This window comes from Paraburkholderia silviterrae, assembly GCF_004353915.1.
Classification (GTDB): Bacteria; Pseudomonadota; Gammaproteobacteria; order Burkholderiales; family Burkholderiaceae; genus Paraburkholderia; species Paraburkholderia silviterrae.
This window is the reverse complement of record NZ_SMRP01000009.1, coordinates 138,154-195,620: the sequence shown is the minus strand read 5'-3', so window position 1 is coordinate 195,620 and position 57,467 is coordinate 138,154. Positions and strand designations below refer to the sequence as shown.

50 protein-coding genes (1 of these 50 running past the window's edge) are annotated in these 57,467 nt (G+C 63.3%); 27 read left to right on the top strand and 23 right to left on the bottom strand.

Features of this window, described 5'->3' with window-relative positions; genetic code table 11:
- Together wrbA and EYW47_RS19550 are read left to right on the top strand one after the other, a co-directional pair.
- Positions 1-238, top strand: partial view of an NAD(P)H:quinone oxidoreductase gene (gene wrbA, locus EYW47_RS19555; RefSeq protein ID WP_133196484.1) — the final stretch only. It extends 365 nt beyond the left edge of the window; 238 of the gene's 603 nt are visible here — the last part of the coding sequence; its start codon lies off the left edge, out of view; the stop codon is at positions 236-238.
- Between the two features lie 399 nt (positions 239-637).
- Positions 638-1,039, top strand: a complete 402-nt coding sequence (locus tag EYW47_RS19550; protein WP_133196483.1) for a hypothetical protein — start codon at positions 638-640, stop codon at positions 1,037-1,039.
- Positions 1,040-1,103: 64 nt separating this feature from the next.
- Here EYW47_RS19550 and gntR read toward each other — a convergent pair whose 3' ends face one another.
- On the bottom strand, positions 1,104-2,132 hold the full coding sequence (gntR, locus tag EYW47_RS19545) for an HTH-type transcriptional regulator GntR (protein ID WP_133196482.1): 1,029 nt from the start codon (positions 2,130-2,132) through the stop codon (positions 1,104-1,106).
- A gap of 139 nt (positions 2,133-2,271) precedes the next feature.
- Here gntR and EYW47_RS19540 point away from each other — a divergent pair, with 139 nt between their 5' ends.
- From EYW47_RS19540 to EYW47_RS19530, 3 genes are all read left to right on the top strand, one after another.
- Positions 2,272-2,814: a gluconokinase gene (locus EYW47_RS19540; RefSeq protein ID WP_133196481.1), complete on the top strand. Its 543-nt coding sequence runs from the start codon at positions 2,272-2,274 to the stop codon at positions 2,812-2,814.
- An 84-nt stretch (positions 2,815-2,898) separates the two neighbouring features.
- Positions 2,899-4,242 (top strand): MFS transporter, encoded by a 1,344-nt coding sequence (locus EYW47_RS19535; RefSeq protein ID WP_133196480.1) that lies wholly within the window; start codon positions 2,899-2,901, stop codon positions 4,240-4,242.
- Positions 4,243-4,378: 136 nt separating this feature from the next.
- Positions 4,379-5,605, top strand: coding sequence for a porin (locus EYW47_RS19530; RefSeq protein ID WP_133196479.1), 1,227 nt, complete (start codon positions 4,379-4,381; stop codon positions 5,603-5,605).
- A 124-nt stretch (positions 5,606-5,729) separates the two neighbouring features.
- On the opposite strand, the gene EYW47_RS42455 is transcribed toward EYW47_RS19530, so the two are convergent.
- On the bottom strand, positions 5,730-5,864 hold the full coding sequence (locus EYW47_RS42455) for a hypothetical protein (RefSeq protein WP_256377805.1): 135 nt from the start codon (positions 5,862-5,864) through the stop codon (positions 5,730-5,732).
- Between the two features lie 344 nt (positions 5,865-6,208).
- Between EYW47_RS42455 and EYW47_RS19525 the strand changes: the two genes are divergently transcribed.
- Entirely contained in the window at positions 6,209-6,643 is a 435-nt protein-coding gene (locus tag EYW47_RS19525) for a phosphate-starvation-inducible protein PsiE (protein WP_133196478.1), read from the top strand.
- Positions 6,644-6,677: 34 nt separating this feature from the next.
- Here the strand turns inward: EYW47_RS19525 and EYW47_RS19520 are convergent, their stop codons facing one another.
- Complete coding sequence (locus EYW47_RS19520) at positions 6,678-7,868, bottom strand: M20 aminoacylase family protein (RefSeq protein ID WP_133196477.1); 1,191 nt, start codon at positions 7,866-7,868, stop codon at positions 6,678-6,680.
- A gap of 457 nt (positions 7,869-8,325) precedes the next feature.
- Entirely contained in the window at positions 8,326-8,634 is a 309-nt protein-coding gene (locus EYW47_RS19515) for a DUF4148 domain-containing protein (protein WP_133196476.1), read from the bottom strand.
- Positions 8,635-8,969: 335 nt separating this feature from the next.
- Between EYW47_RS19515 and EYW47_RS19510 the strand changes: the two genes are divergently transcribed.
- Positions 8,970-10,193, top strand: coding sequence for a hypothetical protein (locus EYW47_RS19510; protein ID WP_240763802.1), 1,224 nt, complete (start codon positions 8,970-8,972; stop codon positions 10,191-10,193).
- 19 nt (positions 10,194-10,212) lie between these two features.
- The gene (locus EYW47_RS19505) at positions 10,213-12,768 is read left to right on the top strand and encodes an ATP-binding response regulator (RefSeq protein WP_133196475.1); all 2,556 of its coding nucleotides are present in this window, start codon (positions 10,213-10,215) and stop codon (positions 12,766-12,768) included.
- Here EYW47_RS19505 and EYW47_RS19500 read toward each other — a convergent pair.
- Positions 12,741-13,913 carry a hybrid sensor histidine kinase/response regulator gene (locus EYW47_RS19500; protein ID WP_133196474.1) on the bottom strand — a complete coding sequence of 391 codons (1,173 nt, stop codon included), beginning with the start codon at positions 13,911-13,913 and terminating at the stop codon, positions 12,741-12,743. The genes EYW47_RS19505 and EYW47_RS19500 overlap by 28 nt on opposite strands.
- A gap of 296 nt (positions 13,914-14,209) precedes the next feature.
- Here EYW47_RS19500 and EYW47_RS19495 point away from each other — a divergent pair, with 296 nt between their 5' ends.
- The 4 genes from EYW47_RS19495 (at position 14,210) to EYW47_RS19480 (ending at position 18,111) form a co-directional block, all read left to right on the top strand.
- The gene (locus EYW47_RS19495; RefSeq protein WP_165976617.1) at positions 14,210-15,196 is read left to right on the top strand and encodes a response regulator; all 987 of its coding nucleotides are present in this window, start codon (positions 14,210-14,212) and stop codon (positions 15,194-15,196) included.
- Between the two features lie 410 nt (positions 15,197-15,606).
- Positions 15,607-16,068, top strand: coding sequence for a MarR family winged helix-turn-helix transcriptional regulator (locus EYW47_RS19490; RefSeq protein WP_133196472.1), 462 nt, complete (start codon positions 15,607-15,609; stop codon positions 16,066-16,068).
- Between the two features lie 53 nt (positions 16,069-16,121).
- Positions 16,122-16,688, top strand: coding sequence for a cysteine hydrolase family protein (locus EYW47_RS19485; protein ID WP_133196471.1), 567 nt, complete (start codon positions 16,122-16,124; stop codon positions 16,686-16,688).
- Entirely contained in the window at positions 16,681-18,111 is a 1,431-nt protein-coding gene (locus EYW47_RS19480; protein WP_133196470.1) for a DHA2 family efflux MFS transporter permease subunit, read from the top strand. The genes EYW47_RS19485 and EYW47_RS19480 overlap by 8 nt, the downstream gene beginning before the upstream one ends.
- Before the next feature lie 134 nt (positions 18,112-18,245).
- On the opposite strand, the gene EYW47_RS19475 is transcribed toward EYW47_RS19480, so the two are convergent.
- Positions 18,246-19,262 (bottom strand): 1-aminocyclopropane-1-carboxylate deaminase, encoded by a 1,017-nt coding sequence (locus EYW47_RS19475; RefSeq protein WP_133196469.1) that lies wholly within the window; start codon positions 19,260-19,262, stop codon positions 18,246-18,248.
- A 196-nt stretch (positions 19,263-19,458) separates the two neighbouring features.
- Between EYW47_RS19475 and EYW47_RS19470 the strand changes: the two genes are divergently transcribed.
- The 3 genes from EYW47_RS19470 to EYW47_RS19460 all read left to right on the top strand — a co-directional run bounded on the left by EYW47_RS19470 (position 19,459) and on the right by EYW47_RS19460 (position 21,642).
- Positions 19,459-19,959, top strand: a complete 501-nt coding sequence (locus tag EYW47_RS19470) for an Lrp/AsnC family transcriptional regulator (protein WP_133196468.1) — start codon at positions 19,459-19,461, stop codon at positions 19,957-19,959.
- 262 nt (positions 19,960-20,221) lie between these two features.
- The gene (locus EYW47_RS19465) at positions 20,222-20,689 is read left to right on the top strand and encodes an RbsD/FucU family protein (RefSeq protein WP_133196467.1); all 468 of its coding nucleotides are present in this window, start codon (positions 20,222-20,224) and stop codon (positions 20,687-20,689) included.
- 296 nt (positions 20,690-20,985) lie between these two features.
- On the top strand, positions 20,986-21,642 hold the full coding sequence (locus EYW47_RS19460) for a glutathione S-transferase family protein (RefSeq protein WP_133196466.1): 657 nt from the start codon (positions 20,986-20,988) through the stop codon (positions 21,640-21,642).
- 146 nt (positions 21,643-21,788) lie between these two features.
- On the opposite strand, the gene EYW47_RS19455 is transcribed toward EYW47_RS19460, so the two are convergent.
- Positions 21,789-22,460: an OmpA family protein gene (locus EYW47_RS19455; protein ID WP_205710107.1), complete on the bottom strand. Its 672-nt coding sequence runs from the start codon at positions 22,458-22,460 to the stop codon at positions 21,789-21,791.
- Positions 22,461-22,621: 161 nt separating this feature from the next.
- Here EYW47_RS19455 and EYW47_RS19450 point away from each other — a divergent pair, with 161 nt between their 5' ends.
- Entirely contained in the window at positions 22,622-24,127 is a 1,506-nt protein-coding gene (locus EYW47_RS19450) for a M81 family metallopeptidase (RefSeq protein WP_133196464.1), read from the top strand.
- 769 nt (positions 24,128-24,896) lie between these two features.
- On the opposite strand, the gene EYW47_RS19445 is transcribed toward EYW47_RS19450, so the two are convergent.
- A complete protein-coding gene (locus EYW47_RS19445) occupies positions 24,897-25,352 on the bottom strand; it encodes a DUF1269 domain-containing protein (RefSeq protein WP_133196463.1) in 456 nt (151 codons plus the stop codon).
- Positions 25,353-25,637: 285 nt separating this feature from the next.
- Here EYW47_RS19445 and EYW47_RS19440 point away from each other — a divergent pair, with 285 nt between their 5' ends.
- Both EYW47_RS19440 and EYW47_RS19435 read left to right on the top strand, forming a co-directional pair.
- Complete coding sequence (locus tag EYW47_RS19440) at positions 25,638-26,051, top strand: DUF3331 domain-containing protein (protein ID WP_133196462.1); 414 nt, start codon at positions 25,638-25,640, stop codon at positions 26,049-26,051.
- 277 nt (positions 26,052-26,328) lie between these two features.
- On the top strand, positions 26,329-27,792 hold the full coding sequence (locus EYW47_RS19435; protein ID WP_133196461.1) for a mechanosensitive ion channel: 1,464 nt from the start codon (positions 26,329-26,331) through the stop codon (positions 27,790-27,792).
- A gap of 45 nt (positions 27,793-27,837) precedes the next feature.
- Here the strand turns inward: EYW47_RS19435 and EYW47_RS19430 are convergent, their stop codons facing one another.
- The 6 genes from EYW47_RS19430 to EYW47_RS19405 all read right to left on the bottom strand — a co-directional run bounded on the left by EYW47_RS19430 (position 27,838) and on the right by EYW47_RS19405 (position 37,699).
- Entirely contained in the window at positions 27,838-28,803 is a 966-nt protein-coding gene (locus EYW47_RS19430) for a LysR family transcriptional regulator (RefSeq protein WP_133196460.1), read from the bottom strand.
- A gap of 165 nt (positions 28,804-28,968) precedes the next feature.
- Complete coding sequence (locus EYW47_RS19425) at positions 28,969-29,880, bottom strand: bestrophin family protein (RefSeq protein ID WP_133196459.1); 912 nt, start codon at positions 29,878-29,880, stop codon at positions 28,969-28,971.
- Between the two features lie 123 nt (positions 29,881-30,003).
- A complete protein-coding gene (cydB, locus tag EYW47_RS19420; protein WP_133196458.1) occupies positions 30,004-31,011 on the bottom strand; it encodes a cytochrome d ubiquinol oxidase subunit II in 1,008 nt (335 codons plus the stop codon).
- Positions 31,012-31,015: 4 nt separating this feature from the next.
- Positions 31,016-32,404 carry a cytochrome ubiquinol oxidase subunit I gene (locus EYW47_RS19415; RefSeq protein WP_133196457.1) on the bottom strand — a complete coding sequence of 463 codons (1,389 nt, stop codon included), beginning with the start codon at positions 32,402-32,404 and terminating at the stop codon, positions 31,016-31,018.
- Positions 32,405-32,541: 137 nt separating this feature from the next.
- On the bottom strand, positions 32,542-34,815 hold the full coding sequence (locus tag EYW47_RS19410; protein WP_133196456.1) for an FdhF/YdeP family oxidoreductase: 2,274 nt from the start codon (positions 34,813-34,815) through the stop codon (positions 32,542-32,544).
- 61 nt (positions 34,816-34,876) lie between these two features.
- Complete coding sequence (locus EYW47_RS19405; protein ID WP_133196455.1) at positions 34,877-37,699, bottom strand: ATP-dependent Clp protease ATP-binding subunit; 2,823 nt, start codon at positions 37,697-37,699, stop codon at positions 34,877-34,879.
- A gap of 514 nt (positions 37,700-38,213) precedes the next feature.
- On the opposite strand from EYW47_RS19405, the gene EYW47_RS19400 reads away from it, so the two are divergent.
- The 5 genes from EYW47_RS19400 to EYW47_RS19380 all read left to right on the top strand — a co-directional run bounded on the left by EYW47_RS19400 (position 38,214) and on the right by EYW47_RS19380 (position 43,208).
- The gene (locus tag EYW47_RS19400) at positions 38,214-38,492 is read left to right on the top strand and encodes a hypothetical protein (protein WP_133196454.1); all 279 of its coding nucleotides are present in this window, start codon (positions 38,214-38,216) and stop codon (positions 38,490-38,492) included.
- A gap of 293 nt (positions 38,493-38,785) precedes the next feature.
- On the top strand, positions 38,786-40,210 hold the full coding sequence (locus EYW47_RS19395; RefSeq protein WP_133196453.1) for an aminotransferase-like domain-containing protein: 1,425 nt from the start codon (positions 38,786-38,788) through the stop codon (positions 40,208-40,210).
- Positions 40,211-40,356: 146 nt separating this feature from the next.
- A complete protein-coding gene (locus tag EYW47_RS19390) occupies positions 40,357-41,889 on the top strand; it encodes an FAD-dependent oxidoreductase (protein ID WP_133196452.1) in 1,533 nt (510 codons plus the stop codon).
- A 23-nt stretch (positions 41,890-41,912) separates the two neighbouring features.
- Positions 41,913-42,368 carry a DUF1269 domain-containing protein gene (locus EYW47_RS19385; protein ID WP_165976616.1) on the top strand — a complete coding sequence of 152 codons (456 nt, stop codon included), beginning with the start codon at positions 41,913-41,915 and terminating at the stop codon, positions 42,366-42,368.
- 84 nt (positions 42,369-42,452) lie between these two features.
- Entirely contained in the window at positions 42,453-43,208 is a 756-nt protein-coding gene (locus EYW47_RS19380; protein ID WP_133196450.1) for a hypothetical protein, read from the top strand.
- 43 nt (positions 43,209-43,251) lie between these two features.
- Here the strand turns inward: EYW47_RS19380 and EYW47_RS19375 are convergent, their stop codons facing one another.
- The 3 genes from EYW47_RS19375 to EYW47_RS19365 form a co-directional block, all read right to left on the bottom strand.
- Positions 43,252-44,412 (bottom strand): NAD-dependent formate dehydrogenase, encoded by a 1,161-nt coding sequence (locus EYW47_RS19375; RefSeq protein WP_133196449.1) that lies wholly within the window; start codon positions 44,410-44,412, stop codon positions 43,252-43,254.
- A gap of 16 nt (positions 44,413-44,428) precedes the next feature.
- Positions 44,429-44,872: a DUF1269 domain-containing protein gene (locus EYW47_RS19370; protein ID WP_133196448.1), complete on the bottom strand. Its 444-nt coding sequence runs from the start codon at positions 44,870-44,872 to the stop codon at positions 44,429-44,431.
- 80 nt (positions 44,873-44,952) lie between these two features.
- Positions 44,953-45,888, bottom strand: coding sequence for a LysR family transcriptional regulator (locus EYW47_RS19365; RefSeq protein WP_133196587.1), 936 nt, complete (start codon positions 45,886-45,888; stop codon positions 44,953-44,955).
- 276 nt (positions 45,889-46,164) lie between these two features.
- On the opposite strand from EYW47_RS19365, the gene EYW47_RS19360 reads away from it, so the two are divergent.
- The 3 genes from EYW47_RS19360 to EYW47_RS19350 all read left to right on the top strand — a co-directional run bounded on the left by EYW47_RS19360 (position 46,165) and on the right by EYW47_RS19350 (position 48,712).
- On the top strand, positions 46,165-47,595 hold the full coding sequence (locus tag EYW47_RS19360; protein WP_133196447.1) for an aminotransferase-like domain-containing protein: 1,431 nt from the start codon (positions 46,165-46,167) through the stop codon (positions 47,593-47,595).
- 4 nt (positions 47,596-47,599) lie between these two features.
- Entirely contained in the window at positions 47,600-48,241 is a 642-nt protein-coding gene (locus EYW47_RS19355) for a MarC family protein (protein ID WP_133196446.1), read from the top strand.
- 261 nt (positions 48,242-48,502) lie between these two features.
- Positions 48,503-48,712: a hypothetical protein gene (locus tag EYW47_RS19350; protein ID WP_133196445.1), complete on the top strand. Its 210-nt coding sequence runs from the start codon at positions 48,503-48,505 to the stop codon at positions 48,710-48,712.
- A 139-nt stretch (positions 48,713-48,851) separates the two neighbouring features.
- On the opposite strand, the gene cysN is transcribed toward EYW47_RS19350, so the two are convergent.
- The 5 genes from cysN to EYW47_RS19325 all read right to left on the bottom strand — a co-directional run bounded on the left by cysN (position 48,852) and on the right by EYW47_RS19325 (position 55,063).
- Positions 48,852-50,744 (bottom strand): sulfate adenylyltransferase subunit CysN, encoded by a 1,893-nt coding sequence (gene cysN, locus EYW47_RS19345; RefSeq protein WP_133196444.1) that lies wholly within the window; start codon positions 50,742-50,744, stop codon positions 48,852-48,854.
- Positions 50,744-51,640: a sulfate adenylyltransferase subunit CysD gene (cysD, locus tag EYW47_RS19340; RefSeq protein WP_133196443.1), complete on the bottom strand. Its 897-nt coding sequence runs from the start codon at positions 51,638-51,640 to the stop codon at positions 50,744-50,746. Before cysD ends, cysN begins: the two co-directional genes overlap by 1 nt.
- A 796-nt stretch (positions 51,641-52,436) precedes the next feature.
- Positions 52,437-53,687: an NADH:flavin oxidoreductase gene (locus EYW47_RS19335; protein WP_133196442.1), complete on the bottom strand. Its 1,251-nt coding sequence runs from the start codon at positions 53,685-53,687 to the stop codon at positions 52,437-52,439.
- Between the two features lie 16 nt (positions 53,688-53,703).
- Positions 53,704-54,480: an SDR family oxidoreductase gene (locus EYW47_RS19330; RefSeq protein ID WP_133196441.1), complete on the bottom strand. Its 777-nt coding sequence runs from the start codon at positions 54,478-54,480 to the stop codon at positions 53,704-53,706.
- Positions 54,481-54,577: 97 nt separating this feature from the next.
- Complete coding sequence (locus EYW47_RS19325) at positions 54,578-55,063, bottom strand: SRPBCC domain-containing protein (protein WP_133196440.1); 486 nt, start codon at positions 55,061-55,063, stop codon at positions 54,578-54,580.
- Between the two features lie 276 nt (positions 55,064-55,339).
- Here EYW47_RS19325 and EYW47_RS19320 point away from each other — a divergent pair, with 276 nt between their 5' ends.
- Complete coding sequence (locus EYW47_RS19320) at positions 55,340-56,482, top strand: acyltransferase family protein (protein WP_133196439.1); 1,143 nt, start codon at positions 55,340-55,342, stop codon at positions 56,480-56,482.
- 70 nt (positions 56,483-56,552) lie between these two features.
- On the opposite strand, the gene EYW47_RS19315 is transcribed toward EYW47_RS19320, so the two are convergent.
- Positions 56,553-57,326, bottom strand: a complete 774-nt coding sequence (locus EYW47_RS19315) for an SDR family NAD(P)-dependent oxidoreductase (protein ID WP_133196438.1) — start codon at positions 57,324-57,326, stop codon at positions 56,553-56,555.
- Positions 57,327-57,467: the final 141 nt, after the last annotated feature.

Here is a 57,467-nt window from a genome sequence, read left to right as displayed (position 1 = left end):
GGAAACAACGATCACGTCGTTTCACTCGACGCTGCTGCATCACGGCATGGTGATCGTCGGTGTGCCGTACGCTTGCCAGGGCTTGACGAAGATGGATCAAATCACCGGTGGAACGCCTTACGGCGCGACGACGCTTGCCGGCGCCGATGGCAGCCGCTCGCCGAGCGAGAACGAACTCGATATCGCGCGCTATCAGGGCAAGCACGTTGCCGAACTGGCCGCGAAGCTCGCTTCGTAAATGCAAGGCAGGCCGCTGAGTGTCTTCAGCGGCCTGCAATTCGAAAGTTGAGGCTACGCGTGCATAGGTCCATTGCACGCTTTTCACCGTGGCGAGCCCGCAACCTTGAGCGTGGGTGAGGGCGTTCGAGCCGTAGCGCCTTGCTTAAGAAAATGTACGGGATCGTTAGCCAGTCGCGCAGCGATATTGCGTTTCTTTTGGAGTCGTTCGAGGCGCTGCGCCGGATCTGAATAGTCAGTCATCCTGAATGTAGATGGATTGCTTCGGCACTCGTGCGCGGCGACGCCTTGGCTTGAAGTGCACAATGCCGGCTCGCATCGGCCGACGGCAGGGCGGGCGCGCAATTTGCGCACAGCTGGCTTTGACGTGAACCATTGCATTGGGAGCCGAGCACAGGCCATGAGATCGGGATTGACGCGAGGCACGGCGGCAGGCGCGGTCCTGCTCGTGTCTTTCATTGCTTTCGCACCGGCGTATGCCGAGCCTGTTGCCACGGGGCCGCTCAACGTCACGGGGTCGCTCGTCGTGCGCGGGCCGTTGACTGTCGAGGGTTCACTGAGAGTGGCCGGTGACATCCACGCCGCCGGGCCGATAACGGCAGCGCGAGTTGAACGGATTGTTCCCGACGACCCCGCCATGGACAGGCGTTCGGGAGAAAACACGTTTTATGGCCCGCTGACTGTGCACGGCCCGCTGGTCGTCCACGGCGATCTGGAGGTGCGCGGCCCGATCAACGTCGGCGGCCCGGTGGGCGCCGTCGGGCGCGTAGATGCCGAGGGCCTGGTTACCGAGCGCCGTTGAATGCGCGCCGGGTGAGTCGTCACGCTTGCTTATTCACTTAGGGCCTGTTCGCGCTAATAACAGGCTAAGCACTTTCCCGCACCACCAACTCGAACCCCAGATCGACCGCCGGCCTGGCAATCGGCTCGCGGTCGATCATGGAGAGCAGCAAATTGGCCGCGACGCGTCCCATTTCCGCTCTCGGGGTTCGAACCGTGGTCAGGCGCGGCACGCAATCGGCGGCGCCGGCCAGATCGTTGAAGCCGACAATGGCCACCCGGGCCGGAATGTCGATGCCCTGGCGGCGGGCCTCGAACAGGGCGCCCTGCGCAAGGTCGTCGTTGCCGAAGAAAATGCCGTCCACGTCGGGCCGGCGTTGCAGCAATTGCCGGAACAGCTCGCATCCGAGACCGATCGACGACGGCGACGGCGTGAGCACTTCCAGATCGGGGTCGTAGAGGCCCTTGCGCTGGAGCGTCTCGCGAAAGCCCTCGCCACGTTGCATCGTCCGCGAATCGAGCTGGGCGCCCACGAAAGCATTGCGGCGGCAACCACGGCCCACCAGATGCTCGGCGACGGCAGCGCCCGCGCGTACCTGCGAGAAGCCGACGCAGTGCACGCCCTCGGCTTCGTCGAGCTCCATGATGTGCACGCAGGGCACGCCGCTCGCATCGATCATGCGCCGGGCGCTTTCCGTGCGGTCGAAGCCGCTGACGATCAGGCCGCTGGGCGGCGACGCCAGGTAATGGCGGATCAGGTCTTCTTCAGCGTGGCGCGAATAGTGCGAGTTGCCGATCAACACTTCATAGCCGCGCGGGCGCAGCACGGTGTGAATCGATTCCAGCACGTCCACGAACACCGCGTTCGAGATCGAAGGGATCACCACGGCCACGGCGTCGCTGCGCGACGACGCGAGCGCGCGGGCCGCGGGGTTCGTGACGTAGTTGAGCTCCGCGGCGGCGGCCTTGACGCGCTCCACCAGGTCGGGCCCCACCGAGCCCACGCCGCGCAAGGCGCGCGACGCCGTAATCGTGCTCACGCCAGCGCGCCGGGCGACCTCCTCGAGGGTGGGCCGGCCGGTGCTGCGGGTTTTCCTGAGTGTTGAAGTTGCCATGATCGATTTAGGATAGCGCTGTCTTGCACCCGGCGCAATGGTACTGCCCCTAATAAGGCGGTCAATCTAAATCACGCGTCATGGTGCACTTTTTTTGCAAGTTTGAGATAGCGCTATCTCAGTGTTCAGGGAGACTCGAATGACCCGGCAAATTTCATCGCTCGTCGTCATGGGCGTAGCGGGTTGCGGCAAGAGCAGCGTGGCGCGGGCGGTTGCCGAGCACGTCGGCGGCGTGCTGATCGAAGGCGACGCGTTCCATCCGAAGGCGAATGTCGAGAAGATGGCGCGCGGCATCCCGCTCACCGACGAGGACCGCGCCGGCTGGCTCGACCGGCTCTGTGCGGAGCTCGAGCGCGCCGCCAGCCGGGGCGAGCGCGCGGTGCTGGCCTGCTCGGCGCTCAAGGAGCGCTATCGGGACCGGCTGCGCGCGGCAACGGCGGCGCTCGGCTTTGTTTTTCTCGATCTGCCGCAGGCGGAGGCGCTGCGGCGCGTTGCGCAGCGCGACGACCATTTCATGCCGGCCTCGCTGGTCGAAAGCCAGTTTGCCACGCTGGAGCCGCCGGTTGCCGAGCCGCTGACCCTGACCGTCGACGGCACGCGCTCGCTGGCCAGCATCGTCACGGATGCGGTTGCGTGGTGCGCGAGCGCGCAAATGCAGCCGGGCCTTATGCAGGCCGCTTGAGATAGCGCTGTCTTTAGTCTGGCCCTCAGGCTGACGAGACAGAAAATTAGAACCAGAACGATAGAGACAAGCAAGGAGACAACGATGGCAACCGCATCAGGAAAACGCATCCCCAACCGGCGTTGGGCCATAGGGTTGTTGCTGGGCATAGGCGTGCTCATCAACTACTTCGACCGGATCAACCTCTCGGTGGCGGCGCCGCAGATGAAGGAGGCGTTCAACCTCTCGCCAGCCGAGATGGGCCTGCTGTTCAGCGCATTCTTCTGGCCGTACGCCTTGCTCCAGGTGCCGGCCGGGATTCTGCTCGACCGCTATGGCGTGACGCGCATTGGCCGGCTGGGGGCATTCCTGTGGGGCCTCGCCTCCGCCATCACCGTTTTCGCGAGCGGGTTTGGCGGCGTGTTCGCCGCGCGCGCGGTGCTCGGGATCGCGGAAGCGCCGGGCTTTCCGGTCAGCTCGAAGGCCACCGGCTACTGGTTTCCGCGCAAGGAGCGGGCGCTTGCGACGGCCATCTTCGACGCCGCGGCCAAGTTCTCCAATGTGATCGGCGTGCCGCTGGTCGCCGTGGTCGTCGTGAACGCCGGCTGGCGCTGGGGCTTTGGCGTCACTGCGCTGCTGAGCTTTGCGTATTTCATCGCATTCCTTACTATCTATCGCGATCCGAGCAAGGACAGCAAGCTTTCGGCGGCGGAACTCGACTATATCCAGCAGGGCGGCGCGACGCCCGAGGGCACCGCGGGCGGCAGCGTGTTCGGCATGCTGGGCTACCTGCTGACGACGACCAAGGTCTGGGGCCTGACGATCGGGTTCGCCGCCTACGGCTACTCGTTCTATCTGTTCCTGACCTGGCTGCCGGGTTACCTGGTCCAGACCATGCACATGAGCATTCTCAAGTCGGCCGGCTTTGCGGCGATTCCGTGGGCCGTGGCCACGGCGACCGATCTGCTGGTCGGCGGCTGGCTGATCGACCACCTGATCGCCCGGGGCAAGGACGAGACGCGCGTGCGCCGCGCGGTGCTGGTGACGGGGATGTTGTTCGGCCTCGCGGTATTCGGCGCGACGCAGACCACCAATCCCGGCTGGGCGATCTTCTGGATTTCGATCGCGCTGGGCGGCCTCGCCGCCGCGGCGCCGGTGGGCTGGTCGCTGCCTTCGCTGATTGCGCCCAAGGGCGGCGTGGGCACCATCGGCGGCATCATGAACTTCGCCAACAATCTGATGGGCGTGGCCGCGCCGATCGTGACGGGCTTCATCGTCGGCGCGACGAACTCCTTCACCAACGCATTCCTCGTGGCGGGCGTGATCCTCGCGGTGGGCATCGTGTCGTTCGTGTTCGTGATGGGCCGTATCGAGGCGATTCCGGAACCCGTGGTCACGGGCGAAGCTAACGCGCGCAAAGCTTCAAAAACAACGACGACGGCGGATTGACCGGCTGCGGCCCGGCGGTGTGACAGCGTCCGCCGGGTTGCATGACCCGTCGAACCAGAAATCGAACTAAAAATCGAATTACTAAGAACAACGAATTAACAACAACCTCGAATCGAGGACTTGGAGCAAACTCGCGATGAAAAAGAACCACCAACGACGCCTCATCGGTTTCGCGGCTGTGACCTCGCTGGCTGCGGCGGCGCATGCACCGGCATTCGCGCAGAGCAGCGTGACGCTGTACGGCATCGTCGATAACGGCTTTGGCTATCAGTCGAGCGCGACGTCGCTCGGGTCGACATCGGGCGGCCGCTCGGCCGTGAAGATGATCACGGGCGTCTGGGCGGGCAGCCGATTCGGCTTGAAGGGCGGGGAGGATCTGGGTGGCGGCACGAAGGCGGTCTTCCAGCTGGAAGAGGGCTTCAGCGCCAACACGGGTGCGATGCAGGCCAGCAACACGATGTTCAGCCGCCAGGCGTTCGTTGGCGTGACCAACGACACCTACGGTTCGCTCACGGCGGGCCGCCAGTACGCGGCGTACTACCAGCTGCTCTCGCCGTACAGCCCGACGACCTGGCTCACGGGCTTCTACGGCGCGCACCCGGGCGACGTGGACGGCCTCGACACGATCTATCGTGCGAACAACACGCTGCTGTATGTTTCGCCGAAGCTCTACGGCTTCAAGTTCAGCGGCTCGTATTCGCTGGCCGGCGTGCCGGGCAGCGTGAACCAGGGGTCGACCTGGGCCGCCGCCATCCAGTATGCGCAGGGGCCGGTTGGTTTCGCGGTGGGTTTCTCGCGGATCAACAACTCGACGGTGGGCGGCGGCGCGTTCGGCACGGATTCGACTACCTCGAACGCGGGCGCTCAGGCCGGTTTGTCAGCGGTGACGAACGGCTACCAGACCGCCCAGGCGCAGCAGCGCTTTGCGGTGGGGGCGGGCTATACGTTCAACAGCCAGTTCGACATCACGGCCACGTACTCGAACGTCCAGTACGTCCCGGGCGCGAACTCGGCGTTCCGCGACGAGGCGATCTTCAATACGGGCGGCATCGTGCTGCACTGGAAGCCCACGGTTGCATGGGACTTCGCAACGGGCTACAGCTACACGCGCGCGACGAAGGCCAATGGCATCGCGAGCAGCGCGCAGTACCAGCAAGTCACGCTGTCCGAGTACTACGCACTCTCAAAGCGCACGGGCCTGTATGCCCTTCAGGCTTACCAGCGCGCGAATGGCCAGACGCTCGGCACGAACGGCAAGTCGATCATCGACGCAACGGCGACGATCGGCGACGGCTTCCAGACCTCGCCCGCGTCCTCGCGCAGCATGTTTGCGGCGGGGGTGGGGATCGTGCACCGGTTCTGATGCCATCCGGCACAACGGACTGTGCCCGCAGACGGGCATAGTCCGCACCGATCCGCCAGCGGCGCTGCCCATGCGGGCGCGGCGTGTTTCGCTGCGGATCGGGAGTGTGCGCTGCGTGAGCGGATTAGTAGCGGCGTTGCGCTTCTGCGAGCAGCTCGCAGTATTCCAGGTGGCGATTGAGTGCCTTGACGCTGAGGCGGCCAACTGCCTCGAAAGCGTGCGTTACGGTAGACGAAATTGCGGCGATGAGCGCGGCCATGCTGTCCTCGATTCCAGGGTGGTTACCTAAGGGTAAACCCTATTATAGCGGCGCCCCGCCAGAATGCAAGGAAAGAGGGCGCGAGGCGCGCCCAGAGCGGCGATTCGCGGATCGGGCCCAAGTTGGCTGTTGCGCTATTACAACATTCCGTCGACTGGAGGCCGGCGTGCCACGCAGTCGAGCTGCTTCCCGGCAGCCGAGCGGGTGCGTCGAAACCTGTCGACCGGCACATATAAAGTATCGGCGCACCGCACGCGGACTTTTCCGGCCCGATTATCTTCAATTCATAGTCTCGCGTTACGATTCCTCGTTCCGACGGGTTATTCAATGGATTGAAGGAACATATGAAATACGAGAGCGCCTTGCAAAAGGCGATCAAAGGGCGCCTCGAGCGCGCGATGGAGCTTGCGGAGCTGCTCGGCCTCGGGATCATCGGCATCGGCACCGTCGCGGCGATGGTGCATCTGATCTGGCGGATGGTGAATTCCGATGGCGTTACGCTGACCGATCTGCTGCTGATGTTCCTGTATCTGGAAGTCTTCGCGATGGTCGGGCAGTACCTGAAGGCCGGGCAATTGCCGGTGCGCTTTCCGCTTTACATCGCGATGGTGTCGATCGCGCGAGATCTGATTCTTCGCTCGGGCTCGAATACGGAGCTGCACCTGCTGGCATCAGCCGGCGCGATCGTGCTGATCGCGCTGGGTGTGTTGCTGATTCGCTATGGGCAGGCCCGCTATCCGAGCATTACGGCCGAGGCGAAAAGCGAAGAGGCCGGTTAGGGCGACTGCGGGCCTCAATCACCGAAACCGATGTTCATGCACGCGTCTCGCTCAAGAAGCGCTCGACGAGGCGCGTCCAGAACGCGGCGCCAATGGTGAGGTTCTCGTCGTTGAAGTCATAGCGGGCGTTGTGCAGCATTGGCCGGCCTTCGCCGTTGCCGAGGCGCACGAAGCAGCCGGGGCGCTGCTGCAGGTAATACGCGAAGTCCTCGCTGCCCGCGATTGGCGGGAACGGCGCAACGACGCGCTCCGGCCCGACCAGCTCTTCGGCCACCCGGCGCGCAAACTCGGTCTCGGCTTCGCTGTTCACGAGCACCGGATAGCCGCGGATGTAGTCGATTTCCGCGCTCGCGCCATAGGCCTGCGCCTGCGATTCCACCAGAGTGCGGATGCGCGTTTCCATCAGCTCGCGCACCGCCGGCGAGAACGAGCGCACGCTCATTTCCAGCACGGCGTCCTCCGGGATCACGTTGGGCGCGAAGCCGGAGCGGAACGAGCCGACGGTCACCACTGCGGCCTCGTTCGGATCGATGTTGCGCGACACCACCGATTGCAGCGCCATCACGATGCTGCTGCCCACCAGCACCGGATCGATCGCCAGATGCGGACGCGCGGCGTGACCGCCACGGCCTTCGATGCGCACCTTGACGGTGTCGCAGGCGGCCATCAACGCGCCGCTGCGAAAGCCGAACGTGCCGGCCGCCATGCCCGGGTGGTTGTGCAACCCGAAGATCGCCTCGCACGGGAAGCGCTCGAACAGGCCATCGGCAATCATGCGCACGGCGCCGCTGTCCGAGCCGGCTTCCTCCGCGGGCTGGAAAATCAGGTGCACGGTGCCGTCGAAGTTGCGCGTCTTCGCGAGCTGTTGCGCCGCGCCGAGCAGGACGGTCGTGTGGCCGTCGTGGCCGCAAGCGTGCATCTTGCCGTCGTGAATGCTCGCGTAGTCGAGGCCGGTCTGCTCCTGGATCGGCAGCGCGTCCATGTCGGCCCGCACGCCCACCGTGCGCGCGCTCGTGCCCACCTTCAGCGAGCCGACGACTCCATGGCCGCCGACATTGCGCGTCACGTCATAGCCCCACGCCTCGAGCTTGCGCGCCACGAAATCCGCCGTATTGGCCTCCTCGTAGGACAGCTCCGGATGCTGGTGGATGTGATGACGGATCTCGCCGAGTTGCTCGCGGGCATGGGCCAGGTCGGCAACTTCGCAATAACGGCTTTCGCTCATGGGGTGGGGGCTCCTGATATTGGCCTGGACGCGGGGGCGTCGAATCGGGTGGGATGGTGCGCCGGATTGGGGGCGGCGACGTGCGCGGCCGGCCACGCATAAAAGCGGTCCGAGGCATCCGCGATGGGGAATATAAGGAATTCGCGCGATAACGGCTAGCCACGATTGGGATGCCGCGCGTGCCGCCGCTCTCGTCAGGGGCGAGTTGCCGGCTATGCATCGTGGATTTTTTGGCCGGCGAGGCGTACATCGGACCGAATGCCCGACCTGGGCCTGCGAGTGCGAAAAAGACCCAGACCGGTGAGGTCCGGGTGAAACCATCGGGGCGGGGCCCCCATGGTGGAGGTACTCATGCAAAAACTGGCTCGTTCCGGGCTTGACCGCGGGAGCGAGCCAGTCTTTCAAACGAGGGGCGCACGAGTGCGGCGCCCCTTGGGCAATGGGCTAATTCCGTTGCTTACTGGCCGAAGTAGATCGGCTTCATGCCGTCGTACGCGGGGCGCGCAACCGGGGCGCCCGAGGCCGCCGAGCCGTTGGCGACGCCGCCAAACGCGCTGTTCTGTGCGTTGACCTTGGCTTGTGCTGCAAGGATGTCGTCGGGGTAGTGCGGATCGTTACCGCGGCTCGGGCTATAGCCGGCCTTTTCGAGCTGCACCAGTTCGGCGCGAACCTGCGCGCGGGTCAGCGGCCCATTCGACTGGGCGAACGATGCAACCGGGACAACGATGGCAACAGCAACTGCGACGGCCTGGATAAGGGACTTCACGATTACAACCTCCATTGTGTTTTGGCTTTCGATGCGGCGGATTCGCCGCAACCGATGACCCAAGTCTAGGAGTTTCGAGCCCAAGGGTTAACCATGATCTCGGGAAGATACCCTTCCAGATGTCGGAAAGATCCGCCAAGCGTGCGTGCCGGGATGGCGCGCCGAGAAGGAGTCCTTCGCACTACGCCGAAAGCGTGCCCACCGCAACTTGATTAGCAACGGCCCCATGACCATAGGCGGGGATATTTCTCTAGAGTTGAAGGGTCGCCCGTCAATCCCGACTGACGACATTGCGCCGGCTATCCGGCAAGACTTCACGCGAAGGGAAATAAATAATGACGCCAATTCATAACGATATTGCGGCCGGGTTCGATGAGCGGATCTATTCCAGCCTGAATCTGAACAGTGCGCCGTTGGAGCTTAAACGCATCATCCACCCAGAGGAAATACGCGAGAACCTGCCAGCGGGGCGAGGCGGCATTGGCTTTCTTTTTCACGCGACCGATTGGGACACGCTGGCGTTCTCGTTTCATAACGTCAAGCATCGAAGCGCGTCATTCGAAGAAGAGCTTTGGAGGACCCGCCCCTTTATTGCATCGGCGATCTATCAGGGTTCGCAGGTGATCGGGGCGAACATCGCCTGTCCGGTTCCTCTTGAGCTGTGGCTGGGCAGCGCGCGTGGCATCAAGCGCTTCAGGGAGGCGCAGTTCTTCCCGGCTCTCGAACTGGCCAGGCAGGCGGGACTGACCATGGTGGCCATGGGCGCATCGACACCCTACGCCTGCAACTATGGGGCGCTGCCGCGTCCGACCAGGCCGCCGCATATCACCACGGGTCACGCGGCAACCGCGGCGATGCTCAAGGACTGGGCCATGCACTGCTGCAACGAGGTGGGCCTGGAGTTTGGCAATACTAAGCTCGCGCTGTTTGGCGCCGCCGGCCGGCTGGGCACGACGGTGGCCAAATACGTGCTCTACAAGGATGCGCCCAGAGAGCTCGTGCTGATCGACTTGCCGGACAAGTTGAACCTGCTCAGGGAGCAGGCGAGCGAACTGCTGGCGGCCGATCTGTTGGGGCGGGTCAAGGTGTCGGTCCACACGTTCAGCCCGGACACGCCCTTGCCGCAGTTCGACGGCGCCATCCTCGCCAGCAGTACCAGCGTTCCGTACCTTACGGCAGCCGATCTCAAGCGCGCGCAGTTCTGGATTGACGACTCCCATCCGCGCGCGGCGAGCGTCGAAGCAGAACTCGCTTCACGCGGCGAGACGCTATATATTGAGTGCTTCGCCCGTGGCCCGGCGGGGCTGAATACGGCGTTCCCGTTCAGACTGCCGAGCACCCGCGACTGCTATACCTGTTTCGCCGAGGGCTATGCGGCCTGGCAGGAAGGCATAGCGTCCGATTTCATTGTCGGCAGTCCGCCAGTGTGGTCGGTTTCTTATACTCACAGTCTATTGAGGAAGTACGGATTTTCGGTTGGGCCGTTGCATGGGAAGAACGGTTTGTCCATCGTCCGTGAAGCACAACAGAGCGCCCTGCCTGAACCGGTAGGGTCATAAAAGCGTCATTGGAGGCTTGATGGTGATGCCGCGCGAAAGCATGAGGGACATGCTCGAACGAAGCCGGCTTGCGATTCGTTGGGGGGGCATATTGGGCCTCCTGTGCCACCCCATTTACTACGTTGTCTGGACCTGGGTCCTGCCACAGCCGTACGACAATCTTTTTCTGCGCCTGAGCGCGGCGTGCCTCTGTATTCCGTTGATCTTTCAGGCACGTTGGCCAAAGCAGTACAGCCGTTATCTGCTCATTTACTGGCATTGTTGCCTGATCTACGTCTTGCCGTTCGTCTGTACGTTCCTTGCGATCAGAAATGAATTCTCCACGATGTGGATGATGACCGAAGTCATGATGATCTTCATTCTGGCGCTTTGTATCGACAGCCCGCTCTTGCTGATGGCCTGCATCGGCGCCGGTATCGCTGCGAGCTCCGTGGTCGCGGTCATCACCTCTCCAACGCCGATCATGGTTAGCGCAGCCGATATGTCGAATATCGCGCTGCTCCCCGTGGTCGTGCTGTGCAGCATGGCCTTCAGTCATGCGATCAGCAAAGGCCGCATCTTTGTCGAAAAGAATCGGGCGCTCAAGGCGCTCGCGGGCTCGATCGCCCATGAAATGCGCAATCCGCTGAGCCAGTTGAGGTACGTGCTCGACGGCATGGAGGAGACCCTGCCTGCGTCGACCGAAATCGGCCGATCGCTGGTGTTGACGCACGCGAATGCGACGTCGCTTTATCGTTACCTCGCACAGGGCCAACTTTCGATCGAGCGGGGTTTGCGCATTATTGCCATGACGCTCGACGAAGTGAGCGCGAAACCCATTCGCTCGGACCACCTCGCCTATCTGCGCGCGGCGAGCACCACGCGTAAAGTGCTGGACGAATATGGCTTCGCCGACGACACCGAGCACAGCAAGGTCAGGCTCCTCGTGCTCGAGGATTTTGTCTTCAAGGTCGACGAAACGGTCTATCTGTTTACGCTCTTCAACCTGATCAAAAACGCGCTTCATCATATGGCGGCGCACCCCTCGGCCACGCTCACGCTGGTGGTCGACCGCCATGCCGTTGTCGTGCGCGACACCGGCCCGGGCATCTCCCCCGAGATCCTGCCGCATCTGTTCGAGCCTTTCCGCACAACGGGAAATTCGGCAGGTACCGGACTCGGGCTTGCATACTGCCAGCGCGCGATGCAGGCCTTCGGCGGCACGATCACCTGCCATTCGGAACTTGGCGAGTTCACTCAATTCACGTTGCGCTTTCCCACGATTGCCGACCGCGAGATCGCCGAGCACGAGCGCGAGATTATCGAGCGGGCCACGCCCGTTTTCCACGGGAAATCCATTCTTCTCGTCGATGACGACGTCGACCAGCGCTTGAAAGTTCAGCGCGTGTTGTCGAAGCTGGGCGCGCAGATCAGCGAGGCCGAGAACGGGCAGCGTGCGTTGGCCATGCTGCAGGGCAGGGGCGCCGCGCCCTGCGACCTCGTGTTGATGGACGTGAATATGCCGGAGATGGATGGCTATACGACCACCGAAAGAATTCGCGCAGGCAGCGAACTGCCGAACCGGGATGTCTTGATCGCGGGCTATACCGCGGAGTCCGGCAATGTGGCTCATGTGCTTGCGCGCAGAGCCGGCATGGATGAGGTGATCAGCAAATCCTGCGGCATGATGGAACTGATTGCGTCGCTTCAGGCGCTCTTCGAAAACGGCGACCGGCGGCATCCGGGTAAGGGCTTCGAGGGTTTCCAGGGCAAATCGATCCTCGTGGCGGACGACGACACCTTCAGCAGGCTCGTTGCCAAGGCTTATCTGGAGCGATGCGGTGCGAGCGTCATCGAAGCCGAGCACGGGGATGCCGTGCTGAGCCGTTTGAAGGACGGCACCGCCATTGACGCGGTCGTGATCGACATGAACATGCCGGGGATGGGTGGCGTGGAAGCCACGTCGTTGATTCGTGCACGCACCGACCGGTACGCCAGGATCCCGATCATCGCCTTGACCGGCCAGACCGACATGGACGCGGTTCGGGAATGCATGGCCGCTGGCATGAATGAAGTCGTGACCAAGCCCGTTCAGGTCGGCGCGCTCTACGCGGCGCTTGCCAGGCAGTTCGCACGGCAGCGCGTCTTGCACACCTTGACGAAGACGGAATCGTCGCCGGCCTCGCTCATCCCGCCCCATGCGCCGCCGGTCGCAACGGATGGCGAGTTGCTGGACAAAGAGCAACTCGACGAACTCGCCAGGCTGGACTTGCTCGACGAGACTTTCCTCAATGGCATCACGCAGATTCGATCGCTGCTGACGCAGCTTTCAGGCGCCGCACAGAAACAGGATATCGAAGCGGCCCATGCGGCGCTGCATCGCCTTCTCGGCGTCAGCGGCAATATGGGGGCGCAGGCCTTGCACGCGCTGGTGAGGAACGTCTACCCACGGCTGGTAGCCGGTCAGTGGCCCCTGGAGCCCGACTGGATTGGCCGGATTACGGCATTGGGCGAGCGTTCGGCCGAGGCGTTGCATGCGTATTGCGCTTCGGCCAAAACGACGCGCGGCTACGACAAGGTGCCGCGCGCCGAATGAGCTTCGAGCGGCGCGTGGCTGTCAATGGCATAAGCCCGCTTTCTGGGGCTGCCAAAGTCCATCGTGACCGTCGTGCCCGCGCCCAGGGTGGATTCGATCCGCAGGCTTCCGCCGCATGATTGCATGATGCGGTTGCAAAAGATCATGCCCATGCCGTGCCCGCCGCTTCCTGCATGCGTCGTGACAACGTCGTGCGCGAGGCGCGCCTTGATGTCCGGCGCAATCCCCGGGCCGTTATCGCAGATGCGAATCGCAGGCGCAGGCAGCGTCGCCACTTCTATGCGCAACGATGGCGCGTTCGAACCATTGAGCGCACGCAGGGCGTTGGACAACAGCGAAGACAGCACGAGCGCCACGCAATTGGGCATCGCGCTCACGACAAAGTCACCCTGCACATCGACTGCTATCCAGTCGCGCTGCGAGGCGACGAACGGGTAGGTTTCGATCAGCCCGGCCACGAGGCGCGTTGCTCTGACCTCATGCATGCCCGCAGGCGTCGACGGCCGGTGACCGCCATCTTTCACCGACGACCAGAACGACTCGATCAGGCTCAGGCAATACTGCGCGTTATCGAGCATGGAAGTGGCCGCGTCAGCAAACCTGGCACGGCGCTCGGGCTCGGTTTCATCGGGCCTGTCCTCGCCAATGCCGCGCGCAAACAGCGCAATCGCCGCCAGTGGCGTATTCAACTCATGGGCGAGAAAGCCCAACGTCTCGTCCATGGCCAGCAGCCGCTGATGACGGCTCTCCCGCTCATTGAAGTGCGCGATGGCGAGACTCAGGACCTCGCTGATGGCCTCCATTCTCAGCGGCTTTTCGATGATGCGGAACACGTTGCCGGTGTTGACCATCTGCAACAGCAAGTCCTTGTCCGCGTAAGCCGTGACGAGGATGCGCACGATATGCGGATACTTCTGCGCGATCTCGCGCAGCAGATCGTCGCCGTTGCGGCCCGGCATGCGGAAGTCCGTCATGACAATGGCAGTCTCGGCAGCATGCCGGTCCAGAATCGCCATCGCTTCATCCGCGTGCTGCGCGACGCGAACGTGGTAGAGGCCGCGCGTTGCGCGTACAAAGAGCGCGCGTGACATCTCATCGTCGTCGACGAAGAGAATGACAGGGGAAGGTTGAATCTGGCCGCTCATTGCAACGGCTCAGAAAGTGAAAATCGAATGGGGATGTCTCGCATATTTCTCGAAGGACGACGTCGGCATGGATCGTCTTTCATGGGTTTTTCGTTAGTGTCGGATGCAGCTTGTAAAACTCGATCGGGTATTCGGGATCTGCACCGCACTCCTGCGCATTCTGCCATAGAATGCTCTTGAAGCATTTCAGGGGAATGCCCAGGGACTGCATCAAAAATTAATCGCGTCGATTCAATACGCATCGCGAACCGATGATGCAGTCGCGTTATTTCTGCGGCTCAACGACATTAGCGACCATGAGCGATTTTACCCGGCAGCCCGTATCCTTTCCTGCGTCCGTCGCGTTTCTCGACGACAGCGTCGCCTTCCTGTCGGCATTGCGGAGCATGTTTGCCGATACCCACACGCATCATTTCTTTTCCCACCCCGGGCAGGCACTGGACTTTGTGATGCGCAACGGGTATCCGGCAATGGGCGTGCGGCTGGCGGGGCGCGACTTTGCGGCGGTCGACTGTGGCGCTGGAAATGCCGTTGGCGACGACATCATGGAGGACCGCAACCGTTTCCAGTCGGTCGCCGCAGTCGTGGTCGACTACGAGATGCCGGAAATCGACGGGCTCACCTTCCTGTCGCAATTGAAGGGCATCGATTGCACGAGAATCTTGCTGACCGGCAAGGCGGGGGCTCCCGAGGCAGTCGATGCGTTCAATGCCGGATTGATCGACTATTACCTGAAGAAGTCGGACGCGGAAATGATAGTCAAGCTGCGCGCGTTGTTAGGCGAGGCGCGACGCAAGCACTGCATGAGTCGTGGGTTGGTCAGTGTTCACGATACGGGGGCCGTCTATTCCCGGCCGGAGACCATAGCCGTGCTAGAAAACCTCGCCAGGCGAGAGTCGATTGCAGAGTATTACTGGCGACCCGACGGGAACGCCATCTTGACCTTTGGCGCCGCGGGCGAAGCGGGAATTTTTCTCGCCTGGGATGAGACCGACTGGGCGCTGCAATGCGACGTGATCGCGGATGAGGGCGGTCCGCGCGAACTGCTCGATGAGATGAACGCGCGGCGCACCATGCCGGTCTTCTGGCCGCATCAGGCATACCGGCCTGGGGCGCAGATCGTGCGCTACGCGCTGCCCCATGCGATCGACGGGCTTGCGGGCGCGTTTTACAGCTGGACGCGCGTGGACGGCGTTGATCTGGTATCGCGTCCGTTGACGTTTGCCGAGTGGCGATTGGAGCAACAGCTCCATGGCTCGGATTCGTGCGCCGTGCAGCCGTAGTGGGGTGAGCGTGCAATGCACGCGCACAAATGACGGTAGCCAGCGTGGCAATCTGCGTTTAATTAAACCCGATAACGAGCAGGGCAACGAGCGCGCACAGCGCCGCCCCGAACAGGACCGCCCCGACTATTAGCCACTGATTTGGGGTCATGGGATACCGCCACCAGGCTGGAATTCAGATGGTAGGCATGCGATGTGTCCTCAGGTGGCGTCTCGTGGCCGGGATTGTTGGTTGGCGCACATTCCAGTCCATCCACGGACGACCTCGCGAGGCTCGGAGTCTCGCCAACCGCTGCCGGATGAAGGGGGCGGTTTGACGGGTATTGCCGTGCCGGCCACATTGTCCGCAGGCGCAAGAAACTTAAACAGATAAACTTGCAAGATAAACTGTTTATATCTATGATGTGCACATGAAACGAGCACGTCAACCCGACCCTTCTCCCGACACCATCGCAGCGGACCTGATGCTGGCACTGGGCCAGTTCGTACGCAGGCTGCGCTCCGAAGCCAATCCGCACGAGCTGAACCTGTCGCAGATGGGTGCGCTGGCGAGGCTGGAGCGGCAGGGCCCCGCGACAACGGCCGATCTGGCGCGCATGGAGGCCATGAAGCCTCAGTCGATGAAGGTGATTCTCGCGGGCCTCGAAGAAGACGGATTGGTCGAGCGGCGCCCGCATCCGTCCGACGGGCGCCAGATCCTGTTTGTGCTGACTGCTTCGGGCGCTGAAGAGCGCAGAAGGCGTAGCGTCGCGAAGCGCGAATGGATGATGGCGGCGCTGGCCACCTTCCAGCCCGAGGAGCTGCGCGCACTCGAGGCCGCCATTCCTTTGATCAGCCGATTAGGCAACCTGCCATCTGACGACTCGGCATGAGTCTGATTTAAGCCGTCCATTCGCCATTTTTTTCGATCTCGCAGGGGATACGCATGAGCATCACGACTATTGACCCGAAGACTGCACTGATCGTTGTCGATCTGCAGAAAGGCATTGCCAGTCTCCCCGCTGCGGTGCCGCCGGTCAGTCAGACCGTGGCAAGCGCTGTCATGCTTGTCGAGGCATTCCGCCGCCACGATTTGCCGATCGTGTTCGTCAACGTCGCGGGCGCTGCCCCTGGCCGCAATGAACAAGCACAACGGGCATTGTCGATGCCCGACGACTGGACGGAACTGCTGCCCGAGCTGGACCGGCAAGCGCACGAGCACCTGGTCACGAAGCGGACCTGGGGTGCGTTCACTGGCACCGACCTTGCAGCGCATCTGCGCGCAAGCGGTGTCACACAGGTCGTGCTTTCGGGCATTGCGACCAGCATCGGCGTGGAATCCACCGCGCGTCAGGCGCATGAGCTGGGGTTTAACGTGACGTTTGCGATCGACGCCATGTCCGATCTGAGCGCGCAAGCCCACGAGAACAGTCTGTTGCGGATCTTCCCTGCGCTGGGTGAAACCGGCACGGCACAGGCCATCTGCGAGGCCCTGGATCGGCGCCATGCCTGAAGGTGGCGGCGGCGCGAAGGGCATCGATTCCACGTCCCCTGACTCGCCGGCGAGACGGCTCGATGCCTCGCAATGGAAGATCATCTCCGTAGCGACCGTGGGATCGTTGCTCGCGCAACTCGATGCGACCATCGTGAATGTCTCGCTTTCGAGTCTCGCAGCGGACCTGCATACCAGCCTCGCGACGATTCAATGGGTCACGAGCGGCTATCTGCTGACGCTCACGCTGGTTCTGCCGATAAGCGGCTGGCTGGTGGACCGGATCGGCGCGAAGGCCGTTTATGTGTGGTGTTTTCTGGCATTCACGCTCGCATCCGCCTTGTGTGGCATGGCGTGGTCCGCGTCTTCCCTGATCGCGTTTCGCGTGCTGCAGGGTGCATGCGGAGGACTGCTGGCGCCGATGGCTCAGATGATCGTCGCGCGCGCGGCGGGTAAGCAGATGGCGCGCGTTATCGGCTATATGGCCGTCCCGGTGCTCGCGGCCCCGATACTCGGGCCGCTGGTCGCCGGCGCAATCCTGCAGCATGCCTCCTGGCGCTGGCTGTTTCTGCTGAACTTGCCGATTGGCGTGCTCGCACTCGTGCTGGCATGGCGGTTCCTGCCATACGACCGAACCCAGACGCGGCCGCGCGAGCTCGACTGGATGGGGCTCATGCTGCTGTCTCCTGCACTGGTCCTCTTTCTTTACGGTTGTGCGCGACTTGGCGGGCCTGTCGGCATGGTGGCGTTGCCGGTCAGTGTCACGCTCCTGATGGCCTTTCTGTACGTGCAGCGCCGCAAGGGGGATCGTGCGTTGCTGGATCTGGGGCTTTTCCGGGGCACCGTCTTCGGCGCCGTCGCCTCGACGCAGTTCCTGTCGAACGGCGCGATGTTCGCCGGCCAGGCGCTGGTGCCCATGTTCCTGATCGACGCTTGTGGCCGCTCGCCCGGCGAAATGGGCTGGATGCTCATGCCGATGGGGCTGGGCATGTTGCTCACGTATCTATGGATGGGCAAGCTCACGACGTGGTTCGGTGTACGCAAGCTTGCCCTCGGTGGCGCATTGCTTGCGCTGATGGGGACGTTGCCGTTTGTCTGGCTGGCGCACAACGGCCTCCATGCATATGTGCTCGCTGTAGCGCTATTTCTGCGCGGAATGGGGCTTAGCACCATCGGTGCGCCGTCGCTCTCAGCGGCGTATGCATCGGTCGAGCGGCCGCATCTGCCAATGGCCACGACGACGATGAATATCGTCCAGAGGCTCGGCGGGCCCACCTGGACCACGCTGTGCACCTTGCTGCTTGCCTGGCAGTTGAAGGAGCAGGCGCATGCCGCTCAATGGATGTTCGGGCCGTATGGGTGGGCATTCGTCGCGTTGTGCGCGGTGCATGGACTGACGTGCGTGGCAACCGCCAGGCTGCCGCTGGCTGTCGCGCAGGGCTGAAGGCTGAGCCGGGCAACCGCTTCAACCCGATACCTTTGCACGGGCAAATCAACCGGTTTTGGCACAGCAGCAACGGCCAAACCGGGCCTTGCTGGAACGGTTGTGTGCCCGCAGCGCGCCGCGCCAGCCGCGCCTCAGCCGTCGCGAAAGAGAAAGCTGTACGCGCTGAGCGCCGGCACGCCGCCCAGATGCGCGTACAGCACCTTCGAGCCCGGCTCGAATTCGCCGCGGCGCACCTTGTCGATCATGCCGTGCATCGACTTGCCTTCGTAGACCGGGTCCGTCAGCACGCCTTCTAGCCGCGCGCACAGGCGGATCGCTTCCAGCGTGCCTGCGTTCGGCAAGCCGTACTCGGGGCCGCCGTAGCGCGTGTCGAGAACCACATCGCTCTCGTGGATGGCGCGCCCGAGATCGACCCGCTCAGCGGTATGACGCGCGATGCGCGTGATCTGCGCATGCGTTTTTTCCGGTGTCGCCGAAGCGTCGATACCGATGACGCGATCCGCGCGCCCATCGGCCGCAAAGCCGACGACCATGCCCGCCTGCGTGCTGCCCGTGACCGAGCACACGACGATGTAATCGAACTTGAAGCCGAGCTGCGCTTCCTGCTCGCGCACTTCCTCGGCAAAGCCCACGAAGCCAAGTCCGCCGAGCGGATGCTCGGAGCAGCCGGCCGGGATCGGATACGGCTTGCCGCCTGCCGCGCGCACGCTCTCGAGCGCTTCTTCCCAGCTCGGGCGAATGCCGATATCGAAGCCGTCCGGCACGAGCCGCACGTCGGCGCCCATCATCCGCGACATCTGGATGTTGCCGACGCGATCGTAGACGGCATCCGCGTAATTCACCCAGTTCTCCTGAACAAGCACGCACTTCATGCCTAGATGCGCGGCCACGGCGGCGACCTGGCGGGTCTGGTTCGACTGGATGCCGCCGATCGAGACCAGCGTGTCGCAGCCTTGCGCGAGCGCCTCGGGGATCAGGTATTCGAGCTTGCGAGTCTTGTTGCCGCCGAACGCGAGGCCGCTGTTGCAGTCCTCGCGCTTCGCATAGAGCTCGACCTTGCCGCCGAGGTGCGCGGAAAGGCGCTTGAGGGGCTGAATGGGCGTTGGCCCGAACGTCAACGGATAGCGGGGAAAGCGTTGGAGGTTCATCGACTGTCTCCGGAAAAGGTCGTGCACGCGGGGAGCGGTTGCGGTCGGCGCGCACCTTGAAGCGCACATTCCGCTTGAAAAATGCTAGGCCGATGTGCACGAAATGTGCTTGCGAAAAAAATCTATGAGGCCTACTTTAATGGCATTTAATCGCCATGATGAACATGATTAGTTTGAGAAAGTGGAGCAATACGCAATGAAATTAATCAAGCAGCAGGCCGCCACACCCGATGCGCCGCCGGCATTGGATCGTATCGACCGCGCGATTCTCAAGCATCTGCAAGCGGACGCGTCCATCTCGAACGTGAGCCTCGCGGCCAGGGTGAAGTTGAGCGCGCCCGCATGCCTGCGGCGCGTCGAACGGCTCAAGGAGATGGGGTTGATACGGGGCATCGTCGCGCTGCTGGACCCGAAGGCGCTGGGCGCGGGGATGCTGGTCGTGATCGGCTTCGTGCTGGACCGTTCGACGCCCGAGGCGTTCAGCGCGTTCGAGAAGGCGGCGCGCAAGGTGTCGGGTTGCGTCGAGTGCCACGTCGTGACCGGCGAATTCGACTACTTCATGCTCGTGCGCACGCGTGACAACGAGAGTTTCAACCAGCTTCACGCGGAGCAGTTGCTGTATCTGCCCGGCGTGCGGCAGGTGCGCAGCTTCATGGTGCTCAAGGAGATTCTCTCGACCCATGCGCTGCCGCTGTAATACAGCGGCCTGCTGGCGGCGCACGGCTGAAGCGGGCCGTCTCGCGAATGGCTCGTTCAGGCCACGTTTGCAACTAACTGTCAGCCATTTTCTCCCACCCACCAAGCGCCTGCCGGCGCCAAACACCAGCCGGCATCACAAACGGCCATCAACGATACAATCGTATCCGCTGTCGATTCGGCGCCGGCCGAGCGCAACCCGGTGGGCAAGCTGAAGCGCACTTGCGTCGATTATGGGCGCCGCCAGTACAGAGGAGACAACCGTGCTAAAAAATCTGGACCCGCTGCTGAACGCCGACATTCTGCAGGCTCTGCGCTCAATGGGCCACGGCGATGAGCTCGTGGTCTGCGACGCGAATTTCCCCGCCGACTCCGTTGCGCGCGCAACGATATTGGGCAAGCTCCTGCGCATCGACGGCGCCGATGCGCCGCGCGCTGTGCGCGCCATCCTGTCCGTGCTGCCGCTCGACACCTTCGTGGAGTCGCCGGCGATGTGCATGGAAGTGGTGGGCGAGCCCGACACGATTCCGGCCGTGCAGCGCGAGGCGCAAGCCGAGGTCGATGCCGCTGAGGGACGTGGGGTGCCGTTCGCGCGGATCGAGCGCCACGCCTTCTACGCGCGCGCACGCAAGGCGTACTGCGTGATCGCCACGGGCGAAGCGCGCGGCTATGGCTGCTTCGTGTTCACCAAGGGCGTGCTGCTTGCGCCGGACGCGCCGCGCTCCAGATAACACGTTCTACATAACAAACAGGTGCCGCGGCAGACAGCTCTAACGTACGGCTTCGCCGCCCATCGAAATCATGCAACTGACCGCGCACTGGCTGCCTTCAATCGTGCCTCTGGCGGCTTTCGTATGCGTTACGGCAATCTGCGTACCGCTTGCCCTTGCAAGCTGGCGACGGATAGAGGCGCCCGCGTTGCGCCTCAAACGCGCTAACGCTGCCGCGCGGCAGTCCGGTGCCTGAGGGATTGCGGTAGTCTTGCGCCTGCAACACTTGCAACCGGCCTATTTCCGGAGGTCTCACGATGTCGCTCGCGCTCTACGGTCATCCCTTTTCTTCCTATACGCAGAAGGTGCTCATCGCGTTGTACGAGAACGGCACGCCGTTCGAATTCCGCACTATCGGTCCCGACTCGCCGCATACGGCTGACTGGCTGCAGCGCTGGCCGCTGCGCAAATTCCCGGTGCTGGTGGATGGGGAGCGCAATCTAGCCGAGACGAGCGTGATCATCGAATACCTGCAGTTCGCGCATCCGGGGCCGGTGCGTCTGTTGCCCGCCGACCCGATGGCCGCGCTCGACGTGCGGTTTCTCGACCGCTTCTTCGACCTGCATGTGATGACGCCGGTGCAGCGTGCCGTCGATGGCGCTTTGTCGGGCGACGCGGCGAGGCGCGCGGACGGGCTCGCGTTCGCGCAAGAAAAGCTCGAGCTCGCTTATGCCTGGCTCGAAACGCAGCTCGCAGGCAGGACCTGGGCAGCGGGCGCGGACTTCTCGATGGCGGACTGCGCGGCGGCGCCTTCGCTCTTCTATGCGGACTGGACACACCGCATAGCGGAGACGTTTCCCGTGTTACGCGCCTGGCGTGCACGCCTGCTCGCGAGGCCGTCGTTTGCGCGCGCGGTGGAAGAGGCGCGGCCCTACAGGCCGCTATTTCCATTAGGCGCACCGGACCGGGATTGAGGCCCCGTGCGGCGAATTTGCCCGCACGGGTCAAGAGAGGCAGGAGTGCTGATTGAATTGCGTGGTGCGCTTCGTCTGAAGAACTTTGCGTGGCGCAAAGGCGAAGCGCGCACGGGATGACGCTTTCTGAGTCACGTCACGTCACGTCACGTCGCGGGACCGGACGACGGCGGGAGGGCATAGCGGTCGCCGGTGCGCGCATGCGTGACGATCTCGACACGGCGGTCCGGTTGCAGGCAGGCCACGAGGCTCTCGCGCGACTGATTGTCGGTGCACTGCGTGATCGGGTCTTGCTCGCCGAGTCCACGCGCGTCGATGCGTTCGGCGGGAAGACCTTGTTCGACGAGTAGCGCCTTCACGGCATCGGCGCGCCGCTGCGACAATTCCAGGTTGTACGAGGGCGAGCCCAGCCGGTCCGTATAGCCGCGCACTTCAATGCGGCCGAAGTGCGCCGCAGACAGTTTCGTGGCGATCTCGCGAATATCGGCGCGGCCGCCCGGGAGCACGTCGGACGCCGCGCCGCGATCGAACGGGAACAGGGTGTCCGCAGAGAGGCGCATCACCTGAACGACGGGCGCGGGCGGCGGGGGCGGCACTGCAGCCTCGCGCGCCACGGCGCTCCAGTGTCCGCGCACCCATACGTAGTGGCCCTGATCCCAGCCCCAATAGCCGGGTTCCCAGACATAGCCGACGCGCGGCGGCGGTGCGGCTTCATAAATGGGTGCGGGTGGCGCGAGCACGACCATTTGGGCAGAGGCGGGCGCGATGCCGGCAAACCACGCCGTGGCGAGGAGGGCGCCGGCCAGGGGAGGCAGCAATGCGGCGTTTGCCGCCGACCACGCGGTCAAGGACCGCTATCTGGGCGTCGGCGTCGTCTGAGCGCCGTGCTCAAATCACGACACATGCAAGGAAACTCATCGATGCAAGTTCAGGAATCGATACTCGGCGCTGCGGCGCGTGCTCCCGCGAAGGACGTGGCATGAAGATCCTCATCGCGCGCATGAATCACGAGACCAATACGTTCTCGCCGGTTGCTACGCCGCTGGCCGCGTTCGGCGCCAACGGCCCCGCATGGGGCGAGGACGCGTATCGCGAGAGCAAGGGCATGCGCACGGCCATGTCGGCGTTCATCGACGCGGCCGAGCGCGAGGGCGCGCAAATCGTGACGCCCGTGTCCGCTGCGGCGAATCCGAGCGGCCCGGTGGCCGCCGCCGCGTACGATGCGATCTGCGACGCGATCCTCGCCGCCGCGCCGGGCTGCGATGCCGTCATGCTCGACCTGCACGGCGCAATGGTCGCAGAGCAAACGCCGGACGGCGAAGGCGATTTGCTCGAACGCGTGCGCGCCGCGCTGCCCGATGCGCCGATTGCGGTTGCGCTCGATCTGCACGGCAACGTCACGCAGAAGATGATCGACAACGCGGACGTGATCGTGAGCTTCAAGACTTACCCGCACGTGGACATGTACGAGGCCGGCGAGCACGCCGCGCGCCTCCTGCTCGCGCGCATTGCGGGGCGGGCACGCCCGGTGCTCGCGTGGCGGCGGCCGCCGCTGCTCACGTCCACGCTGCGCAGCTCGGATGCCGATGGGCCGATGCGCCGCGCCGTCGAGGCCGCGCGCGAGGCCGAGGCGCAGGGCATGCTGGCTGTTTCGGTGCTTGCGGGGTTCTCGCTCGCGGATATACCCGCACCGTGCATCAGCGTGGTGGTCGTGGGGGACGGCGATGCCGCCGCGGCCGAAGCGACGGCCGAGCGCATCGCGCGGCAGATCTGGGAAGAGCGCGGCGAGTTCGTTTATCGCAGCCCGCCGCTCGAGGAATCGGTTGCGCGTGCGGCGCAGGTTGCGAAGGACATCCAGGCAATGCAGGGTGCGCGCAAGCCCGTGCTGTTGCTCGATCACGGCGACAACTGCATGTCGGGCGGCACTTGCGACACGATGGATTTGCTCGAGGCGGCGCTCGCGCAGGGGCTCACGGGCATGGTGAGTGGCCCGCTGTGCGATCCCGAGGCGGTGGCCGCGTTGATCGAAGCGGGCGTGGGCGCGCGGGTGACGCTTGGTGTGGGTAACAAGCTTGCGCGTGAGGGGGGTGCGCCGCGCGCGCCGTTCATGGCCACGGGTGTCGTGCGCGCTATTACCGATGGTGAATACGTGATCACCGGCCCGACCTATACTGGGCAGCGCGCTCATATGGGGCGCGCGGCGGTGCTCGATATCGGTGCGGCTACGCTTGTTGTGACCGAGCGCACGCATGAACCGTGGGATCTGGGGGTGTTCGAGAGTGTGGGTGTTGATCCGCGGCGTGCGCGCTTCCTGTTGCTGAAGTCGCGGATGTATTGCAGGCCGGTGTTTGTACCGATTGCCGCGGCGCTTGTTGAATGTGATAGCCGGGGTGTCACGGGGTCGGACTATGGGTTGTTTAGATATGTGCGGCTTGCGCGGCCTGTTTATCCGCTGGATGAGGATGCTGTTTGGGGGGAGTGTTGAGTGAATTGGGTGGGGGTTTTTTTTGTGGTGTTGGCCTTTCCTTGATTTCATGTAGGTCTATTAGTGTTACCCCTGTGCGGGGCGGCACCTACTTTTCTTTGCAGCGGCAAAGAAAAGTAGGCAAAAGAAAGCCGCTCAAACCGCCAGTGTGACGCAGTGGACCACTAACCTTTAATCGGAGTGGCTCCGGGGCGTCTGTCGCCACGCGCCGTCCGCCAGAGTGACAAAGGGCTCATCCATCCGGCGGCGCTGCGCGCGCCGTGGGGCATAGCCAAAACCAATGGGACGCACGCGTTTTCGTAGGACTCCGGCGTATTCACCCGACAGCACTCCCGCCATTCGCCGGGCAGCACGTCCGGTTTTCCTTGCAGACCCTTCCGCCCGCGCGTAGCGCGCAGCGGGAAGAATGAATCCTTTGTCACTAACGCGGAGTGTGCGAGGTGACGGATGCCCCGGAGCCGCTCCGATTAGAGGGCAGTGGGGGACGGCGTCACACTGGCGGATTGAGCCGCTTTCTTTTGCCTACTTTTCTTTGCGGCTGCAAAGAAAAGTAGGTGCCGCCCCGCACAGGGGCAACACTAATATACCTACATGAAAACAAGGAAACGCGCAAACCCTAATTGACCACAAAAAAACAGGAGCCATTCGTGCTCGATACGGGCAAGCTCAAGAAAAAAGGCGCGCAAGTCAATTTACCCCCTCAATGCAATCTGAATGAGGCGCGGCTTGACCCGCAATTGACGCCACGGTTGATCCCGGCGTTGTCCCCTCACTCGGGAAACGCCTTTCTATGCACGCTACCCCCATAGCCATTGACGACATTGTCGACAGCGAAAGGAGAGGCCTCGTCGGCCTCGAGAATGACAGCAGCGGTGCCCGGCGTGAGTTTCGCCGAGACGGCCTTAACGAACTCGCTATCGAGCAGCGTATGCAGCGCGTGGCCGGCGAGTCCCGCGCTCGCGCCCGCCGTAAAGCCCAAAATAGATCCAACAGGCCCTCCGAGCATGCCGATCAAGGTGCCCGAGAGCGCGCCTATCACCGTGCCCCAGTATGAGCGCGTTTGCCGGTCGAAAATTGTCAGCGCTCCTGAATCATCCTTCCCCACGACGGCACCACTGTGGATCGTAAAGCCCTCGTCCTTCTCGGCAAAGTCCTTGAAATCTTGACATGCCTTCTCGGCTGTACCTAATGTATTGAAGACGGCGACAATCAGATTGTTTGCCATGATGGACCCATCCGTGAGCTTCACCTCATTCACGGTAATACTAGTCAATCGAACCCGTCGCCGTGACGCAATTTTTTCCGATTCAAAGTATCGGGTCGAAGGCGAACATTTCCCCATCTTAGGTGCTAGCATGCGATAAACGGGGTTCGTTCTCCCGTGAGTCAATCGTAAGATTTAAGCATTCCGTAAGGCATTCTGGAACACGAATCAAGGATCGCAAGGATCGGAAAGGCCGGGCGACTCCTTGAGCGCGTGCACGCGAACGTAACCAAGCGGAGGCAGAAGATGCGAGAACTCGGTGCCGTCGATGCGTGGGAGCATACGCTCGGCCTGCTAGGCGGAGGATCAGCCTCGCGCGGCAAGCGAAACGACGATTCGTGCAGTCAATCCAGCCATACCCGGTCGAGCCTGAAGCAGGAGGCGGTTCAGGCCACCCCGGCCCTGCGCGCCCATCTGGCTGTCGTGGAAACGTGGTCCGATAACCTGGTATCGGTGTCATGGAGCGATTCCACCAGCGGGCGATGCTCCGAGCAGCCATGGCGGCTGTGCATCGCGAGAAAGGGCGGCGTGTGCGCGTTGACGGGCGCCAGCATCCGGCGCGGCGACCGGGTCTACCGGCCGCTTTCCAGAAAGCTCATGTCGGCAAACGCAGGCTGGGTCGTGCTGGCCTCGGCGTTGAATCCCGTTACATCCATGTGAAAGCCCGAAAAAATCCCCAAAGGGGCACTTTGGGGATAACGAGGGCCTACATTTGTGGACGTCGAACCAACCGGACGCTTGCGGAGCAACAGCGCAGCAAGCGCCGCGGCGACGTACCGGCAGGCATATTACCCACTGGCCCCGTGGGGCGAAAGGCGTGGCGTCCAATAGCTAATATCGGCTGATTTCGAAAGCGCAAGGTTCCTGTATTGCAGATGCTTTGCGTGCAGTTTCGCGAAGTGTGGTGACCAGACCCTAACCTGTGTCGAGAAAAAAAATGGACTCATCCAATTTCCTTGCTTCGCTGCAGACTTCGCTGGGGGGATACTTGCCTCGGGTGGCGGCGGCCATCGGCATTCTGATCGTCGGCTGGATCGTGGCTTCGCTCGCGCGTGCCGGTGTGCGCAGACTCCTTTCCGCCTTGAAGGTCGACGAGCGCATTGCGGAAAATGCCGGGCAGGGTGCGTTCGTCGAGCAGCTCATCGCGAGCGGATTATTCTGGCTCATCCTGCTCGTCACGGCAGTCGGCATATTCAACGTGCTCGACCTGACCGACGTCTCGAGTCCGTTCTCGCAATTGCTCGGTCAAATCGTGGGCTACCTGCCCAACCTCATTGCGGGTGCGGCGCTGACGCTCGTCGCATGGCTGATTGCGCTGGTCTTGCGCAGTGTCGTGGCGCGCGCGCTGAAGGCCATGAAGCTCGACGACTGTCTCGCTTCGAGTGCGGGCATGAAGCCCGCGAGCAGCTATTTGAGCGATCTGCTCTTCTGGCTGGTCATCTTGTTGTTCCTCCCGGCCATCTTGTCCGCGTTCGCGCTTTCGGGCCTGCTCGCGCCCGTGCAGGGCATGGTCGACAAGCTGCTCGCGATCGTGCCGAACCTGTTCGCGGCCGCCGTTATTGGCTTTGTTGGCTGGATCGTCGCGCGGGTGCTGCGCGGCCTCGTCACCAATCTGCTCGCCGCGGCCGGTGCGGACCGCCTGCCCAAAGAGGTCGGCAGCCCAACCGCAGTCAAGCTCTCGAAGCTCGTGGGCACGCTGGTCTATCTCTTCGTGTTCATTCCCACCTTGATTGCCGCGCTCGACGCGCTGCACATCGACGCCATCTCGCGGCCGGCGACCGATATGCTGGGCCAGTTCCTCGACGCGGTGCCCAATATCGTCGCGGCCATCATCATTGTGCTCATTACGTATTACGTGGCGCGATTCGTGGGTTCGCTCATCCGCAGCCTGCTGGTTTCGGCCGGCGCGGACGGCTTGCCCGGCATCCTCGGCGTGGGCGGCGTGTTCACCGGCATGTTGCTGCCTTCCGAGCTCGCCGCGCGGCTCATCGTGTTCTTCGCGATGCTGTTCGCCGTGGTGGAGGCGGCCAACCGGCTCGGCTTCACCCAGGTGCGCGACGTGGTTACCCTGTTCATCGAATTCGGCGGCCACGTGCTGGTGGGCGCCGTGATCCTCGTGATCGGATACTGGCTCGCAGACCTCGCGCGGCGCGTCATTCAACAGGCCGAAAGCAACCATAGCGTGCTGTTTGCGCGAATCGCCCAATTCGCCATTCTGGGCCTCGTGTTCGCGATGGGGCTGCGCGCGATGGGCATTGCCAATGAAATCGTGCAACTGGCCTTCGGACTGGTGCTGGGCGCCATCGCCGTTGCGGTCGCGCTCGCGTTCGGCCTCGGTGGCCGCGAGGCAGCCGGGAAATTGCTCACCCGGTGGTTGAACGACAAGAACGCCGACCAGTGACGCTTGCGCACGCGCCGCACGCGCAGCAAGAGCAGCGGCGAGTCCTCACGATCGCCGCATATCACGTGCCTCGAAGGAGGGCGGTTCCCCCGGTGCGGTGTCTTCGGAGCCCAGCGTCGCCATCAACTCAGGCACGCATTTCTTCATGATGTTGACGACCATTCGCACGCGCGCGGGCACCGGCCTCTGGGCGCGCGTCAGCACGTGCAGCTCCTGCGCCGGCACGCCGTACTGCGGCAGCAATTCGACCAGCCGCCCACTGGCGAGCGCTTCAGCGCCCGCAAACGACTCCACCACGCCAATCCCCAGGCCCTCGCAAATCATCCGGTACATCGCCTTCCAGTGATTGGTGGTAATGGCGCTACGAATAGCGACGCTTTCCTGGGTGCTCGAGGCATCCACGAGCGGCAATTGATCCGCGCCAAACATGCCTTTGAGGCGGATGAACGGATGCTTGATCAGATCCGCTGGATCGGCAATCGGTTCGTGCTGCGAAAGATAGTCTGGCGAGGCCACCAGGACACGCTCCACCTGGCCCAGCCGGAACGCAAAGAACGCGCCTTCGCCCACTTGCCCCTGACGAAACGAAATGTCGATGCCCTCGGTGACGAGATCGACGATCTTGTCGCTCAACGCGAGGTCGATATTCAACTGCGGATACGCCTCGCGCACGAACCTCAATGCGTCCGGCAAGATCGCTTCGCCAAAGCAATGCGGCGCGCCAATGCGAATCGCGCCCTTGAGAATATGGCCATCGCTCGAGACTTCCGCAATGGCCTGTTCGGCCGCTGCAAGAATCTTCTTGCTGCGTTCGTAGAAAATCTCGCCCTCGGGCGTGCACTTGAACGTACGCGCATTGCGAAGCAGGAGGCGGCATCCGAGATACTTTTCCAGACGCTCGATTCGCTCGCTAGCGGCCGGCTGGCCGATATTCAGATCCCGCGCCGCGCTGGAGATGCTGCCTCGTTCGACGGCGCGGACATAAATACGCATCGCTTCCAGAAGATTCACGGTTGCGCTCCTGAAATCGCGGTGTTGGTCTGGCTTCCCGTCAATCCGTAAGGCGTGGTCTGGCTATCGGGGCGGGCAATCGATGCGGGCGGGCAAAAATAAAGTGAGTGAACCATTCACAAAAAGTACAGAGGGGTCGTGCCGGATGAGTCGTGCCATGCACGCTCAAGTGAGTTGATACGGGCGTATGGGCTTGACCGGCTCGGGCACCGGGCACCCGCACAGTTCGAGCACGGTGCGTTCGATATTGCGCGACATGGCGTCGAGCGCCAGTGCATTCGGCGCGGTACTGAACGGGTCGGCCACTTCGCTGGCGATGGCTTCGAGCGCGATCAGCGTATAGGAGATGAACACGCACAGCAGGGGTGTGAAGAACTCCGTCGAATCGACGAGCCCGAACGGCAGCAACACGCAATAGGCGTACACGGTCCGGTGCAGCAGCACGTTGTAGGCAAACGGTATGGGCGTGGAGGCAATGCGCTCACAGCCGCCAACGATCTTGCCCAGTTCGTTGAGCTGCGCATCGAACATCCAGAGCTTCGTATCGGACGTATGGCAGCGCTGCTGCGGGCTGGCCAGTTCCTCGCGGATCTCGTTGAGAATCGCAATGGGCTTGTAGATCTGGTCGCGCAGCCGTTGTGCTTGCTCGCTTCCAAGCAGGCGCGCGAAGTCCGGCGTGGGGTCGGTGCCGCGCAGTTCATGCTTGAGCGCGTAGACGAACCCAATCAGTTGCTGCGCGATGCGCAGGGTATCGGTGCGCTCCGGGGTATAGCAAAGCATTTGCGAGGTGAGCGCGCGCGCGGCGTTCAGCAGGCTGCCCCACAAGTGGCGCGCCTCGTTGAATCGCTCATAGCTGGCGTTGTTGCGAAACGCGAGGAAGATCGCGAGCGCCACGCCGAATAGCGTGAAGGGGGCCGTGTTCAGCGGGATCTTCTCGCCGAATACGCGCCCGTGCGTAAAAACGGCGAGGCTGCTCACGACCGCCATGAAGATCAGTTGCGGGATGATCGACTGCAGCACCGAGCCGTTCCATATGAACAGCAGCCGGAACCAGTTCTCCCTTGGCCTCACAATCATGATGTGCTCTTTGCATGTATCGAATGGCGGCAGTGCCGCCCGGGCACTTCATTCAGTGCCCGTTGTGGAGTGAAGAGGCGATGGGAATGGCGTGCCCTGCGGCGCGCCACGGATCTCCCGATATCAGTGGTAGCCCGTGTCTCCTTCCCGGACCTTGCCGCGGAACACGCGGTACTGCATGGCGTTGTAGACAAGAATGATCGGCAGCACGATGACCGTGCCCACGAGCGCGAAGAGCTGGCTCGAATGGCTCGACGAGGCCTGCCATATCGTGAGCGACGGCGGGACGATATACGGCCAGATGCTGATGACGAGCCCGGTATAGCCGAGAAAGCAGATCGCGAGCGTGAGCAGGAAGGGCATGGCTTCGTGCTGGAGCCGCACCGAGCGGAAGATGCTCACGACGCACACGAGCACGAGAATGGGCACGGGCAGGAACCAGCCGAGATTGCCGCTCGCGAACCAGCGGGCTTCGACCGCCGGCAAGCCCAGCACCGTCCACAGGCTCACCACGACAATGGCGCCCAGCAGCACGGCGGCGAGCGGACGCATCAACTGGCGCATCTTGCGCTGCAATTCGCCGTCAGTCTTGAGAATGAGCCAGCCGCAGCCGAGCGCCGCATAGGTGATCAGGACACCGAATCCGCAAAACACGCTGAATGGCGAGAACCAGTCGAACGGGTCGCCCGCGAACTTGTCGTCGACGATCTTGATGCCTTGCAGCAGCGAGCCCAGCACGATGCCCTGGCACATGGCCGCGAGCGCCGATCCGCCGATGAACGCGAGGTCCCAGGCGTGCTGCGTGCGGGTGGCCTTGGCGCGCAGTTCGAACGCGGCGCCGCGGAAGATCAGGCCCACGACCATGAGCATGAGCGGCATGTAGTTGGCCGGCAGCAGCGTGGAATAGACCACCGGAAAGGCGCCATAGAGCCCCGCGCCGCCCAGCACGAGAAACGTCTCATTGCCGTCCCAGACGGGAGCTACGGTGTTGAGCATCACCTCGCGCTCGCCTTTGCCTTCGAAGAACGGAAACAGCAGGCCAATGCCGAGATCGAAGCCGTCGAGCATCACGTAGATGAAGACCCCGAGTCCGATGATGGCGGCCCAGATAACAGGAAGGTCGATTTGCATGGCGTCACTCTCCTACCACGGCGTCCAGCGCACGGTTATGCAATCCAGGATACTTCAGCGATTCGCGGCTTTCGATGCCTTCCGCCGGCCCTTTGTTCATCATCTTCAACATGTAGTAGACGCCCGTGCCGAACACGAGGAAATACACGATCACGAGAATCAGCAGCGAAACGCCAACCTGCTGCGCGCCGACTGGCGACATCGAATCCGCAGTGCGCATGACGCCGTACACGGTCCAGGGCTGGCGTCCCACCTCGGTCGTGATCCAGCCGGCCAGCAGCGCGAGAATGCCGGATGGGCCCATGCAGAAAATGAACCACTGGTACCAGCGCGTTTCATAGAGGCGCCCGCGCAGGCGCAGCAACAGTCCAAGGAGCGCGGCCAGCAGCATCAGCATGCCGAGCCCGGCCATGATGCGGAAAGTCCAGAACACGATGGGCGAATACGGGCGGTCCTGCGGCGGAAATTCCTTGAGGCCGCGAATCTCGCCGTCCCAGCTATGCGTGAGAATCAGGCTGCCCAGATGCGGAATTTTGATGGCGTAGCGCGTGACTTCCGCGTTCATGTCGGGCAGGCCGACGAGATTGAGCGAGGTGCCGCCATGCTCGGTCTCCCAGAGCCCCTCGATCGCCGCAATCTTGGCGGGCTGATATTCACGCGTGTTCAGGCCGTGCGCATCGCCCACCACGATCTGCACTGGCGCGAGCACCAGCAGGATCCAGAGGGCCATCGAAAAGCTGCGCTTGACCGGCACGTCGCGCCGCCCGTGCAGCAGATGCCAGGCGCCGCACGCCGCGACGATGAAGGCTGCCACGATGAACGCGGCAATCGTCATGTGCGCAAGGCGAAACGGAAACGACGGGTTGAAGATCACCTTGAACCAGTCCACCGGCACGATGCGGCCGTTCTCGATCGCATAGCCTTGGGGCGTCTGCATGAAGCTGTTGGACGAGAGAATCCAGAACGTCGAGATTAGCGTGCCGATCGCCACCATCAGCGTCGCGAAGAAGTGCGCCTTGGGGCTCACGCGGTTCCAGCCGAACAGCATGACGCCGAGAAAGCCCGCTTCGAGGAAGAAGGCCGTCAACACTTCATAGGTCAAGAGCGGCCCGGTGATATTGCCGGCAACCGTGGAAAAGCCGCTCCAGTTCGTGCCGAATTCGTAGGCCATGACGACGCCCGAAACCACGCCCATGCCGAAGCCCACGGCGAAAATTTTGGACCAGAAGCGGTACATGTCCTTGTAGGCCGCGTCGCCGGTCAGCAGCAGGCGCCATTCGAGCACGGCCAGAAAACTCGCCATGCCGATGCTGATCGCCGGAAAGACGATATGAAACGAGACTGTGAACGCAAATTGCAGCCTGGCGAGATGAAATGCGTCGAAGATTTGCATGATGGGTCAAAGCTCCAGGTAACGACTGCATTTGCGTGCAGAAGAGCAGGTCCGGCCGGGTGAAGCATGGCCCGGCCGGACGGCCGGGAACGCGCAGTGCCTGCGGAATGGCTGCGTAGTGCCTGCCTGATGCGCGCTCAGGTGGCCGCGCGCACGACGCGCACGGGCACGGACTTGTACGAGGGCGTGCCGCTTTCCTTGTCGATGAAGTCGAGCGGCACGAGCACGTTTGCCTCCGGGTAGTACGCCGCCACCGATCCCTTCGCGATGCTGTAGCGGATGGCCGTGATGTTCGGCAGGCGCAGCGTTCGTCCGGGCGTGAGCGTTTCGATATCGACCAGGTCACCGTGCTCGATGCCGAGAGCGGCCATGTCCTCGTCGCTCATGAAGAGCACGTCGCGTCGCCCGAAGACGCCGCGATAACGGTCGTCCATCGCATAGATCGTGGTGTTGTACTGGTCGTGGCTGCGGATCGTGATGAGCCGCAGCACGTTCTCCGCCCCGAACACGTCGGCGTCTTCCTTCACGCCGCCGTAGACCGAGAACATGGCCTTGCCCGACGGCGTGTGCCATTGGCGCTCGGTGGGCGGCAGCGGCAGGCGGAATCCGCCTGGCACGCGAATGCGCGCGTTGAAGTCTTCGAAGCCCGGCACGGTCTGCTCGATCAGGTCGCGGATCTTGTCATAGTCGGAGATGAGCTCCATCCAGGACACCTTGGTGTTCGGGAGCGCGGCGCGCGCCATGCCGGCCACGATCGCGGGCTCGGAGCGCAGGTGCTCGGAGGCGGGCGTGAGCTTGCCGGCCGACGCGTGGACCATGGACATCGAGTCCTCTACCGTGATCGACTGCCTGCCGCCCGTTTGCATGTCGAGTTCCGTGCGGCCGAGGCAGGGGAAAATATAGGTTTCCTTCGAAACCAGCAGGTGCGTGCGGTTGAGCTTGGTGCCGATATGCACGCCCAGGTCGAGCTTGGCCATGGCGGGGAAGGACTGCTCAGAATCGGGCAACGCGACCGCGAAGTTGCCGCCGAGGCAGATCAGCGCCTTCGCCTTTCCGTCGATCATCGCCTGCATGGCCTGGACCGCGTCGTGCCCGTGTTCGGACGGGGGCGTGAAGCCGCACGCGTTTTCAATCAGCTTCAGGAATGCCTGCGATGGCTTTTCGGTGATGCCCACCGTGCGGTTGCCCTGCACGTTGGAGTGGCCGCGCAGCGGGCAAATACCCGCGCCGGGCTTGCCGAAGTTGCCGCGCATGAGCAGCAGGTCGGCAATCAGCCGCACGTTCGCGGTGCCCTTGTTGTGCTGCGTGATGCCCATGCCGTAGGTGACGATCGTCGCGTTCGACTTCGCGTAGGCGAGCGCGACATGCTCAAGATCCGGCTGCGTGAGGCCGCTGGCCTTTTCGATGTCGTCCCACGAGGTTGCCTCGAGATCCGCAGCGAAGGCGTCGAATCCTTCGGTATGCGCAGCAATGAAGTCCTTGTCAAGCACGTTGCCTTCTTCGGCCTCCATCGCGAGAAGCGCCTTCATGATGCCCTTGAGCGCTGCCGCGTCGCCGCCGGCGTCGACCTGGAAGTACGTCGAGGCGATGCGGGTCGAACTGAAGGTCGCCATCTCGAACATGCTCTGCGGGTCGGCAAACCGTTCGAGCGCACGCTCGCGCAGCGGGTTGAAGACGATGATGGGCACGCCGCGCCGCGACGCTTCATGCAGCGTCCCCATCATGCGCGGATGGTTCGTGCCCGGGTTGTGGCCGATGGAGATGATGAGCTCGGCCGAGTCGAAGTCTTCGAGCGAAACCGTGCCCTTGCCGATGCCGATCGACTGCGGCAGGCCCACGCTGGTGGGCTCGTGGCACATGTTCGAGCAATCGGGGAAATTGTTGGTGCCGTATTCGCGGGCGAACAATTGATACAGGTACGCGGCTTCATTCGAGGCGCGCCCGGACGTATAGAACTCGACCTGGTCGGGCGCAAGCGAGCGCAGAATCTCGCCGATGCGCGCAAACGCGTCTTCCCAGTCGACGGCGCGGAATGTGTCGGTCGCCCGGTCGTAGACGAGCGGATGCGTGAGCCGGCCCATGTCTTCGAGCTCGTAGTCGGTCTTCTGCAAGAGCGACGCGACCGTGTTGGCCGCGAAGAACTCGGGCGGCACGCGCTTGGTCGTGGCCTCCCACGTAACGGCCTTGGCGCCGTTCTCGCAGAACTGGAACGTCGAGCGGTGCTCCTTGTCGGGCCATGCGCATCCGGGGCAATCGAACCCGTCGGGCTGGTTCGTGCGCAGCAAGACAATGGGAGCCTCGACGCTCTGCATTTGTTGCTGGATAGCCTGAGCGGTCGCCCGAAGCGCTCCCCAGCCGCCGGCGGGGCCGTCGTAGGGGTGGATGCCTGGCACTTCGCGTTGCTTGGTCATAGGAAACTCCGTAACGGTTCGAGGTACGCCAATAGCAGGGCGCCGCTCTGGCTCTAATGAATTACTCGGCGCTCGCGCCGGACTCGCGCGCGCTGCGCTTCTTGCGCCCCTTTCCGGCTGCGGTGCCCTTCGCGGACGCCGCGTCTTCGGCGTCCTTCGTGGCATCTTCACCGTTCGGCGCCATGGTGGTTTTTGCTTCGGCATCCGAATCGGATGCAGAGGCCGTCTTGTTGAACTTGACCTCGCCGCTCTCCTTGTCGTAGTCGATCTCCACGCTGTCGCCGGGCTTGAGCGCATCGCCAAGAATTTCCTTCGCGAGACGCGTTTCCACTTCCTGGCGGATCTTGCGCTTCAATTCGCGCGCGCCGAATTCGGGCTGGTAACCGACCTCGACCATGTGATCGACAAGGGAATCGCCGATCTTCAGCGTGATGTCCTGGGCTGCCGCCGTGCGGACCACCCGGTCGAGCTGGATCTGCACGACCGCGCGGATGTTGTCCTTCGAGAGCGCGTTGAAGATGATGATTTCGTCGATGCGATTGAGGAACTCGGGGCGGAAGTGGCCCTTGAGCACCTTCATCATTTCCTCGCGGATTGCCTTGTCGGACTTGCGGTCCGCTTCAGGCTGCTCGAGGTTGTCCATGATGATCGGCGCGCCCAGATTGCTCGTGGCGATGATCACCGTGTTGCTGAAGTCCACCACGCGGCCCTTGCCGTCGGTGAGGCGGCCATCGTCGAACACCTGCAGCAGCACGTTGTAGACGTCCGGGTGCGCCTTCTCGATTTCGTCGAGCAGGATCACGCTATAGGGGCGGCGGCGCACGCGCTCGGTGAGCTGGCCGCCTTCGTCGTAGCCGACATATCCGGGCGGCGCGCCAATCAGGCGCGCGACCGCGTGGCGCTCCATGTACTCGCTCATGTCGATGCGGATAATGGCCTGCTCGTCGCCGAACACGCTTTCCGCAAGCGCCTTCGCAAGCTCGGTCTTGCCCACACCCGTGGGCCCGAGGAACAGAAACGTGGCAATCGGCCGGTGCTCCTGGCCGAGGCCCGCGCGCGAGAGGCGCACGGCGTCGCTCACTGCGACCACGGCATCGTCCTGGCCCACTACGCGCTCGCGCAGCTTGTCCTCCATTTTCAGGAGCTTCTGGCGCTCTTCCTGCGTAAGCTCGGCAACCGGAATGCCCGTGAGACGCGAAACCACCTCGGCCACCGAGGCCACTGTGACTTCGAGCGTTTCCGTGCCGGTCTTGCGCTGCCACGCTTCCATTTGCTCGTCGAGCTGCTTCTGCTTTTCGCTGATGCGCTCTTCGAACGCCTTCGCCTGGTCGTAGCGCTTGCGCGAGGACGCGTAATCCTGTTCGCGCTTGAGCTGGGCCACTTCCGCTTCGAGCTCCTGAATGTCCGCTGGCCGCGACGTCGCGCCGATGCGCACGCGCGCCGCCGCCTGATCGATCAGATCGATAGCCTTGTCCGGCAGGAAGCGCGAGGTGATGTAGCGGTCCGCAAGCTCCGCGGCGGCCACGAAAGCCTCGTCGGAGAAAGTGACCTGATGGTGCGCCTCGAGCTTGTCGCGCAGGCCGCGCAGGATCACGATGGTCTGCTCCACGCTCGGCTCGGGCACGAGCACGGGCTGGAAGCGCCGCTCGAGCGCCGCGTCCTTTTCGATGTACTTCTGATACTCGTTGAGCGTGGTCGCGCCAATCAGGCTCAGCTCGCCGCGCGCGAGCGCGGGCTTGAGCACGTTCGCGATATCGAGGCCGCCTTCGCCGCCGCCTTGCCCCGCGCCCACGATCGTATGCAATTCGTCGATGAAGAGGATCAGCTCGTCCTGCTTGGCCGTGACCTCGTCGATCAGCTGCTTGGCGCGCTCCTCGAACTCGCCGCGATACTTCGCGCCCGCGACCATCGAGTTGATGTTGACTTCGACGAGCCGCTTGCCGCGCAGCACCTCTGGGACGTCGCCGTTCACGATACGCTGCGCGAGGCCTTCGACGATGGCGGTCTTGCCCACACCCGGCTCGCCAATCAGCACCGGATTGTTCTTCTTGCGGCGCGCGAGCACCTCGATGGTGCTTTCGATTTCCTGGGCGCGGCCCAGCACCGGATCGAGCTTGCCCTGGCGCGCCATAGCGGTGAGGTCGCGGCCGAACTTGTCGAGATTCGGCGTGCCGGTCGAGGCTTCGACACGGCCATCCTCGGCGCCCTTGCCAACGACCTTCACCACCTTTTGCCGCAACGCTTCGGGCGTCACGCCATACTTCTTGAGCAGGGTGCCCGCGAGGCTCTCGGGTACCGAGGCGAGGCCAATCAACAGATGTTCGGGACCGACATAGGAATGCCCGAGCTCGCGCGATGCCTGGAACGCGTACTGGAACGCCTTCTTCAGGCGCGGCGAGACGGTCATCTGCACGTCTTCGTCGTCGTCGCTCGCGGTGCCGTGCTTCGCGTGCTCGTCGATATAGCTCTTGATGTCCTGCGGCGAGAGCTTGAGCTCCTTGAGCAAGGTCGCGCAAACGTCCGTGTCGGCAAGCACATAGAGGACATGCTCGGTATCGAGCTCCGTGCGGTGCAGTTCGTGCGCCTTCTCCGCCGCGCGCTGGAGCAGCTCCATGGTTTGCTCGCTGAACGCGTCGGTCACGTCGACCGAGTCGCGCGGCACGCTCGCGGACAGACCCGCCTCGTCGCCGAGCCCGCCCAGCAAGTGCGAGAGGCCGCCTCCGCCGCCCAGCAGCGAATCGAACGGATTGAGCATGCTTTGGTGGCGCATCAGCTGCCGATAGTGGTAGTCGCAAATCGACAGCGACTTGCGCTCGCCGTCCTCGGTCACGACGACGCGCGCAACGGCGGGACGGGCATGGCAGATATCGCAGAGTGTGGGCATGATCGTGTCACCTCTAACCGTGGAGAGTTTCGTCCTGCAATGGGTGGCGTCGGCTTGCCGCCTTCGACGCGTCCTTCGGCGCAGTAGCCGAAAGCGCGACCGGCACCGACGCCTCGCTGGTCAACATCAGAAACGTGAACGTTTCGCGCAGATACAACCGTACGGTGGTCTTGCACCGGTCTTTGCAACGCTCGGCCTTACGTAGAGTAGGTCTCTCGCGTGCAGCCTCAAAGGTCGGCTACAAAGGAATTGAAACGGACTGTGGCGGCCGGTGGAATGCATCTGGGTCGGTCTGAAACGGGCCCATGCGAACCGCAAAAAGGGACAATTGGACAGGTAAATTCTATGAGTGGATCAAGCCAATGTGAACATCTGTCGATCCGATACTAGATATCGGGCCGATGCGAGAATCTATTGATCCGATATTAAGTATTGGGAATTGGAATTGCGCAGGGCAATTCGCGTTTCGCTTATCGTGTATCACATCAAGACGCACGTTCCAGGGAGGTGCAGCGTGAGCACTGAAGATCGAGTCGACAGTATCCAGCGCGCGCAAAATTTCGACGACCTGCATGACGCGATGCAGGGATTTCTCGAAGAGGCCGAAGGCCGCTATCCCGCTCTCGCACAGGCCGCAACGCTGAAGGCGTGCATTGGCGGCAGCGCGTTCGCGCAAGCCGTTGGCGAACTGAAGCAGTATCAATCGCTCACCGGCGAGACCTACCCCGACGTCCATCGCGTGGTCGAGGCGGCCGCGGCGAAGCATGCACAGTTGAGCGGCACGAACACATAGATTCAGTAGATTGCTTGCCCACCTGGCAGCGCGGTGCCGATACACCGCGCTTGCTCCCTTTCGCATTGCCTTGTCCATCGCGCTTGCTCCGTAGACGCTGCGAGTGCCTTCGCCTTCGGGGCGGATGGCACGTTGCTGTGCAGTTCGTAGAGGCAAGAATAAAAGTTGCGATCCCGCTCCATGACGCACAGAATGGCCGGACTTTTTAGAGTACAGTTCGGCGCGCCGCAGTACACTTGAATGGCTGTGCTGTTTTCGACAAAAGTAAAAAAGCGAGCAAGGGGGAGGGCGCGGTGAAACTCTATGAGAAGCTCGCGGACGACATTGAATCGCTGATCCGCAAAGGCGTCTATCGGCCCGGCGACCGTGTTCCATCGGTTCGGCAGGCGAGCCAGCAGCACCGCCTCAGCATCACCACCGTGATACGCGCGTATTTGCTGCTGGAAAGCCGTGGCGTGCTGGAAAGCCGTCCGCAATCGGGCTTTTTCGTGAGTCTGCGAATGGCCGAAGGCAACAGGCCCGCCGGCGAATTGCGCCCGACGCAGCCCATTGCCGTATCGGCCAGCGTCGACGTGAGCCGCCTCGTGCTTTCGACGTTGCGCTCGATTGGCGCCGACGACGCCGTGCCGCTCGGCTCGCCGTACCCCGACCCGACGCTGTTTCCGTTCGAGAAGCTCAATCGCTATGCGTCGGCCGCCGGGCGCAACAAGGCGCTCTGGGGCATTACCAATGCGCTGCCGCCGGGCTGCCCGGACCTCGTGCGCCAGATTGCGCGGCGCTACCTCGAAAACGGCATGGCCGTGGACCCGAACGAGATCATCGTGACCGTGGGCGCCACGGAGGCGATCAACCTGTGCCTGCAAGCGATCGCGAAGCCTGGGGACGTGATCGCCGTCGAGTCGCCGACGTTCTACGCCATGCTGCACGCCATCGAGCGCTCGGGCATGAAGGCCATCGAGGTGGCGACGCATCCCGAGCACGGTATCGAAATCGACGCGCTCGCGAAGATCATCGAATCGCAGCCCATTGCGGCCTGCATGGTGATGCCGAATTTCCAGAATCCACTGGGCTTTCAAATGCCCGACGCTCGCAAGCGCGAGCTCGTCGAGCTGCTCGGCAACGCACAGATTCCCGTCATCGAAAATGGCGTCTATAACGAACTGTATTTCGGCGCCTCACACCCGACCACGTTGAAATCGTATGACAAGAAGGGCATCGTGTTGCATTGCGGCTCGTTTTCGAAAAGCCTTACCGCCGCGTATCGCATCGGCTGGGCCTTGCCTGGCCGCTATCGCGACGAGGTCGAGAAGCTGAAGTTTCTGAATACGCTGACGACCTCGGTGATTCCGCAACTGGCCATCGCGGAGTTTCTCGAACGCGACGGCTACGAGCATCATCTGCGCCGCGTGCGCAAGAACTATGCGCAGCAGGCCAATCTGATGAAGTCGATGGTCGCGCGGTTTTTCCCCGCCGGCACGCGCATGTCGAACCCGGCGGGCGGCTACGTGCTGTGGGTGGAGCTGCCGGCGAAGGTCGACTCGATGAAGCTCTACCAGATGGCGCTCGAGCGCGGCATTACGATCGGCCCGGGCTACATGTTTTCGATCTCCGACAGCTACCGCAATTTCATCCGCCTCAATTACAGCAGCCCATGGTCGAGCGAGATCGAGCAGGCCGTCATTACCGTGGGCAAACTGGTTGCGCACTGCGCGCGCTGAGGAGCCGGATCGGCGGCACTGGACATACAAGCGTACGTTCGAAGGTGTAGTGTTCAAATACGTTCAAGCCCAAACGGCATTTCGGAATGCATGAATGCCGATACATTGCATCGGGGCTTTTGTATCGACATGGAAGGAGTGGCGCAATGTCGAAGGATTCCAGTGCTGCATCCGAACGCGATTTCACCCAGGGCGTGCCGCTCGATGACATCGCCGACGAAGGCATCTTGACGGGCCAGGTGGGCGATGAATCCGTGCTTCTGGTGCGCAAGGGCGGCGAATTCTTCGCCGTCGCCGCGACCTGCACGCACTACGGCGGCCCGCTGGCCGAAGGGCTCGTGGTGGGCGATACGATCCGCTGCCCATGGCACCACGCGGCGTTCTGCCTGCGCGACGGCCAGGTGGCGCACGCACCCGCGCTGGACGGCCTCAAATGCTGGCGCGTGGAGCAGTCCGGCGGGCGCGCGTTCGTGCGCGAAGCGCTACCTGCGCAGGTGCCGCCGAAGCTGAGCACTGCGAAGGTCCCGGAGTCGGTCATGATCATCGGTGGTGGCGCGGCCGGCAACGCGGCCGCCATGACGCTGCGTAGCGAGGGCTACGCAGGCCCCATCACCGTCTGGAGCGCCGATGCTGCGCCGCCCTACGACCGGCCGAATCTATCGAAGGACTATCTCGCGGGAACGGCCGATCCCGCATGGCTGCAGTTGCGATCGCCCGAGTTCTACGCTGAGGAGCGTATCGAGGTGCGCTGCGACCAGCGGGTGGTCCAGATCGATCCGGCAAACAAGGCCATTGCGCTTGCTAACGGAGCCCATGAGCACTACGGCGCATTGCTCATTGCGACCGGCGCTATACCCATCCGGCTCGCGGTTCCCGGCGCGCAGTTGCCCCATGTGAGGGTGCTGCGCTCGCTGGCCGACTGCGACGCGCTGATTGCACGGCTCGCCACGACGCGTCGCTGCGTCGTGGTGGGCGCGGGTTTCATCGGACTCGAAGCCGCAGCCGCGTTGAGAACGCGTGGTGTCGAAGTGCACGTCGTCATGCGCGGCGCGCATCCCCTGGAAAGGGTGCTGGGCGCCGCACTCGGCGACATGCTGAAAAAGCTGCACGAGTCGCACGGCGTGGTTTTTCACGTTGACGCGGATGTCAACGAGATCACGGCAAATAGCGTGAAACTCTCGACCGGCGACGAACTGCCTGCCGAGCTCGTGGTGACCGGGATCGGCGTCGCGCCCGAAGTCGCGCTGGCCCAGCAGGCGGGTCTCGCTATCGATCGCGGCGTGAGCGTGAATGAGTATCTTCAGACCAGCGCAGCAGGCGTCTACGCCGCGGGCGATATCGCGCGCTGGCCCGATCCGCGCACGGGCGGGCGCATCCGCGTCGAGCATTGGGTCGTGGCGGAGCGCCAGGGCGTGGTCGCGGCGCGCAACATGCTGGGCATGCAGCAGCGCTTCGAGGCGGTGCCGTTTTTCTGGACGCAGCATTACGACCTCGCCATCAACTATGTCGGCCACGCCGAAGGCTGGGACCGCGTCGATATCGATGGCGATCCCGCCGCGCATGCGTGCGCCGCCACGTATTGGCGCGGCAACCAGCGCCTCGCGGTCGCGACCGTGGGCCGCGATCTGGAAAGTCTTCGCGCTGAGGCGGCGCTCGAAGTGCAGACACCGGTTCAATGACGTCAAATGTGAGGAGCGATGTGATGGCCCAACAACTCATCGTCGCTGTGTTCAACAGCGTGAGCGACGCGGAAGATGCCGCCCAGGCGATCCGCAAGCTGGAAGCTGCGGACCCGGGCTTCAAGGTCGAGAGCGGTGTCATGGCGGAGAAGGACAGCGCCGGCAAGGTCAGCTTGCTCGGCACGAAGACGCACCCGTTCTGGGGCGTGGTGATCGGCGCCGTCACGGGGAGCCTGATCGGTCTGCTGGGCGGGCCGTCGGGCGCCATGCTCGGCTTCACGATAGGGGCGAGCACCGGCCTTGCAGGCGTCGCGCTCGCGGACATACTCGATCACGAATTCGTGCATGCCATCGGCAACGCGTTTGCGCCCGGCACGGTCGCGATTTTTCTGGAGGCAAGCGAAGCGTCAACAGCGCAAGTGGACACTCTCGTAGCGTCGTATCACGGAACGATCCACCGCAAGCCGCTGGCGCAATGACATGCGGGCAGGCCGCCTCGAGGGAGGCGGCTTCCGTGCAGGGTGCACGACTGCTTATTTGTGCATCATCGCCCTGACGATAAAGTGAAATGGCAGCGTAAGGAGCACGGTGGCGCCAAAGCCGACGCACCAGAGAATAAACACCCACTTCAGGTCGTGCAGAAAACCGTGGCGCCGGTCGGTTGGTTCACGTTTCATCATTTGCTCCTCGCCGGAAATTTCATCGGTTACTCCGAAAACGCGCAGCGGCGGCACGGTTGCCTGGTCGGGGCGGTGCGCAAATTATGGCACCGGCGCCCGCAAGCAATCAACACGATCGCCGCCATCACCCGTACCAATCGATCGCTCATCAATGGGGACTCCAAAATGAAAGCCGAATCTCAACCCAACCCTCGCATCGAGGAGCGCGAGCAATCCGGGCCGCACCTGACCGCGCACGAGCACGTCGGCCTGAACGGAAGAATTGCGCTTGCCATTACCAACGCCGTGGGCACGATGTGGTGCGCCTACGTCTTCGCAATCATTGCGCTCATCAGCTTGCCGTCGTCCATCGCGGGCGGCGTGTCGACGCTCGTTGCCTGGGTCGCGCAGACGTTTTTGCAACTGGTGCTGCTGTCGGTCATCATGGTGGGCCAGAAGGTTGCGGCCGCGGCGTCGGACAAACAAGCGCTGCAGACCTATAAGGACGCGGAAGCGCTCCTGAAGATTCAGGACGAAGTGCGCAGGCTCATCGAAGTCAACAACGCGCTGACCGAGGCGATCCATCGCGCGGTCATGGAGAAGGACGGCGCGGCCGCCGCGCACCGGCAGATTGCCGGCGAAGCAAGGCCGCCGGTGTGACTGAGGCGGGCGCCGCGAGTCCATGCGGCTCGCGCGCCCCCCGTTACGTAAGCTGATACGATGCGCGCCCCGTTCCCGCCAGATTGCCGCCGTCGACGATCAAGTACTCTTCGCGAATGGGCGCACCGCCAAAGAAGCTCTGCAGAATCTCGAGCGTGCCCGCCGCATAGCGCGCCTGTGCCGAAAGTGTCGTGCCGGAGATATGCGGCGTCATGCCGTTGAAGGGCATGGTTCGCCACGGATGATCGGGCGGCGCGGGTTGCGGAAACCAGACGTCGCCCGCGTAGCCCGCGATCTGGCCGGACTGCAATGCGCGCACGACCGCGTCTCGTTCCACCAGTTGACCGCGCGCCGTGTTGATGAGATACGCGCCGCGTTTCAACTTCGCGAACATGGCGTCATTGAAGAAATGTTCGGTGGAAGGATAAAGCGGCAGCTGCAGGTTCACGATATCCACGGCGCGAACCAGCGACGCCGCATCCGGATGCCAGGTGAGCGCCAGTTCGCGTTCGATTTCCGGTGCCAGGCGGTGGCGCTGGGTGTAGTGCAGCGCGAGTCCGAAGGGCTTGAGCCTGCGCAGCACCGCGAGACCGATTCTGCCTGCGCCGATCGTGCCGAAATGCATGCCTTCGATGTCATAGCTGCGCTCGACGCATTCGGCAATGTTCCACCCGCCGGCGGCCGAAAAAGCATGCGACGGCACGTAATTGCGCACCAGCGTGAGGATGACCATGACAACATGCTCGGCCACGCTGATGCTGTTCGAGCCGGTCACTTCGGCAACGGTAATGCCCGCCTGCGCCGCGGCCTTGAGATCGACGTGATCGGATCCCACGCCCGCAGTCAGCGCGAGCTTGAGATTTTTGGCTTTGGCGATGCGCTCCGCGCTCAGGTAGGCGGGCCAGAACGGTTGCGAAATGACCACTTCGGCTTCGGGCAGATATCGCTCGAACGCCGAATCTGGACCGTCTTTATCGCTGGTCACGATCAGCTCGTGGCCGTGGTGGACCAGATAAGGGCGCAGCCCCAGCTCGCCGGAGACGCAGCCCACCAGCTCGCCCGGCTTGAAGCCCAGCGCTCCACTGGGGTGGGGCGCCTTCTGGCCGTTGTCGTAGACGGCGATTTCAGGAATCGCGTCGCGCACATAGCGGGGCGGGTAGCCGGTTTGAGGATCGGGGTAGAGCACACACAGGACTTTGGCCATCGCTGCGCTCCGCGCTTCACCACGACAACGGTTGGGTAAAAACCTTGCCGCCATATCCCAGCACGACGTTTTCAATTTCGTATTCGGGCGGCTCTTTGGCTTCGACGATGAGCGCGACGCTGCCGGGCTTGAGCTCCTCCGCAATCGATTTCGTGAGCTTGCCGTCGAGAGCGTGCTCTGCAAGCCCCGCGCCGGCCCCGATGGTCACGCCCGCCAGCGCGCCGAGCGGGCCGCCCAGCAATCCAATCAGGCCGCCCGTCACCGCGCCGATGACCGTTCCCCAATACGATTCGGTGTACTGGCTGAGCACCGCGAGCTTGCCGTCCGCGCTCTTTTGGACCATCGCGCCGCTTTCGATCTTGAAGCCGTCACCATCCTTTTCGAAATTCTTGAAATCGCGCGCGGCCCGTTGTGCCACATCCAGATTGTCGAAGGTCGCAACCACCAGCTTTTGAGTCATCTTCGCACTCCTGTCTCGTTGGGCAGCATCTACTAAAGATAGGCAATCGGCACGTTCGCGCCACGCAGGTTTTGCCGATATTAACGATCGGGTGCCGGCGCGCCGGGCGTGGGCGGCTGGCTATCGAGCACTTCGGCCACGTAGGCCTTGAGGGTTTCGACAATCTTGCGCACGCGCACCGGCACCGGGCGTTGCGGACGAATCAGCAGGTTCAGCGCAAGCGCCGGCACTTCGTAGTGCGGCAGCAACCGCACGAGCTGGCCGCGCTCGATGGCGTCCTTCGCGGCGGGCGCTTCGAGCACGCCAATGCCCACGCCGGCCAGCACCATTTCATACATGGGCCGCCAATGGTTGGTCTTGATGGCCGTGCGGATCGCGATGCTGTCCACGATATCCGTGCCTTTCGTGAGCGGGAGCTGGTCCGCGTCGAAGGCGCCCTTGACGCGGATGAAGCTGTGCTTCGCGAGGTCGGCCGGTTCGGCGATCGCGGCATGCCGCAACAGATAGTCGGGCGACGCCACGAGCAGCCGTTCGACCTGGCCTTGCGGGTAGGCGATGAACGCGCCGTCGCCAAGCTGGCCGAGCCGGAACGAAATGTCCACGCCCTCGGTCACGAGATCGGCAAGCCGGTCGTTCAGGACGAGCTCGATATCGAGCTGGGGCCAGCTTTCCCGAATCCGCTTGAGGCCTTCGGGCAGCACAGTTTCGCCAAAGCAATGCGGCGCCGCGATCCGGATCGTGCCTTTGACGACCTGATCCTCATTCGATACTTCCGCGACCGCCTGCTCGACGGCGCCGAGCACCGACTTGCTGCGCTCGTGAAAGATGATCCCCTCCGGCGTGCATTTGAATGCGCGCGCGTTGCGCAGCAGCAGCTGGCAGCCGAGATACTTCTCCAGCCGCTCGATGCGCTCGCTTACCGCGGGCTGGCCGATATCGAGGTCGCGTGCGGCCCCGGAAATACTGCCGCGCTCCACGACCCGCACGTAGATGCGCATGGCTTCCAGCAGATTCACGTGCCGCTCCCTGGCGTGGCCGGCTGTCTCGCCGGAATGCGCGGGGGGATGCGTGGCGGGGTGTGCTGCAGTGAGGTTCGTGGACATATCAGCCCTTCCATTCATCAAGCTCCAGATTCATGTCGTCGCGTGCATCGAGGCGACGATGCGATGGTGAAAGGTTAAGGGGGCGGACTCATGAGCGAAATGCACAAATCGGGGCCGGCCCGAAGAGTACAGTTCTGCTACGATCGGCCTCGCGCAGGGGGAGCCAACGAACGCCACGGAGGGCGTTGGATGAAACTGTACGAAAAGCTGGCAGACGATCTCGAACGATCGATCCGGCAAGGCGTCTACCGCCGCGGCGAAAAATTGCCGTCGATACGCCAGACGAGCCTGCAGCACCGGGTCAGCATCACGACTGTGCTGCGCGCTTACATTCTTCTGGAGAGTCGCGGCTTGATCGTGAGCCGCCCGCAGTCCGGCTATTTCGTGAGCGGCGCAACAGGCGATGAGCAGGCGCACATTCCGGAATTGCGGCCTTCGCGGCCGGTGCCGATCTCGTCGCCGGTGGACGTGAGCCGCCTCGTGCTTTCGACGCTGCGCTCGATCGGCGTCGACGAGGCCGTGCCGCTGGGCTCGCCGTACCCCGACCCGCGCCCGTTCCCCTTCGACAAGCTCAACCGCTACGCCTATGAGGCGGGGCGCGGCAAGGCGATCTGGGGCGTGACCGACGCGTTGCCGCCCGGTAACGCGCGGCTCATTCGCCAGATTGCGCGTCGCCACCTCGAAAACGGCATGAGCGTCGACCCGAACGAGATCGTCGTGACAGTGGGCGCCACGGAGGCGATCAATCTGTGCCTCCAGGCGGTGGCGAAACCCGGCGACGTGATCGCCGTGGAGTCGCCGACGTTCTACGCGATGCTGCATGCCATCGAGCGCCTGGGGATGCACGCCATCGAAGTGGCCACGCATCCCGAGCACGGCATCGATGTGGAGGCGCTGGAGGCAATCGTCGCGTCGCAGCCCATTGCCGCGTGCATGATCATGCCGAATTTCCAGAACCCGCTCGGCTTCATGATGCCCGATGCGAACAAGCGCGCACTCATGGCGCTCCTCACGCAGCGCGATATTCCGGTCATCGAAAACGGCGTTTATAACGAGCTCTATTTCGGCGATGCGCATCCCACCACGCTGAAGTCGCTCGATACGAAGGGGCTCGTGCTGCATTGCGCTTCGTTTTCGAAGAGCCTCACCGTGGCCTACCGCGTGGGGTGGGCGCTGCCCGGGCGATATCGCGATCAAGTGGAGAAGCTGAAATTCCTCAATACGCTCACCACGGCCACGATCCCGCAAATCGCCATTGCTGAGTTTCTCGAGCGTGACGGCTACGAACATCATCTGCGGCGCGTGCGCAGGCACTACGCCCAGCAGGCCAACCTGATGCGGGCGATCGTGTCGCGTTTCTTTCCTGATGGCACGCGTATTTCGCGGCCGGTGGGCGGCTACGTGCTCTGGATCGAGCTGCCGGAAACGGTGGATGCGTTGCGCCTCTACAAACTCGCGCTGGAACAGGGCATCACGATCGGCCCAGGCCACATGTTTTCAATCTTCGAGAATTCGTACCGCAATTTCATCCGGCTCAATTACAGCAGCGCGTGGACCGATGAAATCGAGCAGGCTGTGATCACCGTCGGCAAGCTCGCCGGCGAACTTCAGCGAGGTTGACGCCATGCATCTCGATCTTTCGTTCTCGGTGAAAGTGTTTTCGGCGCTGTTCGCGATCATGAATCCGATCGCGAATGTCCCGGTGTTCCTTTCCCTGACTGAAGGCGCAAGCGACGCCGCGAAACGAAAGATCGCGGGCGTCACCTTCATCGGCGCGACCATTGGATGCCTGATCTCGGTGAGCGTGGGCGACACCATTCTTGGCATATTCGGCGTCACAATCGAGGACTTCCGGCTAGCGGGCGGCCTGCTCGTCCTGCTCATTGCGCTCGACATGCTGCACGGCAACTCGAGCGCGGAGCACACGCCCCGGCAAAACGAAATGGGTAAGGGCGGCGGCGATCAAGACGTGGCCATTTTCCCGCTCACGATGCCGCTGCTCGTCGGCCCCGGCACGATTGCGACGCTGATCGTATTTGGCCATACCGCGACGAAGCAGGGCGAGGTCGCCAGCCTCGCGCTAGGCCTCGCCGTGTTCCTCGTGCTCCTCGCGATTGCGCTTTTCTCCGCACCGCTCATCGGACGGTTCTTGTCGCCCAAAGTGACCGCCATTACCAAACGCTTGATGGGCATGATCCTGGCCGCCATCGCGGTGGAGATGATGACCGCGAGCTTGACCGCGCTCTTCAAGGGCCTGGTCCATTAGCGGTTAACCCTCGGTCCGCCGCCTGAGCGCGACCAGGCGCTCATGGAGAAGCACCGTGCATCCAGCGCGCCCGGCTGCGCGTAGCGGATGCCGGGTGTGGAAGCGCTTCCCTGAATCGACTCGCGTTAGACCCGCGTTAGACCCTAGTCGGAATGGACGATGGCGCGGCGCGAGCGTCCCGCTAACTTGGCCGTTATTCGGCGCGATGCCGAATAACGAAGGGCACGAAGCCACGAATGCCCCAAGATCGGGAGACGGTCCATGAAGCTGACGAAATCCAGGGTGTGCGCGTTCACGGTTGCCGCAATCGCTGCAGTTGCGGCCGTGTGCTACGCGATCGGCGGCCCCGATCAAAACACCTATATCGCCGGCTTCATGCCGTGCAGCGCGGTCGATTCAAGCGGGCAGCCCCAGGACTGCATACCGGTCGACCGATCTCGCCTGAGCATTGCCGCATTGCGCGGCATGTGATTCCCGGCTGAAAGAATTCTGAAAGCAATGCTTGCCCGGTGCGCATTTGCGCGTCGGGCAAGCGTTGTTTTCATCGCAAGAAACGGCGCGGCCCGCATCGTCCCCGAGAACTGGACGATGCGGGCCTTTGCGTCAGACTTTAGCGGTGCAGGAGCCAGTCCACGATCCGGCCGGCGGCTTGCTCGGGCGTGTCGACGGTCGTGTCGATGCGGATCTCGGGCTGCTCGGGCGGCTCATAGGGCGAGTCGATGCCCGTGAAGTTCTTCAGCTCGCCACTGCGCGCCTTCTTGTAGAGCCCCTTGGGATCGCGCTGCTCGGCCACGTCGATGGGCGTGTCGACGAAAATCTCGACGAAGCCGTCCGGCCCCGCCAGCGCGCGCGCCATGTCGCGTTCGGCGCGGAACGGCGAGATGAACGAGACGAGCGAGATGAGTCCGGCGTCCATCATGAGCCGCGCCACTTCGGCCACGCGACGGATATTTTCGACGCGGTCGGCCTCCGAGAAGCCCAGGTCCTTGTTCAAGCCGTGCCGCACGTTATCGCCGTCGAGCAAATACGTGTGCTTGCCGAGCGCGTGCAGCTTTTGCTCGACGAGGTTTGCAATCGTCGACTTGCCCGCGCCGGAGAGCCCCGTGAACCAGACCACGCGCGGCGTCTGATGCTTGAGCGTGGCGCGCGCGCCGGCGTCGATGACCGTGGCCTGCCAGTGCACGTTCTGCGAGCGCCGCAACGCGAAATGCAGCATGCCTGCGCCCACGGTGTTGTTGGTGAGCCGGTCGATCACGATGAAGCCGCCCGTATCGCGGTTCTCCGCATAGGGATCGAACGCCACCGCGCGGTCGAGGTTCAGGTTGCACACGCCAATCTCGTTCATGTCGAGCGTGCGCGCGGCGAGGTGCTCCAGCGTATTCACGTTCACGCGGTATTTCGGCTGCGAGCAGGTCACGCCCACGGTCCGCGTGCCAATCTTCAGCAGATAGGGGCGGCCCGGCAGCATGGGTTCTTCGTTCATCCAGACGAGCGTGGCTTCGAACTGGTCGGCGACGGCGGGCGGCGCATCGGCACGCGCGATCACGTCGCCGCGGCTGATGTCGATCTCGTCTTCGAGCGTGAGCGTGACCGCCTCGCCACAGCGCGCACTGTCCGTTTCGCCGGCTGCGGTGATGATCGACGTCACGCGGCTGTCGCGGCCGGACGGCAGCACGCGTACACGCTCGCCGCGGCGGATCTCGCCGGCCGCGATATTGCCCGCGTAGCCGCGAAAGTTCAGGTTCGGACGGTTGACCCACTGCACCGGCAGCCGGAACGGCTGGGCGAGGCGGGCATCGTCTTGCACGGGCACGCTCTCGAGATACGCCATCAGCGAGGGACCGTCGTACCACGGCGTGTTGGCGCTGGTCTCGGTGACGTTGTCGCCCGCGAGCGCCGAAAGCGGAATGCTCACGATATCGTGCAGGCCGATCTGGGCCGCGAATGCGCGATATTCGTTCGTGATCCTCTCGAATACGTCTTGCGCGTAGCCGACCATGTCGAGCTTGTTGACGGCCAGCACAATGCGGCGAATGCCGATGAGCGACACGAGATAGCTGTGGCGGCGCGTTTGCGTGAGCACGCCCCTGCGCGCGTCCACGAGAATGACGGCGACGTCCGCCGTGGAGGCGCCCGTGATCATGTTGCGCGTGTACTGCTCGTGGCCGGGCGTGTCGGCCACGATGAACTTGCGCTTTTCCGTTGCAAAGAAGCGGTACGCGACATCGATCGTGATGCCTTGCTCGCGCTCCGCCGCGAGGCCGTCCACGAGCAGCGCGAAGTCGAGATTGCCGCCCTGGGTGCCGACTTTCTTCGAGTCCGCCTCCAGCTGGCTCAGCTGGTCTTCGAACAGCATCTTCGACTCGTAGAGCAGGCGGCCGATCAGCGTGCTCTTGCCGTCGTCCACGCTGCCGCAGGTAATGAAGCGAAGCAGGCTCTTCTCTTGCTGCGCGCTCAGGTATCGCTCGACATCGTCGGCGACGGTGGTGGTGACGGTGGCCATTAGAAGTATCCCTCCTGTTTCTTCTTTTCCATCGAGCCTGCGGAGTCGCTGTCGATCAGGCGGCCCTGGCGCTCGGACGTCTTGGCCAGCAGCATCTCTTCGATGATGCCTGGCATGGTGTCGGCCTCGCTTTCGATGGCGCCGGTCAGCGGGTAGCAGCCCAGCGTGCGAAAGCGCACCTTCTTCATTTGCGGGACTTCGCCCTGGCGCAACGGCAGGCGTTCGTCGTCGACCATGATGAGCGCGCCGTCACGCTCGACCACCGGGCGCTCCTTCGCGTAGTAGAGCGGCACGATGGGGATATTCTCGAGATAGATGTATTGCCAGATGTCGAGCTCGGTCCAGTTGGAGATGGGAAAGACGCGAATGCTTTCGCCTTTGCGCTTGCGCGCGTTGTAGAGGCGCCAGAGTTCCGGGCGCTGCATCTTCGGGTCCCAGCGGTGATGCTCCGAGCGCAGCGAGAAGATGCGCTCCTTCGCGCGCGACTTCTCTTCATCGCGGCGCGCGCCGCCGAACGCGGCGTCGAAGCCGTAGTGGTCGAGCGCCTGTTTGAGGCCCTGGGTCTTCCAGACATCGGTGTGGACCGCCGAGCCGTGTGTGAAGGGGTTGATGTTCTTCTCGACGCCTTCGGGATTGACGTGCACCAGCAGATCGAGGCCCAGGCGCTGCGCAGTCTCGTCGCGAAACGCGATCATCTCGCGGAACTTCCACGTGGTGTCCACGTGAAGAAGGGCGAAGGGCGGCTTGGCGGGGTAAAAGGCCTTCATCGCGAGATGCAGCATGACGGAGCTGTCTTTGCCGATCGAGTACAGCATGACCGGTTTTTCGCACTCCGCCACGACCTCGCGCATGATGTGGATGCTCTCGGCTTCGAGGCGTTCCAGATGGGTCATCATCGATAGTCTCCTGTTTGTTTATGCCTGGCGCGCAGGTCGTTGAGGGGCGAGCTGCGCTGCTGCATGGAGGAGAACTTACCGGTTGGGGGACTCAGGGTTCTTCGTCCGACCAGACTAAAAGTGTATTTGAGGTTGGTTTTTTTTGGTGTGGGGTTTGGGGTGGTTTTTTTGGGGGCGTTGGCCTTTACTTGATTTCGCGGCGGGCCGCAGGCGTTACCCCTGTGCGGGGCGGCACCTACTTTTCTTTGCAGCGGCAAAGAAAAGTAGGCAAAAGAAAGCCGCTCACACCGCCAGTGTGACGCAGTCCACCACTGCCCTGTATATCGGAGCGGCTCCGGAGCGTCTGTCATCACTTGCTACGTGCCGGAGTGACTAAGGGCTCATCCATCCGGCGGCGCTACGCGCGCCGTGAGGCATAACCAAAAACCGGTGGGAAACACGCAATTTCGTAGGACTCCGGCGTATTCACCCGGCAGTACTTCCGCCATTCGCCGGGCAGCACGCCCGGTTTTCCTTGCGGACCCTTCCGCCCGCGCGTAGCGCGTGGCGGGATGGATGAGCCCTTTGTCACTTGCGCGGAGTGTGCGGGAAGACGGATGCCCCGGAGCCGCTCCGATTAACAGGGCAGTGGGGGACTGCGTCACACTGGCGGTTTGAGCCGCTTTCTTTTGCCTACTTTTCTTTGCGGCTGCAAAGAAAAGTAGGTGCCGCCCCGCACAGGGGCAACACAAATATACCTACATGAAAACAAGGAAATGCCAACGCCTTACGACCCGCGACCAAAGCGTGGAGCGCCTCAACCCACAGCAAGCTGCTGCGTAAGCGCGGGATCATTCCCCGACCCAAGCGCGCAGCTCACCCCAGCCGGATCGTAGATTCTCGCAACACACGCATTGCAACTATTGCAAGCAGAACGCGCATGCGTACCCCTCCGAAAGTGCTCCACAAGCGCAGGATCATGAATCAGCGCGCGCGCAAGCGCCACACAATCGAACCCTTCGGCCATCAGCTTCCCGACGCCGTCGAGCGAGCGCACACCGCCCACATAGGCGAGCGGCATTTTCACCGCCGCGCGAATTGTTCTCGAATCCTCAAGAAAATAATTCTCCCGGAACTTCAGATTGCGCGGCGTGCGCATCTCCAGCATCTTCACCCCGAGCCTTGCAAACAGATGCGGCGCGGCAGCCTTCATCTGCTCGGTGGGCATGGGGCTCCCGAACAGCACCCAAGGGCTTTCCACATTGCGCCCGCCGCTCAGGGTCAGCAGATCGGCACCGGCGTCTTCAAGCAAGCGCGCCGTCACCGCGGAGTCCTGCGCGCTGTTGCCGCCCGCCGCGCCGTCGCTCACACTCAACTTGCACGTTACCGCGAGCTGGGCGCCCACGGCGTCCTTGACGTGGTGCAGCACGTGCAGCGGAAAACGACTGCGCTGCTCGACGCTGCCGCCAAAGCGGTCGTGGCGGCGGTTGCTGAGCGGCGAGAGGAACTGGTTGAGCAGATAGCCGTGGCCCATGTGGATCTCCACGGCGTCGAATCCGCTCTCGCGCGCGAGGCGCGCGGCTTGTGCGAACTCGGCGGCCACACGCACCATGTCGACCTCGCTCATCGCGCGCTGAAAGTACACGCCGTAGAGCATGCCAAACGCGTTTAGCCCGCTCGATGCCGAAAGCGGCGTGCGGCTGCCGCCGTGACGCATCATCGTGAACGAGCCGGCATGCGTGATCTGCAGGCACGCGGCGGCGCCCTCACGATGAACCGCATCCGTGAGCACCCGAAAATGCGGCACGATGCCGGGGTGCATATGCATCTGATGCGAGAACGTCAGGCCGTCGGCGGCCACCGCCGCGTAAGCCACCGTGGTCATGCCGATGCCGCCCGCCGCAAGGTCGCGGTGATGCTTGACGAGCGCTTGGGTTGGCAGTCCCACGGGCGTCATGCCCTCGTTGGCACCCGCCTTGATGAAGCGGTTGCGCAGCGTGAGGGGGCCGATGCGCAGCGGCGAAAAGGGTGAGGGCGGCAGTGCGTCGGGCGCGTGAGTTTCTTGCATGGGACGCTCCATGGAATCAGAAAGTGTCGGCGCGCACGCTCGCGTCGTGTCCGCCGTCAATGAAGAGCACGCTGCCGTGGATGAACCCGGCCTGCTCGCCGCAGACATAGTGGATCAGCGAAGCGATTTCATCGGGCTCGGCGCGACGCCCCACCGGTGGCACGAACTGGCGGATGGCCTCGCCGTAGCGCGCATCGCGCAGGCCGGCTTCGAGCAGTGGCGTTTGCACCGCGCCAGGCGCCACGGCGTTCAGCCGCACGCCGGCACGGCCCCATGACGCCGCGCGGCGGCGCACCGCAACGGCCAGAGCGTGCTTGGAGCTCGCGTAAGCGGCGTAGCCGGCCTGGTCGGCGGGACTCGCCTCGACGAGCGCATGCACGCGGGCCTCGTCGTCTTCGAGGTAAGCGTCGTGCAGCGGATGGCCTGCCCACGGTTGCAGCACCGCCGAGTTCGACGACACCGCCACGGCCGCCGGCCGGCTGCCGCGCTTGAGCGCCTCGAACAGGCCGTCGAGCAGCGCGAGTGTGCCGAAGTAGTTGACGCTCGCGACGAGCGTGGCCGGCTCGGCCTGGGGGCCAAGGCCCGCGCAGCAGACGAGCGTGTCGATGACGCCGCCGCTGCGCGCGAGCACGGCATCGATGGCGGCCTCGCGGCCCGTGGCGCTCGACAGGTCGGCGCACACGTCGGCGCGCGCGATGTCGACGCCAATCACGTTCATGCCGGCCTCGGCGAATTGCCGCTGGACGGCGGCGCCAATGCCTGAGGCGCTGCCGGTGATGACTGCGGTTTTCATGCGTGGTCTCTTCGGTTGGAGTGGCTGGGCGGCGAGCGCTTGCATTCAACGGTCATGCTGCCTCGTGCGCGCGATGTGTGTGCCGCCTGCGTTGAAATCAGACCGCCTGGGTCGCGCGGGCTTCGCGGTACAGCGTTTCCGCGCGCTGCTTGAGGGCGTGTGCAACGGCGGAGAATCCCTGGCGCACCCATTCGCCGTGCTGCGCCATCACGGTGGGCGCGGTCGGCCCGAGGAAGAGATCGGTGGAGTGATAGCGGCAGCGCGCTTCATCGAGCACCTCGATGATCTGGTCGCGGCGCGCCGCGTCCGGGTTGTCCGCGCTCGAAATCATTTCCCACGAGAGCAGCGTCGGGCGGTCGAACGCGGCCAGGTGCTCGACGACATGGAGCAACTCGCCAGGCCGCGTCGGGTCGGGCAGATACAGGTTGACCGGCTCGCCCATGCGCAGGGTCGATTCGACCTTCACGGTGTACGGGTTCCACTCGGGATAGCGGGGGAGATCGATCAGGATGTCCCAGACGAACGATGCGGGCGCATCGATATCGACCTTGACCGAGCTGACGAGGTATTGCGAGTCGGACATGCGAGCCTCCTTGGGGCGGGAAAGGGTCGCGTGAGGCGGGGCCGGCTCACGCGTCGCCATCGTGGCACCGCCTGGGCGTTGGCTTCTTCGTCCGGACGGACTAAAGGCGGGCAAACCCCAGGGAAACGCCAGCAAATTGCGCCACGCCGGTAATGCATCGCCGCACGCGTCATTTGCTCCTTGCATCGAGCAAATTGATACGACGATTTATTTATGTTTTTTTTAACGACCGGCGCAGGTAGGCTCCAAGCCATTGACTAGCAAAAGGGGCACATCATGTCCGGAGCGCCTGAGTCCCGCGCGCCGTCGGCCAAATCGCTCAAAATCGACGCGATCCGGTTCATGGCAGCGCTCTGGGTAATGCTCTATCACTTCGGTCCGCCGCCGTTCAAGGCGTTCTTTCCGGCCTCGCTGGCAAGCGTTGGCGGCGCGCTCTGGTCGGGCTCCGTGCTGCTTTTCGCGGGACCCGCGGCCGTCATCGTGTTTTTTGTCATTTCCGGTTATTGCATTCACAATGCATATCACCGCGATGCCACACTGCGGCCCATTAATTATTTTGCATCGCGCTATGTGCGCATCGGTTTGCCGCTCGCCGTGGTCGCGGTGCTCTGCCAACCGCTCGGCAATGCCGGCAATCTGCTCGAGTCGGTGCTGTGGTCCCTTTACTGCGAGATCGTCTATTACACGATCTATCCGCTGCTGCGCAGCCGTTTTCGCTACGTGGGCGAAATGATCGTTGGCGTGGCGCTTGCTGCCGCCGTGATGGTCTGGTACCGCCACACGCATACGCAACTCGTGTGTGCGCACTGCGTCTACGAAAACTATGGCGTGGCCGGCACCGCCTTCCTGTATCTGCCGGGCTGGCTGCTTGGCTGTCTCGTGGCCGAGATGCATCGCAGCGCCATCGACGGCCGCTCGAGCTATCGGGCATCGGCGCTCACGGCAGGCATCGCGCGCGGCCTCGCGGCGGTGTCGGGCTGGCTTGCGAAGCATCTGGCCGCCGCGCGCATTGCGATCGTGACCGCGGGGTCGTTCACGTTCCTGCTTGCGTCCACTTCGCACATCAAGCCGGCTTTTCTGCCGTTCATCGGACCGGATATCACGCTGCCGGTGTTCCAGTTCGTCGTGGCCGGATGGATCGCGGCCGAAACGGCCACCCAGGGCCGCAGCGTGTTCTGGCGCTACGCTGGTGCGCTTGGCGCGTGGTCGTACAGCCTGTATCTGTGCCACAAGCTCGCGCTGGCCATTCTCGGCGAGACAGGCTATCCGCAGGGGCAGACGCTCGCCTGGCTCGCGACGGTGGCCGTTGCGCTCGCAACTAGCTATGCGTTCTACTGCGCCGTCGAGCGGCCTTCGCACCGGCTCGCGCACCGCTTGCGCAAGTTCGTCGCGAAGGTGCCCACGCGGCCGGCGGTTTGAGCGGCGCTGGGCGGATTGACGCCGGTACAGGGTGCCGGCCTCACCACGCAGCGCAGTCCTCACGAATTCCCTAGATGCCGAAGCCGCCGGACACGTTCAGTTGCTGCCCGGTGATGTAAGCCGCGTTTTCGGAAGCCAGGAACACGGCGGCGCGGCCGATGTCCTCAGGCTTGCCCCAGCGTTTGAGCGCAAGCATCTGCATGGTTTCGTCGATCCATTTCTGGTCGAACTGGCCCTGTTCGAGGAGTTGCGGGAACATGCCGGCCTCGATCACACCGACCAGGATGGAATTCGCACGGATGTTGTAGCGGCCTTCCTCGCGGGCGAGGCCCTTTAGCAGCGATTCATTGGCGGCCTTCGGCGCCACCGACAAGCCGTCGCGATCCGGCCAGCGCAGATGGCCGGCCGAGCCCAGCGCAACGAACGAGCCGCCGCCCGCGGCGCGCAGATGGGGCAGTGCAGCCTTGGCCGCATTGAAGAACCCCATGACCTCGACATCGATGGCGCGACGCCAGTCTTCAAGGCTCATTTCGCTGATATGGCGCTGGTTCACGAAAGGGCCCGCGGCCCAGACGATGGTGTGCACGCGGCCGTGAGTTTCGATGGCGGCGTCCAGTGTTGCCTGGACTTGGGCGGTGTCGGTAACGTCGACCTGGTGGGTGCTTGATTTGACGCCCGCTTCGCGGACCTGGCTGGCGATGCGGTGTGCTACGTCGGCCTTGGTACGGTAGCCGATTGCGACCGGTACCCCGGCGCGCGCGAACTCGAGGGCGACGCCTTGGCCAATGCCGCCGCTGCCGCCATAAATCAATGTGGCGCCATCTGGGAATCCGCTCTTGTTCATGATTGGTTTTCCTGTGGTTTTAGTGAGTGTATTGAAGGGCTGATTGCTGGGGGTTGGGGTGGCTTTTTTTGGGGTGTTGGCCTTTCCTTGTATTCGCGGCGGGCCGCATGCGTTGCCCCTGTGCGGGGCGGCACCTACTTA

Coding starts and splice junctions, on each gene's coding strand:
- EYW47_RS19550 (WP_133196483.1), top strand. CDS start 638: ATGAGATCGGGATTGACGCGAGGCACGGCGGCAGGCGCGGTCCTGCTC.
- gntR (WP_133196482.1), bottom strand. CDS start 2,132: ATGGCAACTTCAACACTCAGGAAAACCCGCAGCACCGGCCGGCCCACC.
- EYW47_RS19540 (WP_133196481.1), top strand. CDS start 2,272: ATGACCCGGCAAATTTCATCGCTCGTCGTCATGGGCGTAGCGGGTTGC.
- EYW47_RS19535 (WP_133196480.1), top strand. CDS start 2,899: ATGGCAACCGCATCAGGAAAACGCATCCCCAACCGGCGTTGGGCCATA.
- EYW47_RS19530 (WP_133196479.1), top strand. CDS start 4,379: ATGAAAAAGAACCACCAACGACGCCTCATCGGTTTCGCGGCTGTGACC.
- EYW47_RS42455 (WP_256377805.1), bottom strand. CDS start 5,864: ATGGCCGCGCTCATCGCCGCAATTTCGTCTACCGTAACGCACGCTTTC.
- EYW47_RS19525 (WP_133196478.1), top strand. CDS start 6,209: ATGAAATACGAGAGCGCCTTGCAAAAGGCGATCAAAGGGCGCCTCGAG.
- EYW47_RS19520 (WP_133196477.1), bottom strand. CDS start 7,868: ATGAGCGAAAGCCGTTATTGCGAAGTTGCCGACCTGGCCCATGCCCGC.
- EYW47_RS19510 (WP_240763802.1), top strand. CDS start 8,970: ATGACGCCAATTCATAACGATATTGCGGCCGGGTTCGATGAGCGGATC.
- EYW47_RS19505 (WP_133196475.1), top strand. CDS start 10,213: ATGGTGATGCCGCGCGAAAGCATGAGGGACATGCTCGAACGAAGCCGG.
- EYW47_RS19500 (WP_133196474.1), bottom strand. CDS start 13,913: ATGAGCGGCCAGATTCAACCTTCCCCTGTCATTCTCTTCGTCGACGAC.
- EYW47_RS19495 (WP_165976617.1), top strand. CDS start 14,210: ATGAGCGATTTTACCCGGCAGCCCGTATCCTTTCCTGCGTCCGTCGCG.
- EYW47_RS19490 (WP_133196472.1), top strand. CDS start 15,607: ATGAAACGAGCACGTCAACCCGACCCTTCTCCCGACACCATCGCAGCG.
- EYW47_RS19485 (WP_133196471.1), top strand. CDS start 16,122: ATGAGCATCACGACTATTGACCCGAAGACTGCACTGATCGTTGTCGAT.
- EYW47_RS19480 (WP_133196470.1), top strand. CDS start 16,681: ATGCCTGAAGGTGGCGGCGGCGCGAAGGGCATCGATTCCACGTCCCCT.
- EYW47_RS19475 (WP_133196469.1), bottom strand. CDS start 19,262: ATGAACCTCCAACGCTTTCCCCGCTATCCGTTGACGTTCGGGCCAACG.
- EYW47_RS19470 (WP_133196468.1), top strand. CDS start 19,459: ATGAAATTAATCAAGCAGCAGGCCGCCACACCCGATGCGCCGCCGGCA.
- EYW47_RS19460 (WP_133196466.1), top strand. CDS start 20,986: ATGTCGCTCGCGCTCTACGGTCATCCCTTTTCTTCCTATACGCAGAAG.
- EYW47_RS19450 (WP_133196464.1), top strand. CDS start 22,622: ATGAAGATCCTCATCGCGCGCATGAATCACGAGACCAATACGTTCTCG.
- EYW47_RS19445 (WP_133196463.1), bottom strand. CDS start 25,352: ATGGCAAACAATCTGATTGTCGCCGTCTTCAATACATTAGGTACAGCC.
- EYW47_RS19440 (WP_133196462.1), top strand. CDS start 25,638: ATGCGAGAACTCGGTGCCGTCGATGCGTGGGAGCATACGCTCGGCCTG.
- EYW47_RS19435 (WP_133196461.1), top strand. CDS start 26,329: ATGGACTCATCCAATTTCCTTGCTTCGCTGCAGACTTCGCTGGGGGGA.
- EYW47_RS19425 (WP_133196459.1), bottom strand. CDS start 29,880: ATGATTGTGAGGCCAAGGGAGAACTGGTTCCGGCTGCTGTTCATATGG.
- cydB (WP_133196458.1), bottom strand. CDS start 31,011: ATGCAAATCGACCTTCCTGTTATCTGGGCCGCCATCATCGGACTCGGG.
- EYW47_RS19415 (WP_133196457.1), bottom strand. CDS start 32,404: ATGCAAATCTTCGACGCATTTCATCTCGCCAGGCTGCAATTTGCGTTC.
- EYW47_RS19410 (WP_133196456.1), bottom strand. CDS start 34,815: ATGACCAAGCAACGCGAAGTGCCAGGCATCCACCCCTACGACGGCCCC.
- EYW47_RS19405 (WP_133196455.1), bottom strand. CDS start 37,699: ATGCCCACACTCTGCGATATCTGCCATGCCCGTCCCGCCGTTGCGCGC.
- EYW47_RS19390 (WP_133196452.1), top strand. CDS start 40,357: ATGTCGAAGGATTCCAGTGCTGCATCCGAACGCGATTTCACCCAGGGC.
- EYW47_RS19385 (WP_165976616.1), top strand. CDS start 41,913: ATGGCCCAACAACTCATCGTCGCTGTGTTCAACAGCGTGAGCGACGCG.
- EYW47_RS19375 (WP_133196449.1), bottom strand. CDS start 44,412: ATGGCCAAAGTCCTGTGTGTGCTCTACCCCGATCCTCAAACCGGCTAC.
- EYW47_RS19370 (WP_133196448.1), bottom strand. CDS start 44,872: ATGACTCAAAAGCTGGTGGTTGCGACCTTCGACAATCTGGATGTGGCA.
- EYW47_RS19360 (WP_133196447.1), top strand. CDS start 46,165: ATGAAACTGTACGAAAAGCTGGCAGACGATCTCGAACGATCGATCCGG.
- EYW47_RS19355 (WP_133196446.1), top strand. CDS start 47,600: ATGCATCTCGATCTTTCGTTCTCGGTGAAAGTGTTTTCGGCGCTGTTC.
- EYW47_RS19350 (WP_133196445.1), top strand. CDS start 48,503: ATGAAGCTGACGAAATCCAGGGTGTGCGCGTTCACGGTTGCCGCAATC.
- cysN (WP_133196444.1), bottom strand. CDS start 50,744: ATGGCCACCGTCACCACCACCGTCGCCGACGATGTCGAGCGATACCTG.
- cysD (WP_133196443.1), bottom strand. CDS start 51,640: ATGATGACCCATCTGGAACGCCTCGAAGCCGAGAGCATCCACATCATG.
- EYW47_RS19335 (WP_133196442.1), bottom strand. CDS start 53,687: ATGCAAGAAACTCACGCGCCCGACGCACTGCCGCCCTCACCCTTTTCG.
- EYW47_RS19330 (WP_133196441.1), bottom strand. CDS start 54,480: ATGAAAACCGCAGTCATCACCGGCAGCGCCTCAGGCATTGGCGCCGCC.
- EYW47_RS19325 (WP_133196440.1), bottom strand. CDS start 55,063: ATGTCCGACTCGCAATACCTCGTCAGCTCGGTCAAGGTCGATATCGAT.
- EYW47_RS19320 (WP_133196439.1), top strand. CDS start 55,340: ATGTCCGGAGCGCCTGAGTCCCGCGCGCCGTCGGCCAAATCGCTCAAA.
- EYW47_RS19315 (WP_133196438.1), bottom strand. CDS start 57,326: ATGAACAAGAGCGGATTCCCAGATGGCGCCACATTGATTTATGGCGGC.